Source organism: Streptomyces blattellae (assembly GCF_009709555.1).
GTDB classification, from domain to species: Bacteria; Actinomycetota; Actinomycetes; order Streptomycetales; family Streptomycetaceae; genus Streptomyces; species Streptomyces blattellae.
Genome location: NZ_WJBG01000113.1, coordinates 1 through 55,677, shown reverse-complemented (window position 1 = coordinate 55,677; position 55,677 = coordinate 1). Strand labels below are relative to the sequence as shown.

56 protein-coding genes, 1 pseudogene and 1 riboswitch (1 of these 58 only partly in view) are annotated in these 55,677 nt (G+C 70.5%); of the genes and pseudogenes, 34 read left to right on the top strand and 23 right to left on the bottom strand.

Features of this window, described 5'->3' with window-relative positions:
• The 3 genes in view from cobN to GFH49_RS07025 are tightly spaced (each overlapping or abutting the next) and all read right to left on the bottom strand, a layout consistent with a single transcriptional unit that may run on beyond the window.
• Positions 1–1,931: the 5' portion of a cobaltochelatase subunit CobN gene (gene cobN / locus GFH49_RS07035; RefSeq protein WP_155054899.1), read on the bottom strand. The gene continues 1,723 nt to the left of window position 1, outside the view; only the first 1,931 of its 3,654 coding nucleotides appear in the window; its start codon is at positions 1,929–1,931; the stop codon falls past the left edge of the window.
• Positions 1,928–3,463, bottom strand: coding sequence for a cobyric acid synthase (locus tag GFH49_RS07030; RefSeq protein ID WP_155054898.1), 1,536 nt, complete (start codon positions 3,461–3,463; stop codon positions 1,928–1,930). The genes cobN and GFH49_RS07030 overlap by 4 nt, the downstream gene beginning before the upstream one ends.
• Positions 3,460–4,401: a cobalamin biosynthesis protein gene (locus GFH49_RS07025; protein WP_155054897.1), complete on the bottom strand. Its 942-nt coding sequence runs from the start codon at positions 4,399–4,401 to the stop codon at positions 3,460–3,462. The genes GFH49_RS07030 and GFH49_RS07025 overlap by 4 nt, the downstream gene beginning before the upstream one ends.
• 102 nt (positions 4,402–4,503) lie before the next feature.
• A riboswitch (cobalamin riboswitch) is annotated at positions 4,504–4,643 on the bottom strand.
• A gap of 205 nt (positions 4,644–4,848) precedes the next feature.
• Between GFH49_RS07025 and GFH49_RS07020 the strand changes: the two genes are divergently transcribed.
• The gene (locus tag GFH49_RS07020; RefSeq protein ID WP_230396200.1) at positions 4,849–5,211 is read left to right on the top strand and encodes a CU044_2847 family protein; all 363 of its coding nucleotides are present in this window, start codon (positions 4,849–4,851) and stop codon (positions 5,209–5,211) included.
• Positions 5,195–9,496, top strand: a complete 4,302-nt coding sequence (locus tag GFH49_RS07015; protein ID WP_155054896.1) for an nSTAND1 domain-containing NTPase — start codon at positions 5,195–5,197, stop codon at positions 9,494–9,496. Before GFH49_RS07020 ends, GFH49_RS07015 begins: the two co-directional genes overlap by 17 nt.
• 40 nt (positions 9,497–9,536) lie before the next feature.
• Here GFH49_RS07015 and GFH49_RS07010 read toward each other — a convergent pair whose 3' ends face one another.
• Both GFH49_RS07010 and GFH49_RS07005 read right to left on the bottom strand, forming a co-directional pair.
• Entirely contained in the window at positions 9,537–9,758 is a 222-nt protein-coding gene (locus tag GFH49_RS07010; RefSeq protein WP_155054895.1) for a hypothetical protein, read from the bottom strand.
• A gap of 31 nt (positions 9,759–9,789) precedes the next feature.
• The gene (locus GFH49_RS07005; protein ID WP_155054894.1) at positions 9,790–11,055 is read right to left on the bottom strand and encodes an inorganic phosphate transporter; all 1,266 of its coding nucleotides are present in this window, start codon (positions 11,053–11,055) and stop codon (positions 9,790–9,792) included.
• Positions 11,056–11,418: 363 nt separating this feature from the next.
• Here GFH49_RS07005 and GFH49_RS07000 point away from each other — a divergent pair, with 363 nt between their 5' ends.
• From GFH49_RS07000 to GFH49_RS06990, 3 genes are all read left to right on the top strand, one after another.
• The gene (locus GFH49_RS07000) at positions 11,419–12,150 is read left to right on the top strand and encodes a class II aldolase/adducin family protein (protein WP_155054893.1); all 732 of its coding nucleotides are present in this window, start codon (positions 11,419–11,421) and stop codon (positions 12,148–12,150) included.
• A gap of 45 nt (positions 12,151–12,195) precedes the next feature.
• A complete protein-coding gene (locus tag GFH49_RS06995; RefSeq protein WP_155054892.1) occupies positions 12,196–13,332 on the top strand; it encodes an alpha/beta hydrolase in 1,137 nt (378 codons plus the stop codon).
• A 169-nt stretch (positions 13,333–13,501) separates the two neighbouring features.
• The gene (locus tag GFH49_RS06990) at positions 13,502–14,893 is read left to right on the top strand and encodes a hypothetical protein (protein WP_196217883.1); all 1,392 of its coding nucleotides are present in this window, start codon (positions 13,502–13,504) and stop codon (positions 14,891–14,893) included.
• A gap of 25 nt (positions 14,894–14,918) precedes the next feature.
• On the opposite strand, the gene GFH49_RS06985 is transcribed toward GFH49_RS06990, so the two are convergent.
• Positions 14,919–15,332 (bottom strand): VOC family protein, encoded by a 414-nt coding sequence (locus GFH49_RS06985; protein ID WP_155054891.1) that lies wholly within the window; start codon positions 15,330–15,332, stop codon positions 14,919–14,921.
• Positions 15,333–15,637: 305 nt separating this feature from the next.
• On the opposite strand from GFH49_RS06985, the gene GFH49_RS06980 reads away from it, so the two are divergent.
• The 3 genes from GFH49_RS06980 to GFH49_RS06970 all read left to right on the top strand — a co-directional run bounded on the left by GFH49_RS06980 (position 15,638) and on the right by GFH49_RS06970 (position 18,776).
• Positions 15,638–17,236 carry an ABC-F family ATP-binding cassette domain-containing protein gene (locus tag GFH49_RS06980; RefSeq protein ID WP_155054890.1) on the top strand — a complete coding sequence of 533 codons (1,599 nt, stop codon included), beginning with the start codon at positions 15,638–15,640 and terminating at the stop codon, positions 17,234–17,236.
• Positions 17,237–17,595: 359 nt separating this feature from the next.
• Positions 17,596–17,817, top strand: coding sequence for a helix-turn-helix domain-containing protein (locus tag GFH49_RS06975; protein WP_004002281.1), 222 nt, complete (start codon positions 17,596–17,598; stop codon positions 17,815–17,817).
• 137 nt (positions 17,818–17,954) lie between these two features.
• Complete coding sequence (locus GFH49_RS06970; protein ID WP_155054889.1) at positions 17,955–18,776, top strand: enoyl-CoA hydratase/isomerase family protein; 822 nt, start codon at positions 17,955–17,957, stop codon at positions 18,774–18,776.
• Between the two features lie 16 nt (positions 18,777–18,792).
• Here the strand turns inward: GFH49_RS06970 and GFH49_RS06965 are convergent, their stop codons facing one another.
• Positions 18,793–19,506, bottom strand: coding sequence for a nucleopolyhedrovirus P10 family protein (locus tag GFH49_RS06965; protein ID WP_155054888.1), 714 nt, complete (start codon positions 19,504–19,506; stop codon positions 18,793–18,795).
• An 87-nt stretch (positions 19,507–19,593) separates the two neighbouring features.
• On the opposite strand from GFH49_RS06965, the gene GFH49_RS06960 reads away from it, so the two are divergent.
• From GFH49_RS06960 to amaP, 5 genes are read left to right on the top strand one after another with little or no spacing between them, the layout of a single operon-like run.
• On the top strand, positions 19,594–20,079 hold the full coding sequence (locus tag GFH49_RS06960; protein ID WP_196217882.1) for an Asp23/Gls24 family envelope stress response protein: 486 nt from the start codon (positions 19,594–19,596) through the stop codon (positions 20,077–20,079).
• Positions 20,080–20,118: 39 nt separating this feature from the next.
• Positions 20,119–20,304 carry a hypothetical protein gene (locus GFH49_RS06955; protein ID WP_155054887.1) on the top strand — a complete coding sequence of 62 codons (186 nt, stop codon included), beginning with the start codon at positions 20,119–20,121 and terminating at the stop codon, positions 20,302–20,304.
• A gap of 5 nt (positions 20,305–20,309) precedes the next feature.
• The gene (locus GFH49_RS06950) at positions 20,310–20,708 is read left to right on the top strand and encodes an Asp23/Gls24 family envelope stress response protein (RefSeq protein WP_230396199.1); all 399 of its coding nucleotides are present in this window, start codon (positions 20,310–20,312) and stop codon (positions 20,706–20,708) included.
• A complete protein-coding gene (locus tag GFH49_RS06945) occupies positions 20,705–21,364 on the top strand; it encodes a DUF6286 domain-containing protein (RefSeq protein WP_155054886.1) in 660 nt (219 codons plus the stop codon). Before GFH49_RS06950 ends, GFH49_RS06945 begins: the two co-directional genes overlap by 4 nt.
• A 5-nt stretch (positions 21,365–21,369) precedes the next feature.
• The gene (gene amaP, locus GFH49_RS06940) at positions 21,370–21,948 is read left to right on the top strand and encodes an alkaline shock response membrane anchor protein AmaP (RefSeq protein WP_155054885.1); all 579 of its coding nucleotides are present in this window, start codon (positions 21,370–21,372) and stop codon (positions 21,946–21,948) included.
• Between the two features lie 40 nt (positions 21,949–21,988).
• Here amaP and GFH49_RS06935 read toward each other — a convergent pair whose 3' ends face one another.
• The 5 genes from GFH49_RS06935 to GFH49_RS06915 form a co-directional block, all read right to left on the bottom strand.
• A complete protein-coding gene (locus tag GFH49_RS06935) occupies positions 21,989–22,744 on the bottom strand; it encodes an SDR family oxidoreductase (protein ID WP_155054884.1) in 756 nt (251 codons plus the stop codon).
• Positions 22,745–22,748: 4 nt separating this feature from the next.
• Entirely contained in the window at positions 22,749–24,536 is a 1,788-nt protein-coding gene (locus GFH49_RS06930; protein ID WP_155054883.1) for a glycoside hydrolase family 15 protein, read from the bottom strand.
• 302 nt (positions 24,537–24,838) lie between these two features.
• Entirely contained in the window at positions 24,839–25,636 is a 798-nt protein-coding gene (locus GFH49_RS06925; protein ID WP_155054882.1) for an SURF1 family cytochrome oxidase biogenesis protein, read from the bottom strand.
• Positions 25,637–25,720: 84 nt separating this feature from the next.
• Entirely contained in the window at positions 25,721–25,954 is a 234-nt protein-coding gene (locus tag GFH49_RS06920; protein WP_155054881.1) for a metallothionein, read from the bottom strand.
• Between the two features lie 79 nt (positions 25,955–26,033).
• Positions 26,034–27,017 carry a DEDDh family exonuclease gene (locus GFH49_RS06915; protein ID WP_155054880.1) on the bottom strand — a complete coding sequence of 328 codons (984 nt, stop codon included), beginning with the start codon at positions 27,015–27,017 and terminating at the stop codon, positions 26,034–26,036.
• Between the two features lie 146 nt (positions 27,018–27,163).
• Here GFH49_RS06915 and GFH49_RS06910 point away from each other — a divergent pair, with 146 nt between their 5' ends.
• Positions 27,164–27,874, top strand: a complete 711-nt coding sequence (locus GFH49_RS06910) for a VIT1/CCC1 transporter family protein (RefSeq protein ID WP_155054879.1) — start codon at positions 27,164–27,166, stop codon at positions 27,872–27,874.
• A gap of 129 nt (positions 27,875–28,003) precedes the next feature.
• Positions 28,004–28,876, top strand: coding sequence for a sterol desaturase family protein (locus tag GFH49_RS06905; RefSeq protein WP_155054878.1), 873 nt, complete (start codon positions 28,004–28,006; stop codon positions 28,874–28,876).
• A gap of 462 nt (positions 28,877–29,338) precedes the next feature.
• Here GFH49_RS06905 and GFH49_RS06900 read toward each other — a convergent pair whose 3' ends face one another.
• The 3 genes from GFH49_RS06900 to GFH49_RS06890 all read right to left on the bottom strand — a co-directional run bounded on the left by GFH49_RS06900 (position 29,339) and on the right by GFH49_RS06890 (position 33,951).
• On the bottom strand, positions 29,339–30,727 hold the full coding sequence (locus GFH49_RS06900; protein WP_155054877.1) for a CoA transferase: 1,389 nt from the start codon (positions 30,725–30,727) through the stop codon (positions 29,339–29,341).
• An 83-nt stretch (positions 30,728–30,810) separates the two neighbouring features.
• Positions 30,811–32,334, bottom strand: a complete 1,524-nt coding sequence (locus GFH49_RS06895; protein WP_196217881.1) for a S8 family peptidase — start codon at positions 32,332–32,334, stop codon at positions 30,811–30,813.
• A gap of 87 nt (positions 32,335–32,421) precedes the next feature.
• Complete coding sequence (locus GFH49_RS06890; protein ID WP_155054876.1) at positions 32,422–33,951, bottom strand: S8 family serine peptidase; 1,530 nt, start codon at positions 33,949–33,951, stop codon at positions 32,422–32,424.
• Positions 33,952–34,259: 308 nt separating this feature from the next.
• Between GFH49_RS06890 and GFH49_RS06885 the strand changes: the two genes are divergently transcribed.
• The 3 genes from GFH49_RS06885 (at position 34,260) to moaA (ending at position 37,402) form a co-directional block, all read left to right on the top strand.
• The gene (locus GFH49_RS06885; RefSeq protein ID WP_155054875.1) at positions 34,260–34,616 is read left to right on the top strand and encodes a DUF485 domain-containing protein; all 357 of its coding nucleotides are present in this window, start codon (positions 34,260–34,262) and stop codon (positions 34,614–34,616) included.
• On the top strand, positions 34,613–36,235 hold the full coding sequence (locus GFH49_RS06880; RefSeq protein WP_155054874.1) for a monocarboxylic acid transporter: 1,623 nt from the start codon (positions 34,613–34,615) through the stop codon (positions 36,233–36,235). The genes GFH49_RS06885 and GFH49_RS06880 overlap by 4 nt, the downstream gene beginning before the upstream one ends.
• Positions 36,236–36,412: 177 nt before the next feature.
• Positions 36,413–37,402: a GTP 3',8-cyclase MoaA gene (gene moaA / locus GFH49_RS06875; protein ID WP_230396198.1), complete on the top strand. Its 990-nt coding sequence runs from the start codon at positions 36,413–36,415 to the stop codon at positions 37,400–37,402.
• 174 nt (positions 37,403–37,576) lie between these two features.
• On the opposite strand, the gene GFH49_RS06870 is transcribed toward moaA, so the two are convergent.
• On the bottom strand, positions 37,577–37,816 hold the full coding sequence (locus GFH49_RS06870) for a hypothetical protein (protein WP_155054872.1): 240 nt from the start codon (positions 37,814–37,816) through the stop codon (positions 37,577–37,579).
• Positions 37,817–38,023: 207 nt separating this feature from the next.
• Positions 38,024–38,422, bottom strand: coding sequence for a DUF3099 domain-containing protein (locus GFH49_RS06865; RefSeq protein WP_155054871.1), 399 nt, complete (start codon positions 38,420–38,422; stop codon positions 38,024–38,026).
• 244 nt (positions 38,423–38,666) lie between these two features.
• On the opposite strand from GFH49_RS06865, the gene GFH49_RS06860 reads away from it, so the two are divergent.
• On the top strand, positions 38,667–38,945 hold the full coding sequence (locus GFH49_RS06860) for a GlsB/YeaQ/YmgE family stress response membrane protein (RefSeq protein WP_155054870.1): 279 nt from the start codon (positions 38,667–38,669) through the stop codon (positions 38,943–38,945).
• A gap of 121 nt (positions 38,946–39,066) precedes the next feature.
• Here the strand turns inward: GFH49_RS06860 and tyrS are convergent, their stop codons facing one another.
• Genes tyrS through GFH49_RS06845 form a run of 3 tightly spaced genes read right to left on the bottom strand, consistent with a single transcriptional unit; the run spans position 39,067 to position 43,318 of the window.
• On the bottom strand, positions 39,067–40,335 hold the full coding sequence (gene tyrS, locus GFH49_RS06855) for a tyrosine--tRNA ligase (RefSeq protein WP_155054869.1): 1,269 nt from the start codon (positions 40,333–40,335) through the stop codon (positions 39,067–39,069).
• A 59-nt stretch (positions 40,336–40,394) separates the two neighbouring features.
• On the bottom strand, positions 40,395–41,798 hold the full coding sequence (locus tag GFH49_RS06850; protein ID WP_155054868.1) for a metallopeptidase TldD-related protein: 1,404 nt from the start codon (positions 41,796–41,798) through the stop codon (positions 40,395–40,397).
• Entirely contained in the window at positions 41,795–43,318 is a 1,524-nt protein-coding gene (locus tag GFH49_RS06845; RefSeq protein WP_155054867.1) for a TldD/PmbA family protein, read from the bottom strand. Before GFH49_RS06845 ends, GFH49_RS06850 begins: the two co-directional genes overlap by 4 nt.
• 240 nt (positions 43,319–43,558) lie before the next feature.
• On the opposite strand from GFH49_RS06845, the gene GFH49_RS06840 reads away from it, so the two are divergent.
• Together GFH49_RS06840 and GFH49_RS39290 are read left to right on the top strand one after the other, a co-directional pair.
• Positions 43,559–45,343: a DEAD/DEAH box helicase family protein gene (locus tag GFH49_RS06840; RefSeq protein ID WP_155054866.1), complete on the top strand. Its 1,785-nt coding sequence runs from the start codon at positions 43,559–43,561 to the stop codon at positions 45,341–45,343.
• A gap of 8 nt (positions 45,344–45,351) precedes the next feature.
• The gene (locus GFH49_RS39290; protein WP_196217880.1) at positions 45,352–45,495 is read left to right on the top strand and encodes a hypothetical protein; all 144 of its coding nucleotides are present in this window, start codon (positions 45,352–45,354) and stop codon (positions 45,493–45,495) included.
• Positions 45,496–45,561: 66 nt separating this feature from the next.
• On the opposite strand, the gene GFH49_RS06830 is transcribed toward GFH49_RS39290, so the two are convergent.
• A complete protein-coding gene (locus GFH49_RS06830) occupies positions 45,562–45,750 on the bottom strand; it encodes a DUF397 domain-containing protein (RefSeq protein ID WP_155054865.1) in 189 nt (62 codons plus the stop codon).
• On the bottom strand, positions 45,747–46,580 hold the full coding sequence (locus tag GFH49_RS06825) for a helix-turn-helix domain-containing protein (protein ID WP_155054864.1): 834 nt from the start codon (positions 46,578–46,580) through the stop codon (positions 45,747–45,749). Before GFH49_RS06825 ends, GFH49_RS06830 begins: the two co-directional genes overlap by 4 nt.
• Positions 46,581–46,747: 167 nt before the next feature.
• Here GFH49_RS06825 and GFH49_RS06820 point away from each other — a divergent pair, with 167 nt between their 5' ends.
• The 13 genes and pseudogenes from GFH49_RS06820 to GFH49_RS06765 all read left to right on the top strand — a co-directional run bounded on the left by GFH49_RS06820 (position 46,748) and on the right by GFH49_RS06765 (position 53,853).
• Positions 46,748–47,212: an ATP-binding protein gene (locus GFH49_RS06820; protein WP_196217879.1), complete on the top strand. Its 465-nt coding sequence runs from the start codon at positions 46,748–46,750 to the stop codon at positions 47,210–47,212.
• 189 nt (positions 47,213–47,401) lie between these two features.
• Positions 47,402–47,641 (top strand): AbrB/MazE/SpoVT family DNA-binding domain-containing protein, encoded by a 240-nt coding sequence (locus GFH49_RS06815; protein WP_155054964.1) that lies wholly within the window; start codon positions 47,402–47,404, stop codon positions 47,639–47,641.
• Positions 47,631–48,080, top strand: a complete 450-nt coding sequence (locus tag GFH49_RS06810; protein ID WP_230396197.1) for a type II toxin-antitoxin system VapC family toxin — start codon at positions 47,631–47,633, stop codon at positions 48,078–48,080. The genes GFH49_RS06815 and GFH49_RS06810 overlap by 11 nt, the downstream gene beginning before the upstream one ends.
• Before the next feature lie 151 nt (positions 48,081–48,231).
• Positions 48,232–49,362 (top strand): SEC-C domain-containing protein, encoded by a 1,131-nt coding sequence (locus GFH49_RS06805; RefSeq protein ID WP_155054863.1) that lies wholly within the window; start codon positions 48,232–48,234, stop codon positions 49,360–49,362.
• An 86-nt stretch (positions 49,363–49,448) separates the two neighbouring features.
• Positions 49,449–49,733, top strand: a complete 285-nt coding sequence (locus GFH49_RS06800) for a type II toxin-antitoxin system Phd/YefM family antitoxin (RefSeq protein ID WP_155054862.1) — start codon at positions 49,449–49,451, stop codon at positions 49,731–49,733.
• Between the two features lie 5 nt (positions 49,734–49,738).
• A complete protein-coding gene (locus GFH49_RS06795) occupies positions 49,739–50,125 on the top strand; it encodes a type II toxin-antitoxin system VapC family toxin (protein WP_155054962.1) in 387 nt (128 codons plus the stop codon).
• Positions 50,126–50,306: 181 nt separating this feature from the next.
• Positions 50,307–51,011: a 3-oxoacyl-[acyl-carrier-protein] reductase gene (gene fabG / locus GFH49_RS06790; protein WP_155054861.1), complete on the top strand. Its 705-nt coding sequence runs from the start codon at positions 50,307–50,309 to the stop codon at positions 51,009–51,011.
• A 5-nt stretch (positions 51,012–51,016) separates the two neighbouring features.
• Positions 51,017–51,784: an enoyl-ACP reductase FabI gene (gene fabI / locus GFH49_RS06785; protein ID WP_155054860.1), complete on the top strand. Its 768-nt coding sequence runs from the start codon at positions 51,017–51,019 to the stop codon at positions 51,782–51,784.
• Between the two features lie 175 nt (positions 51,785–51,959).
• Positions 51,960–52,313: a hypothetical protein gene (locus GFH49_RS06780; RefSeq protein WP_155054859.1), complete on the top strand. Its 354-nt coding sequence runs from the start codon at positions 51,960–51,962 to the stop codon at positions 52,311–52,313.
• Between the two features lie 28 nt (positions 52,314–52,341).
• A pseudogene (locus tag GFH49_RS39945) lies at positions 52,342–52,561 on the top strand (MFS transporter); the annotation flags it as partial.
• Positions 52,562–52,725: 164 nt separating this feature from the next.
• Positions 52,726–52,845, top strand: a complete 120-nt coding sequence (locus tag GFH49_RS40925) for an SGM_5486 family transporter-associated protein (RefSeq protein WP_268867470.1) — start codon at positions 52,726–52,728, stop codon at positions 52,843–52,845.
• Between the two features lie 217 nt (positions 52,846–53,062).
• On the top strand, positions 53,063–53,269 hold the full coding sequence (locus GFH49_RS06770; RefSeq protein WP_155054858.1) for a hypothetical protein: 207 nt from the start codon (positions 53,063–53,065) through the stop codon (positions 53,267–53,269).
• A 65-nt stretch (positions 53,270–53,334) separates the two neighbouring features.
• A complete protein-coding gene (locus GFH49_RS06765) occupies positions 53,335–53,853 on the top strand; it encodes a SixA phosphatase family protein (protein ID WP_155054857.1) in 519 nt (172 codons plus the stop codon).
• A 49-nt stretch (positions 53,854–53,902) separates the two neighbouring features.
• Here the strand turns inward: GFH49_RS06765 and GFH49_RS06760 are convergent, their stop codons facing one another.
• Positions 53,903–55,582, bottom strand: coding sequence for an IS1182 family transposase (locus GFH49_RS06760; RefSeq protein WP_155054089.1), 1,680 nt, complete (start codon positions 55,580–55,582; stop codon positions 53,903–53,905).
• Between the last annotated feature and the right edge of the window lie 95 nt (positions 55,583–55,677).

Genomic DNA, 55,677 nt, shown 5'->3' with positions numbered 1-55,677 from the left:
TTGATCTCGCACAGATATCCGTCGATGTGCATGACGAACTCGTCGAAGTCGGCGTCGCCCGGCTGCTCGTCGACATGCAGATCGTGGTGGAGTTCCGCGGCCCGGACGAGCGTCCAGATCTGACTGCGCACGGTCGGCGCCTTCGTCGGGTCCAGGTCGGAGACGAGCGCGTACTCGTCAAGCAGCTGCTCCAGCTTGGCCAGGTCGCCGTACGTGTCGGCGCGCGCCATCGGCGGCACCAGATGGTCGACGACCGTGGCATGCCCGCGCCGCTTGGCCTGGGTGCCCTCACCGGGGTCGTTGACGATGAAGGGGTAGATCAGGGGCAGCTCGCCGAGGACCGCGTCCGGGGCGCAACCGCCGCTCAGGCCGAGGCCCTTGCCCGGCAGCCACTCCATCGTGCCGTGCTTGCCCATGTGGACGACCGCGTCGGCGCCGAACGAGTTCTCCAGCCACCGGTAGGCCGCCATGTAGTGGTGGGACGGCGGCATGTCCGGGTCGTGGTAGATCGCGATCGGGTTCTCGCCGAAGCCGCGCGGCGGCTGGATCATGACGACGACGTTGCCGAACTGGAGGGAGGCCAGGACGATGTCCTCCCCGTCGACGTACAGGCTGCCCGGCGGTTCGCTCCACGCGTCCACCATGGCCTGGCGAAGCTCCGGGCCGAGTCTGTCGAACCATGCCTGATAGTCGGCGAGCGGCACCCGCGCGGGCGCGGCGGCCAGCTGGTCCTCGGTCAGCCACTCGACGTCGTGCCCGCCCGCCTCGATGAGCCGGTGGATCAACTCGTCGCCGCCGGAGGGGTATTCGGTGAGCGCGTACCCGGCGTCCCGCAGCGCGTCCAGCACCCGCACGGCCGAGGCGGGCGTGTCGAGACCGACCGCGTTGCCGACGCGCGAGTGCTTCGTCGGGTACGCGGTGAAGACGAGCGCGAGCTTTTTGTCGGCGTTCGCCTTGTGCTTGAGCCGTGCGTGCCGTACGGCGATCCCGGCGACCCGCGCGGCCCGCTCGGGGTCGGCGACGTACACGGGAACGTCGTCCGGGCCCTGCTCCTTGAAGGAGAAGGGGACGGTGATCAGCCGTCCGTCGAACTCCGGGATCGCGACCTGCATCGCCGCGTCCATGGGGGAGAGGGCGGCGTCCGACTCGTCCCAGGCGGCCCGCGAGGAGGTCAGGCAAAGCCCTTGCAGAACGGGCACATCGAGGTCCGCGAGCGCCCCGATGTCCCAGGCCTCCTCGTCACCGCCGGCCGAGGCCTGCGAGGCGTGCGTGCCGCCGGCGGCCAGGACGGTCGCGACGAGGGCGTCGGCCCGCGCGAGGATCTCGTACAGCCCGGCGTCGGCCCCGCGCAGCGAACCGCAGTACACGGGAAGGACGTTGGCGTCCCGGGCCTCGATCGCGTCGCACAGCGTGTCGACAAAGGAGGTGTTGCCGCTCAGCTCATGGGCCCGGTAGAAGAGCACGCCGACGGTGGGCCGGCCCGCGACGAGAGGGCGCTCGCCATGGACGCCGTACTCGGGCGTCTTCTGCGGCTCGACGAACCCCTCACCCGTGAGCAGCACGGTGTCGGAGAGGAACCGTGCCAGCTCGGTCAGGTTGGCGGGCCCGCCCTCGACGAGGTACCGCAGCGCCTCCGCGACGACACCGGCGGGTACGGACGACTCGGCCATCAACTCGGCGTCCGGGACGGCCTCCCCGCCCAGCAGCACGGTCGGAACACCGGACGCCTTGAGCCTGCCGAGCCCGTCCTCCCAGGCCCGCCTGCCACCCAGCAGCCGTACGACGGCGATGTCCGCGCCGTCGAGCAGCGCGGGCAGTTCGGTCTCGACATCCACCCGGGTCGGGTTGCCGATCCGGTAGTCGGCACCGGCAGCGGCCCTGGCCGCCAGCAGGTCCGTGTCGGCCGTCGACAACAACAACACTGTGCTCATGCGGGCGCTCCCGGTGGAATGAAAGGCAGTCCTTGCGTCGCGCCCGACTCGATGAGCCGCCAGAGCGCGTCCGTGTCCGCGTGCTGTTCGATCAGATCGCCGAGCCGGTCGAGCTGCTCCTCGCGCAGCGCGCCGAACGACGTGTCGGGGGCCGGCACGAAGCGGCGGCCCGCGGCGCCGGCCACCTCGCGCAGGAACGCCCGCCGGAAACCGTCCGACTCCAGCGAGCCGTGCCAGTGCGTGCCCCAGGTCTGCCCGACCCGGCAGCCGTCCAGGCTGTGTCCTCTGTCATCAGAGATGAACGCTTCGCCGCCTGCGATCTCGGCGAGCCCGTGATGGATCTCGTACCCCTCGACGCGCTCGCCCAGAGCCTCACCGACGGGCCGGGTGAGGGTCTTCTCCCGCGCGAACCGCACGCGGACGGGCAGCACGCCCAGGCCCTCGACATGCCCGCGCCGGCTCTCCACCTCGTCCTCGATGTACTCGCCGAGGACCTGGAAGCCACCGCAGATGCCGAGGATGGGCCGCTGCTCGGACGCCCTGCGCACCAGGGCCTCCGCGAGGCCCCGCTCCCGCAGCCACTCCAGCGCGCGCACGGTTCCCCGCGTGCCCGGGATGACGACCAGATCCGCGTCCGCCAGCTCCTCCGGCCGGTCCACGAACCGCACGACGACACCGGGTTCGGCGGCCAGGGCGTCGACGTCGGTGAAGTTGGACATGAGGGGGATCGCGCAGACGGCGACCCGCAGCACGTCCTCGCCGACGGGAGCGGAGACCGTGGACTCCCTCACCGCCCCCCGCAGGGAGACGCGCAGTCCGTCCTCCTCGTCGATGCCGAGCCCGTGCCGGAAGGGCAGCACGCCGTACGTCCGCCGCCCGGTGAGGCCGTGCAGCATGTCGAGCCCGGGTTCGAGCAGCGAGACGTCGCCGCGGAACTTGTTGACGAGGAACCCGGCGACGAGTTCCTGGTCCTGGGGGGAGAGGAGGGCGACGGTCCCGAAGAAGGACGCGAAGACGCCACCGCGGTCGATGTCACCCACCACCAGCACGGGCAGCCGCGCATTGCGTGCGATGCCCATGTTGACGATGTCGGTCCGCCTGAGGTTGATCTCAGCCGGGCTCCCAGCCCCCTCGCAGATCACCGTGTCATACGTGCCCCGCAACTCGGCCAGACAGTCCAGTACCGTACCCAGCAGCCTCTGCTGCCGTCCGCCGTGGTAGCCGCGCGCGCTCAGCTCGCCCACCGGCTTCCCGAGCAGCACGACCTGACTGCTCTGTTCGCCACCGGGCTTGAGCAGCACGGGATTCATGAGCGCGGTCGGCTCGACGCGGCAGGCCTGCGCCTGCATGGCCTGCGCCCGCCCGATCTCGGCGCCTTCTCTTGTGACGAACGAGTTCAGCGACATGTTCTGCGCCTTGAACGGCGCGACCTTGACCCCCTGCCGCACCAGCCACCGGCAGATCCCGGCGGTGACGACGCTCTTGCCGGCGTCGGAGGTGGTGCCGGCGACGAGGAGACCACCGCCTGTCATGACATACGCCCCTTCACGATGTGGCGCGCGGCGACACAGACGCCGAGCGCGAGCCAGCCCACGCGCCTGGACAGCCGTACGGCCTCTTCGATGTCCTGGGTGCCGACGGTCCGCCCGGCCCCGTTCAGCACGGGCCGGTGCTCGATCCGTCCGCCGTACGACAAAGTCCCGCCCAGCCGCACCCCCAGCGCCCCCGCGAACGAGGCCTCCACGGGCCCGGCGTTGGGGCTCGGGTGCTTGGCGGCATCGGCACGCCAGGCTCGTACGGCCCCGCGGGGGTCACCGCCGGCGACGGCGGCCAGTACGGCGGTCAGCCGCGATCCCGGCCACCCCGCCACGTCGTCGAGCCGTGCCGAAGCCCACCCGTAGCGCTGGTACCTGGGCGATGTGTGCCCCACCATGGCGTCGAGCGTGTTCACGGCCCGGAACCCGACGAGCCCGGGAACGCCGGCCACGGCGCCCCACACCAGCGCTCCCACCACCGCGTCGGAGGTGTTCTCGGCGACGGACTCCACGACCGCCCGCGCGATCCCGTCCGCGTCGAGCGCCTGCGGATCCCGCCCACACAGATGCGGCAGCCGCGCCCGCGCCCCCTCCACGTCCCCCGCTTCCAGGGCACGCCCGATGACCCGGGCCTCCCGGGCGAGCGAAGTCCCCCCGACGACCGCCCAGGTGGCGACGCCGGTCAGGGCGGCGGAGGCGGCGGGGGACGTACGTGCGACACGAGCGGCGACGGCACCAAGCGCGACGGCGCCACCGGCGCACACGGCGGTGTGCAGCGCGCCCCACCCCCGATGGTCGCGCCACAACGCCTGTTCCACGGCCCCGGCGGCCCGCCCGAACGCGGCGACCGGATGCCCCCGGCGCGGATCGCCGAGCAGCACGTCGCCGAGGAGTCCGGCGGCGGCGCCGTACGCGAAGACGCGATCGGCACGCATGAAGCTCAGCCGACCGCGGGGTCAGACGGGGACCTGGTACTGCACCTCGAACGGCAGCCGGGCATCGCGATATGTCCTCACTCAGGGTGTCCACGCCCTGGTTCGACGAGACCGGCGGTGAGAGTTCCTGGCTCCCGGGGTCTGCTACCCCGGTGACAGTGGCGGGACCGCGCCGGATTCACACCGGCTTCCTCTCCTGCCGCCGTACATGGCTCCGGCAGTCCACCACGGGGTTGGAAGGGCCGTCAACTTGCCGTTGACCTGCGAAGGGGGAGTGTGCCGAGTTCCACACCGCTAGCACGGCAGGCTGTCCGCGTAGGGCCGCTCGCCGTGAATTCCCCTCTGCCGGGCGACAATTCCTGATCCCGCTTGTGATCACGCACGGTGACCCCTGCAATAACTCCTATGCCTCATACGGGGTACAACGGGCGCGGGAGGGGACGCAGGGTGGCGTACGTGGGCGAGATGCTGCTGGACGACGGGCAGATCGTGCTTCTGGAGGTGGCCGGCGACGGCCCGGCCGGAGTCCAGCGCGTCTCGCGCGGGGGCGTGGTGGCCGGTGCCGCCGAAACCCTCCAGCAGGCACTCGGCCGGGTGCGCCCCGCGCTCGGCGCGGTCGTGGACGATGCCAGAAGCCTGGCGAGGCCGCCCGCGGAGGTGACCGTCGAGTTCGGCATCACGCTCAGCGCCGAGGCGGGCGTCGTGGTGGCGAAGGGATCCACGGAGGCCCACTTCACGGTGACCATGCGCTGGTCGGCACAGGACAACGCGGCCATTCCGGTACAGCGTGACGATGACGACCGCTCCTGACGACGAACTCCCGGGCGCCATCGCGCGCTTCTGGACCGCCGACGGCCAGGTCGCCGGCAGCGGCTTCCTCATCGCCGAGGGGACCCTCTGCACCTGCGCGCACGTGGTGGCGGCCGCGCTGGGCGTACCCGACACCGACCGAACACCTCCCGCCTCCCCGCTGACCGTCGACTTCCCCCTCCTGACCCCGCCCTCGCCCCGCCTGACGGCGACGGTCACGCACTGGCGCCCGGTCGCGCCCGACGGCGGCGGCGACATGGCGCTGCTGGCACTGGAGGCGACGGTGCCCGGCACCACGGCGGTGCGCTTCGCGGGCGGTACGGCGGTCTGGGACCACGCGTTCCGAATCCTGGGCTTCCCGCTCCGGACCGACGAGCACGGCGTGTGGGTGGACGGCCGGCTCCGTGCGCCCGTGGGCAAGGGCTGGACCTCCATGGAACCGCGCCCGTCCCCGCGCGGGCCGGTGATCGGGCGGGGCTTCAGCGGCGCCCCGGTCTGGGACACGGAGCAGGGCGGGGTCGTCGGCATGACGGTGGCCGCGGACACCGGAACGGGCGCGACGACGGCGTACCTCATCCCCACCGCCCTGCTCCTGGGCCTGGACCCGGCCCGCTGCCCGTCCCCCTTCCGCGGCCTGGAATCCTTCCGAGAACAGGACGCGTCCGTCTTCTTCGCCCGCCGCGCGGACAGCGAACGCATCGCCGGGGCACTCCTGGAGCACCCTTTCGTGCCGGTCGCGGGAGCGTCGGGGGTGGGCAAGTCCTCACTGGTACGAGCGGGCGTACTCCCGTTGCTCCGCGCGTCCGGCCACACCGTGACGGACTTCGCGGGCCAGCCGGACACGGACCCGGTACGGACGCTGGCGGAGGCGCTGGGCGCACAGTTCCCACCGGCACGGGAACTCGCCCGGCAACTGGGCGCCGACCGGGAAGCGGCTGTGCTGCTCGGCGCGCGCATCCTCGAAGAGGCCGGTACGGCGGGCCATGTCATCCTGCTCGACCAGTTCGAGGAGACGGTCGGGGCTCGCCCGGCCGACGCCCGCGCCCTGCTCGACGTACTGCTGCCGATGGCGCGGGCGGCCCATCCGGCAGGCCGCCGCCTCCGGGTCCTGGCCACCCTGCGCTCGGCGTCGCTGGAGGAACTGGTGACGGGCGGCCGGGCCGAGGCGCTCAGCGGCACGGTCCAGATGGTCGCGCCGATGACCCCCGCCCAACTGGACCAGGTGGTGCGCTGCCCCGTCGACGCGGTCCCGGGCGTGGAGTTCGAGCCCGGCCTGCCGGAACTGCTCGTGGCCGACGCCGGCGCCGAACCCGGAGCGCTGCCCCTGCTGGAGTTCACCCTCGCCGAACTCTGGGACCGCCGGGAGCACGGCCGGCTCACCCACGCCGCGTACCGGGAGATCGGCGGCGTCGAAGGCGCCCTGTCCCGCTACGCCGACCACCAACTGGCCCAGGTCTGCAAGCCCCCGGACGGGCCGGACGAGCCAACGGCCCGCCGCCTCTTCGAACGACTCGCCCGCCCGGTGAGGGACAAGGAGTACGCGCGGGTGGCCCGCGCCTTCGACCAGCTCCCCCCGGAACTCCGCACGGCGGCCCAGGCGCTGGCAGCCACCCGCCTGCTGGTCATCTCGCGGGACAGTTCGGGGAAGGAGACGGTCGCGCTGGCGCACGAGGCGTTGGTCCGCCAATGGCCGGCCCTGCGACGCTGGCTGGACGAGTCGCGGACGTTCCTGGCGTGGCACGAGAAGCTGCGAGGCCGGCTGCGGGAGTGGGAGGACGGCGGACGTCACGACGATCTGCTGCTGCGGGGGCAGGAGTTGACGACCGCGAAGAGCTCGGCGGTGCTGCGGCCCGACGAACTCTCCGCGGCCGAGACGGCGTTCATCCGTCTGAGCAGATACCGCCAGAGACGGTCGGTGCGCAGAAGCCGCACGGGTGTGGCGCTGGTGGCCTGCCTGGCGGTGCTGGCCGGGCTGTTGGGCTACGGCCTGTGGGGTCTGATGCGCGACCAAGGGCAGGGGGAGAAGGACAGAGCCGCCCAGCAACTCGCCGAGTACGCCGCGGACCGTGCGGTCGAGGACCCCGTGGGCGCGGCACTGCTGGCCGCCGCGGCCCACCGCACGAGTGAACTCCCGGAGAGCGAGGCGGCCTTGATGCGACACGCCTGGCCCCTGACCTCACTCGCCTCCGCACACCGCGTTCTTCCGGCGGGCAAGGTGACCGACGTCGCCGCTTCGGCGGACGGGCGGGTGATGATTGTTCTGAAGGGAACAGAGGCGTACGCGATCACCGGGCTGGCGCGCGGGAACCCGAAGCGCTGGCCGCTGCCCGGGGCCCCGCCCTCGATGAACTCGGTGGCCGTCAGCGACGACGGGAAGCGGGCCGCGGCTGCGGCGGCGCACGGTGAGGTGCGGGTGTGGGAACTCGACGGAGGAGTGCCCGAGGCGAAGCCCCGGTCGCTGCGATGGCATCCGGACGGCAAGGCCGACACCACGGTGACGTTGGACTTCTCCAGTGACGCTCGCCGACTCGTGCATGCGGTGAGTTCGAGCGACGAGTACTGCGTCGGTGAAACCCTGCGTCCTTGGGTGTATGTCATGAAGGTCGACCGGCAGCCGGCGAGGGACGGGGGGACAGTGGTGCCCGAAAGGCTGGTTCAACCCGGTGAGTGCTTGAGCGAACTCGCCCTGCGGTCCGGTCAGCCCGGTCACTTGACCGTGCTGACCTATACGGAGGGTTCGGAGGCAAGGTACACAGCCCGTTCGATGAAGCTGTCGACGGGGGAGATCGAGCACGGACCGCGGGACCGGAAAGCCGTGCAGTTCGCCGCCGGGGGCAGGGCGTTCGCCTGGAAGCAGGGGAACGAGCGGTTCTGGCGGTGGCAACTGCCGGCCGGGAAGCAGCAAGAGAACAAGGGGCGGTGGTCGGAGCCCTTCGACACGGATGCCACCGGCCGGTTTCTGTATGCGGGCGGCATCTCCGAGGGCGGGTCCGCAGGCCCGGACGGCGTCTGGGGGGTTCTGCAGGACTTGGCGTCCGGGCGTCGATACGCCGTGGTCATGCCCGGGGACGTCGCCCGTCGCGGAGGAGACATGGTCATGACCCGGACGGACAAGGGACTCGTCGCCTACGCGGCCCTGGGGCGGGACGTCCTGTCGCTGCGGATGACTGCCGAGTCCTCGTACCCGATCGGTGTGGGAGGGGCTGTCGACGTAGCGGACATGGACCGGGTGGCGGGGCACGACATGCTCGTCGCCTTGACCAAGATCTATGTGGACCAGGGCGAGAGCACTTTCCAGGAGGTGGTCGACTCCGAGGTCGTGCTGGATGGACGGGGACGTGGCCCCAGGCGACATGAAGTCGACAGGGACACCTCTTTCACCGAGATCGAGGTCAGTGAGGACGGGCGGAGCTTCGTTGCCTGGGGCACCGTGGCCTGGGAGCTGCGTACGACGGACGGTTTTCGGCGCTTGAACGACGAGTCGCCGTCCGCCGCGAAGGATGGCTCAAGTGCCTCCGACACGGATCAGGAAATGGAATCCGTACGACGGTTCGGGCACGGGGACTTCTTGCTGCTCGACGGCAGAGGGCTGGCGCACCTCGACGGAGCGACGGGAGAACTCGACCGGCTGGACGAGGTGGGGTGCGCGCGGGACGAGGCGCCGGGAGACCGCGCGTGCGTCACGGCTGTGGGCCGTCCGCACGCGCCCGGGGAGTTCCTGGTCCTGAGAGCGGACGGGGACGCGGAGCTCTGGCGGCTGAAGGGCGACAGCTCGGCGGCCAAGGTCGACGGATGCGCGTTTCCACACCTCGGCGACGCGAGGTCGGCGGTGTTCAGGCCCGACGGCCGGTCTGTCGCGGTGGCCACCGGGAGCGGGGTCTTCGTATGGCGGCCCGGAGAGCGGAAGCCCACCCTCCTCGCCCCCGGGGCCGGCGAGGTGCGGGCCTACGGCGGTGACGGCCATCTCGTGCTGACGACGCCGGAGGACGAGGACGAGCTCTGGAACGACAACGGCAACGGCAACGGCAACGGCGAGCCGGTCAAACTCCACGCCTACGCCTTCGACCACGTGAAGGTGTGGCTGTTCGACGGTCACTTTCTCCACGCCGAGACAGGCCTGGGCTCCGTCACCTACGACCTGGACTTCCTCACCGGACGTGCCACCGCCGACGACCTCTGCGAGCCACTTCCCGCCCGCCTCCCCGGCGTATGGGACAACCTCCTGAACACCCTCGACATCCCCCCGGCCGCAGAGAAGGACCCGCCCTGCCCGGACCGCGGGTGAAGCTGCGGTCCGGGCAGGGCGGGCAGACGTACGCGATGCGTCAGGCCATGATCAGATAGATCCCGTAGCCCACCGCGGCCGCGCAGGCCGTGAAGCAGGCGTACGCGCCGGTGACCGCGAGCGCGGCGGAGTCGCCCTGGGCCAGGGCGCGTTCGCGGCGGGAGAGGCCCGCGACGCCGAGGGTGAACAGAGCCACGAGGGCCACGGTGACCACGAGGCTGACGCCGAAGACGGAACCGAGAGCCGCCCAGTCGATCTTCATGTTGCTGCTTTCTGGAGAAACCGGGTGGGGGTCAGAGCGTGGCCTGTGAAGGCGCCGGTTCGGAGGCCGGGGCGGGGGCGGGGAGCGTGGCCGACAGTTCGTCGGTCACGGTGCCCGCGGGCGGCGGGGTCACCGCGGCGATCGCCGTCGTCACCACACCGGGCGGCTCCTGCGTCGTGTCGCTGACGCTCGTGTCGTTGACGTTCGTGTGGTCGACGACCTCGTGGCGGGAGCGCCGCCAGATCGCGGCGCTGGAGGCGACCAGGAAGACGGCGACCAGGGCGGTGCCCCAGTTGCCGAAACCGGTCACCCATTCCGCGACGGCGCCGACCAGGGCCGCCGCCGGCAGCGTCAGGCCCCAGGCGACGAACATCCGGGTGGCGGTGGACCAGCGGACGACACCGCCCTTGCGGCCGAGCCCCGCGCCCATCACCGCGCCGGAGACGGAGTGCGTGGTGGAGAGGGAGAAGCCGATGTGGGAGGAGGCCAGGATGACCGTGGCCGCGCTGGTCTGGGCGGCGAAGCCCTGCTGCGGCTGGAGGTCGGTCAGGCCCTTGCCCATGGTGCGGATGATGCGCCAGCCGCCGAGGTAGGTGCCGAGTGCGATGGCCACGCCCGCGGAGAGGATCACCCAGGTGGGAGGGTTCGAGCCGGGGGCGATGGCGTCGCCGGCCACCAGCGCGAGGGTGATGATGCCCATCGTCTTCTGCGCGTCGTTGGTGCCGTGGGCCAGCGAGACCAGACCGGCGGAGGCGATCTGACCGGCGCGGTAGCCCTTCGCCGCCGCCTTGCCGTCGGCCTTCTTGCCGAGGGAGCCCAGGGAGTACGACAGCCGCGTGGCGAGCAGCGCGGCGATGCCCGCGACGACTGGAGCGGCGATCGCCGGGATCAGGATGTTGGTGACGAACACGTCGCCGTGGACCGCGTCGACGCCGGCCGAGGCGACGGTGGCGCCGATCAGGCCGCCCATGAGGGCGTGCGAGGAGCTGGAGGGGAGGCCGATCAGCCAGGTCAGCAGGTTCCAGAGAATCGCGCCGACCAGGGCGGCGAAGATGACCTCGGGACGTATGCCGGTCTCGTCGACCAGCCCCTTGGAGATGGTGTTGGCGACCTCCACCGAGAGGAAGGCGCCGACGAGGTTGAGGACGGCGGACATGGCCACCGCGATCTTGGGTTTGAGCGCACCGGTCGAGATGGTGGTGGCCATCGCGTTGGCGGTGTCGTGGAAACCGTTCGTGAAATCGAACGCGAGAGCGGTTACCACCACAATCGCGAGGATCAGCGAGAAGCTTTCCATTTCCCCAGGCAATCGTTCGAGGTCATCGGCCGGTTGAACGTAGGTAACCTGAGTGAACGGAAGATGAACTGGGAGGGGCCGCGTGGTGTCCCGTCGTGGCGGTTGTCGCACCGCCGGACCCGCGCGGGCCGGACGCCCCAAGGGCCAGGAACCTCGGACAAGCTTCTTTAGCCGGGGCAGGGGTCCATTGAAGAGATTCTGGTCACCTGAAGGATTCTGGTCACCCGGCAGGCTGCCGCTGTCGTCGTACTGCCAGAACGGGCAGCAGCCGGGCCCACCTCCGTCAGCGGGCGGTCGTGTGGCCCTCCGCCCGAAGTGCCCCGCCTGTCGGCGGGTTGACGCCGCGCCTGGCAGGATCGCGGCATGGCTGAGCAGCGGCGGGATCAGCGGAGCGCGGGGGACGCCCGGGAGGAGGCACCGGTTGTGACAGAGCCGCGGGGGAGGGGTGCGCTCAAGGAGGAGGCGCACGCCTGGGAAGAGCTCGTCGCCACGGCCCGCCGGACCGTGTCCGACGGACTCGTCGTCGGCACGTCCGGCAATGTCTCCGTACGCGTCGGGGACACGATCCTGGTCACACCGTCGGGCATCCCCTACGACCGCCTCACGCCGGACGACGTCACCGGCGTCGACCTCGACGGCCGGCAGGTGCTCGGCACCCTCGTCCCGACCAGCGAACTGCCCATGCACCTCGCCGTCCACCGCACGACCGACGCCCGCGCCGTCGTCCACACCCACGCGGTCCACGCCACGGCCGTCTCCACCCTCGTCACCGAGCTCCCGGCGATCCACTACATGACCGGGGCGCTCGGCGGACCCGTCCGGGTCGCCCCGTATGCGACGTACGGCACCGACGAGTTGGCCGAGAACATGCTCCACGCCCTGACCGGCCGCTCCGCCTGCCTCCTCCAGAACCACGGCACGATGGCCTACGGTGCCACCCTCGACCAGGCCTACGACCGCACAGCCCAACTTGAGTGGATGTGCCGCCTCTGGCTCACGGCCTCCTCGGTGCCGGGCCTGTCCCCGAGCCTGCTGTCGGAGAAGCAGCTGCGCGCGGCGGGGGAGAGGCTGCGGGGGTACGGGCAGCGGAAGTGAGTCCCCCGGCTGGCCGACAGGCGGGTCCGCCAGGACACTGGATCCGTGCGCACTGTCAAAACGGCGGCCGCGGCCGTCACCGTAGCCCTGGCGGCCGGCGCAGCCGGCGTGGCCGCCGGACGGTTCGCCAGTGATGCCGCGCTGAAGGCGCCACCGGGACGGCCCCTGCCCGGTGAACCCCGGCTCACCGTGCATGCGACGGCGGCGGGCCAGATCGCGCTCACCCGGGCCCTCGCCTCCCTGCGCCCCGGCACCTACGGCCTCGCCGGCGACGCCTCGCACGCCGTCGTCGGCCCCGTCCTCGGCGCGGCGAACCACTCCGCCGACACCGTCGTACGCCGCCTGGAACGCGTCACCCACGGCACCCTCGATCCCGGCGACAAGGTGTGGCTCACCCCGAACGTGTACGTCGGCGACCCCGGCGTCGCCCTCGGCCTGGAACACGCCGACATCGACATACCCGGCGAACTCGGCTCCCTGCCCGCCTGGTTCGTGCCCGGCGTGCGCGACATCTGGGTCATCGCGGTGCACGGCCTCGGCACCACCCGCGAGCACGCCATGAACCTCATGGAGTTCCTGGGCCGCCGCGGCTTCCCGGTGCTCGCCCTCGCCTACCGCGGCGACCTCGGCGCCCCCCGCTCCCCGGACGGCCTGAACCACCTCGGCGAGACCGAGTGGCGTGACCTGGACGCGGCGATCCGCTACGCCGTGGGCTACGGCGCCAAGCAGGTCGTCCTGCACGGCTGGTCCACCGGCGCCGCCATGGCGCTGCGCGCCGCCGCCGACTCGGGGCTGCGCGACCGAGTCTCGGGGCTCGTCCTGGACTCCCCGGTACTCAGCTGGGAGACGACGCTGCGCGCCCTGGCCTCCGCCCGGCGCACCCCGGGTGTCCTGCTGCCGCTGGCGGTCCGCGCCGCACAGGGCCGCACCGGGCTGCCCGGCGACCGCATCGCCGACGCCGCCGACATCGCCGACCCCGGCCGGCTCTCGGTGCCGACGCTGATCTTCCATGGCCCCGACGACACGGTGGCGCCCTGGACCCTCTCCCGCCGCCTGGCCGACAGCCGCCCCGACCTGGTCTCCCTCCACACGGTCCAGCACGCCCCGCACGCAGCCATGTGGAACGCCGACCCGCAGACCTACGAAGAGACGCTGCGCCGGTTCCTGACCCCGCTGATGTGACGGCCCGTCCACCCCGATCCCACCCGGTCCCGTGGATTCCGTTTAACGCCGTATCCCTGGCCTGTTGTATGCCCTCCGCCGCCCGTAGGACCCCGTGCGTTGGCCATTCCCGTCGCCCGCCGTGACATTCCGTTTGGGTTTTCGGACCGTCAACCGGAAGACTGCACCCGTGACGTCCCGTATCCCGCGCGACTCCAGGCTTCGACTCGTCCGCCCGCGACCCCTGGCCGCCGCCCCCCGAGCGATGAACCAGCGGCGCCCGCCCCGCCCCGCCCCGCGCCCCCCGGAGGGCACTCCCGCCCGGGCGGAGCTGGCCAGAATGGCTCGCTCCGGTCTGGCCGCCGCGGCCCGCGTCGCCCGCTGGGCCGACGCCGCGCTGCGCCCCGGCCGTGACGGTGCGAGCCCCGACGGCGCGGGCACCCTGTCCGACGCGACCGCCGAACTGGCGGCCAGGGACCTGGGCCTGACCGTGGCTCAGGTCCGCGCCGACTGGGACACCGCCCGCCTCGCCGGCCTCGTCGAGGTGCACGGCGGCACCGCACGCCCCGGCTGGCGGCTGCGCGCCTGGAACCGCGACGACAGCGCCGTACTGCGCGGCTGGGTCGCCCTCTTCGACGCCTGGTCGCTCGCCCATCCGGAACCCGCGGACCACGAGCCCGCCGCCGTCGCCGAGGTCGTCTCGGCCATGCCCCAGGTGCTCTCCTTCCTCCAGCTCTCCGCCGGCCCCGTCCCGGTCGAGCAGCTCCTCGACCTCCTGGAGCAGCGGGTCAGCGAACTGCGCACCGAGCGCTGCGAGATCCCCTACGGTCCGCAGCCCGAGCCGCCTGCGGAGCCCGCCGACACCCCGCTCGCCCCGCTCCTCGACTGGTCCCTGCACGCCCTCGCCTCCGTCGGCGCCCTCACCTGCGGCGACGGGCAGGCCACGCTGACCCCGCTCGGCAGCTGGGCGGTCTGGGTCAAGCTGGAGCAGATCTGCGTCGCCGCCCAGAGCCCCGCCGGGAACATCGAGGTCGCCGCCGAGGAGATGCTGCGCGGCTGCGCCCAGCTCCGGCCGAAGGCGGCCCGCGACGAGTACCGCGCCTGGCTCGCCGCCCGCCCCGTCGGCAGCGCCGTCACCGAGCTGCTCGACGCCGCCCGCGGCGAGGACGCCCTGCTGCGCGGCCTCGCCTTCGAGGCGCTGCGCGTCGTCGGAGCCCCCGCCGAGCCCGACGTACGCGCCGTGGGCGACGATCCGACGCTCAGGCCCTACGCGCTGCTGTGGCTCGCCGAGCACGACGGCGCCGACCCCGAGGACGCCCATGAGGTCCTCACCCGGGAAGAGGCCACTTGGCTGTGGGTCGACACGGCCGCCGCCGTCGCCGATCACGGCGAGGCCCCGATGCTGGTACGGCACCTGGAATCCGCGGTGCAGCCGACCGTCCCCATGCTGCTCGACGAGGTGCGTGCCGTCGGGCACCCCCGCACCGTGCAGGTCCTGGTGGCCCTCGCCGCGGCGCACCCCGACCCCGCCCTGGCCAAGGCCGTACGCCGCGCGGCCTTCCAGGTGCACACCGGGGGCTGAGCGCTCCGCCGGCCGTGCCGCCCGGTCAGCCGCCTATCGCGGGGGCGTAGGTGCCGAAGCTCCAGATATTGCCTTCCAGGTCGCGGGCCATGTAGTCCCGCGAGCCGTAGTCCTGGTCCGTCGGGGGCATCAGGATCTCCGCGCCGTGGTCCACGGCACGCTGGTGGTGGGCGTCGACGTCGTCCACGACGACATACACCCCGGCGGGGCCGGCGTCCTTCATCAGCTCGTCGAAGCGACCGCCGCGGCCCTTCGAGCCGAGCATCACCCCGCCGTTGCCCTGCACCAGCTCCGCGTGTGCCACGATGCCGCTCTCGCCCTCGTACACCGACAGCTCGGTGAAGCCGAAGGCCTCCGTCAGCTGCCGGATCGCCGCCTGCGCGTCCGCGTACAGCACCGTCGGATAGATGCTCGGACTCACACCACCCGTGCCCGCCATGACGATCACTCCCTTGTGTGTCGAGTGGAAAACCGCCGGTGTTGAGCGAAAACCGCTGGAACCCCCCGGAATCCCGCTGCCTGCCGCCAGTCTTGCACCCACCACTGACAACGCCGGGAACAGCGCGATCAGCCCCGCGATGCCACCGCCGAAGGCTGCGGCGGGCGGTTCGAACACGGGAACGCCGGAAAAGTGGTTGCACCGCCCCGTTAGAATTGCCGCCATGGCCATTCTCCTCGCGCATTAGACGGCGGGAACGTCCTCAGCCGCCCACCCGTCAACCCCCTCCGCCCTGGAGTCTGACCGTGATCTCCGCCTCCGGTATCGAGCTGCGCGCCGGTGCCCGTGTCCTCATCGAGTCCGCCACCTTCCGAGTCGCCAAGGGCGACCGCATCGGCCTGGTCGGCCGCAACGGCGCCGGCAAGACGACCCTGACCAAGGTCCTGGCCGGCGACGGCATCCCCGCCGGCGGCACCGTCACCCGCTCCGGCGAGGTCGGCTACCTCCCGCAGGACCCCCGCACCGGCGACCTCGACATCCTCGCCCGCGACCGCATCCTCTCCGCGCGCGGCCTCGACGTACTGCTCCGCAAGATGCGCGACAACGAGCAGCGCATCGCGAACGGCCAGGGCGCCACCCGGGAGAAGGCGCTCAAGCAGTACGAGCGCCAGGAGACCGAGTTCCTCACCAAGGGCGGGTACGCCGCCGAGGCCGAGGCCGCCACCATCGCCGCCGCGCTCAACCTGCCCGACCGGGTGCTGGGCCAGCCCCTGCACACGCTCTCCGGCGGTCAGCGCCGCCGTATCGAGCTGGCCCGCATCCTGTTCTCCGACGCGGACACGCTGCTGCTCGACGAGCCGACCAACCACCTCGACGCCGACTCGATCGTCTGGCTGCGGGACTACCTGAAGACGTACCGCGGCGGCTTCATCGTGATCTCCCACGACGTCGACCTGGTCGAGACGGTCGTCAACAAGGTCTTCTATCTGGACGCCAACCGCGCCCAGATCGACGTCTACAACATGGGCTGGAAGCTCTACCAGCAGCAGCGCGAGGCCGACGAGAAGCGCCGCAAGCGCGAGCGGCAGAACGCCGAGAAGAAGGCCGCGGCACTGCACTCGCAGGCCGACAAAATGCGCGCCAAGGCCACCAAGACGGTCGCCGCGCAGAACATGGCCAAGCGTGCCGACCGGCTGCTCGCCGGACTCGAAGCGGTACGCGCCTCCGACAAGGTCGCCAGGCTTCGCTTCCCCGAGCCCGCGCCCTGCGGCAAGACCCCGCTGATGGCCGAGGGCCTGTCGAAGTCGTACGGCTCGCTGGAGATCTTCACCGACGTCGACCTGGCCATCGACAAGGGCTCCCGAGTCGTCATCCTCGGCCTCAACGGCGCCGGCAAGACGACCCTGCTGCGTCTCCTCGGCGGCGTCGAGAAGCCCGACACCGGCGAGGTCGTCGAGGGCCACGGCCTCAAGCTCGGCTACTACGCACAGGAGCACGAGACTCTCGACCCCGAGCGCACGGTCCTTCAGAACATGCGCTCCGCCAACCCCGACCTGGACCTGGTCGAGGTCCGCAAGACGCTCGGCTCGTTCCTGTTCTCCGGTGACGACGTCGACAAGCCGGCCGGTGTCCTCTCCGGTGGTGAGAAGACCCGCCTCGCCCTGGCCACCCTCGTGGTGTCGTCGGCCAACGTCCTGCTGCTCGACGAGCCGACCAACAACCTCGACCCGGCCAGCCGCGAGGAGATCCTCGGCGCACTGCGCACCTACAAGGGCGCGGTCGTCCTCGTCACCCACGACGAGGGCGCGGTGGAGGCGCTCCAGCCGGAGCGGATCATTCTGCTTCCGGACGGAGTCGAGGACCTGTGGGGCGCCGACTACGCGGATCTCGTCGCCTTGGCTTGATCGAAAGCGTGATCCATAGCGTGATCCACAGGGTGATCCACAGTGTATGGATCATTCGGCTCATCCTTGATCCATCATCTGTGTGAGATCTTTTCGTACCGAGGTGTGTCCTACATCGATTTACCGGCCGGGCCCCTTATTGACGTGGGCTCGGCCGTCCTGCATCTCTGACCAGGCACTTCGTGGAACAACCCGTTCGGCCGTACGGACGACTCTCTAAGGAATTACAGATTCCGCATGTGGGGATGCGCTCCTGTCGTCAAAACCCTGTCTTACGGACCTTGCCGAATGGGTGGCCATCAGGGCCCGGAGGGGTGATCATGAGGGGACCAGAGCGCACTTCCCATGAGGAGGCACGGGTGGCCGAGACTCTGAAGAAGGGCAGCCGGGTGACCGGCGCCGCGCGCGACAAGCTCGCGGCAGACCTGAAGAAGAAGTACGACTCCGGTGCGAGCATCCGAGCGCTGGCCGAGGAGACCGGCCGCTCGTATGGCTTCGTACACCGGATGCTCAGCGAGTCGGGCGTCACGCTGCGCGGGCGCGGCGGGGCGACGCGGGGCAAGAAGGCCGCATCGTCCTGAGCCCGGGCGGCCCATCGCTTTCGACGGTGGCCACCCGGTCGGTTCTCTGATCGGCCGGGTGGTTACTGTGCAGTCACTTAAGGGTGCCTGCCGTCTGGTACGGCATCCAGGACGACCGCACACATCGGAGGCGCCCCATGGCTTCGCCCGACCAGGACGTTGTGTCCCGAGGTCCCCACGGTCCCGTACTCGACAAGGACGGCGTACGGCTCACCGTCGACGACGCGATCGCCACGGTGACGCTGGCCAACCCGGCCAAGCGCAATGCGCAGAGCCCCGCGATGTGGCGTGCGCTGGGCGAGGCCGGGCGGTTGCTGCCCGGCAGTGTGCGTGTCGTCGTGCTGCGCGGGGAGGGCAAGTCCTTCTCCGCCGGTCTCGACCGGCAGATGTTCACGCCCGAAGGCATTGAGGGCGAGCCGTCGTTCATCGACCTCGCACGCGGCAGCGACGCCGAACTGGACGCGGCCATCGCCGGGTTCCAGGAGGGCTTCACCTGGTGGCGGCAGAGCGACATCGTGTCCATCGCCGCCGTCCAGGGGCATGCCATCGGGGCCGGGTTCCAGCTTGCCCTCGCGTGTGATCTGCGCGTCGTCGCCGACGACGTGCAGTTCGCCATGCGCGAGACCGGCCTGGGACTGGTGCCGGACCTGACCGGCACGCATCCGCTGGTCGGGCTCGTCGGGTATGCGCGAGCGCTGGAGATCTGTGTGACCGGGCGCTTTGTCCTGGCCGAGGAAGCGGTGAGTACGGGGCTGGCCAATCTCGCCGTGCCGGGTGAGCAGCTGGACGCGGCCGTGGCGGACCTGGCGTCCGCGATCCTGGCCGCGCCCCGGGACGCCGTGATCGAGACGAAGGCGTTGCTGCGCGGTGCCGGGGAGCGGACGTACGAGCAGCAGCGTGCGGCGGAGCGCGCCGCGCAGGCCCGGCGGCTCAGGGACCTGGCGGGGCTGGGCGAATGAGCAGTCAGACGATCGCTCAGACGACTGCGGTGACCAGCACCGCCACGGTCGGGCCGTCCTGAAGCGCGCTCGATACCGCGACGCGGACCTCCCGGGCCACACGCACGGCCTGGTGGTCCGCGTCCGCCGCCAGTTCCAGGCGTACATGACGGTGCGGCAGGGCGGTGTCGTCGACCCGGCGTTCCTCGATGTGGACCGCCCGCCCCAGCGTGCCCGTCAGGGCGGTCACGCCCCGGACGCCGAGGGCGGCCTCGGCCGCGCGGGCTTCGGCTCCGTCCCTGGTCTCCGAAGCCTCCTTCGGCTCGGGCGGTCGTACGGGCTCGGGCTCCGCGTCCTCGTCCAGCAGGGCCGTCACCCGTAGGTCGACCTCCGTGACCGTCAGGCCGAGCCGGTCCCGCGCCGCCGCGGTGAGGGCCGTACGCAAGCGGGAGGCGGTCGTCGGCAGCGGAGCCGACGGTGTCGCCGCGAAGTCCCCCGTCAGTCGGAGCGGGCCGGGTGGCAGTGCGCTCGGTGGAGGCGGTACGGCGGGCTCGTGGACGTCGTCCGGGTCGGTGAGCGCGATCCGCAGTGCGCCGAGGCGTACCCCGCGCACCGAATCCGTCGCGCGCCGCAGTAGCGACTCGGCCGCCTCCTCCGTGATCCACGCGCCGTCGTGCGGGCCGCCCAGCGGGAGGAGTCTGCCCAGCCCCAGCTGCTGTCGTACAGTCTGCGCCAACCGATCGGACGTCATTGCTCCAGCCTGCCGCATCCCCGGCGCGCGCGGGCGCAACCGCGCTTACCGTGGTCAGAGGACGACGACCGAAAAGGACGTACGGCGATGAGTGATATGACGGAGCGAAACCGGACGCAGACCCCTGAGGGCGAGAACGAGTCGCCGGTGCAGACCCGCAAGGCAACCAAACGCGGGGGCGGGGAACCGGCGACCCGGGGGCGGACCACCATCGCCGACGGGGTAGTGGAAAAGATCGCCGGGCTGGCCGCCCGGGATGTCCTGGGCGTGCACGCCATGGGGAGCGGGCTGTCGCGGACCTTCGGAGCCGTGCGGGACCGGGTGCCCGGCGGGTCCAAGTCCGTGACACGGGGTGTGAAGGCCGAGGTCGGAGAGGTGCAGACCGCGCTCGATCTGGAGATCGTCGTCGACTACGGCGTGTCGATCTCCGATGTGGCGCGGGATGTGCGCGAGAACGTGATCGCGGCCGTCGAGCGGATGACGGGGCTGGAGGTCGTGGAGGTCAACATCGCGGTGAGTGATGTGAAGCTGCCGGAGGAAGAAGAAGAGGAGCAGGAACCGCGGATCCAGTGACCCGTCGGCGACCGAACCGCCAAGGAGCGTGAGCGCACCATGAGCATGGCTGTGATCGGCATGATCGCCGGAATGGCCCTGGGCTTCGCCGGATACTTCGGCGGGTTCGGCGCCTTCCTGCTGGTGGCGGCGCTGGGCGCCATCGGGTTCGTGGTCGGCCGGTTCCTGGAGGGAGACCTGGACATCGGCGACTTCTTCCGCTCGCGTGACGACCGACGGCGGTGACGTCCGTGAGCGAAGGGGCCGCCGAGCCCGTGAGCGAAGGGGCCACCGAGCTCCGCAGACCCCAGACCGCCGTACCGCCGGGCGAGCGCGGTGCCACGCGGATCGCCGACCGGGTGGTGGCGAAGATCGCCTCGCAGGTGGCGCGTGAGGCGCTGGGCGCACTGCCGCCGGACGCCTCACCGCCGCACGCGTCGGTCGTCGTGCACAACGACACCGTCCGCGTCCGCGTCAGCCTCGACCTCGGCTACCCCTCCGACATCGGCCGTCAGTGCGCCTCCGTGCGTCGGCACGTCACCCAGCGGGTAGGCGCTCTCGTGGGGATGGAGGTGCACGAAGTGGCCGTACACGTGGAGCGGCTGCATCCGGTCGCGGTACCCGGCGTGGCACAGGGGAGGACGCAATGAGCGAGTCCCAGGGGGCCGAGAGCACTCAGCGGCTGCCCGTCCTGGAGAAGGCCGACGATGGCGGCCACAGCCAGTCCGCCTCCGCGGCCGACTATGAACCCGTCGGCGGCGAGAACGGCGGCCGTTTCTGGTCGGCACGCCGTGTCCCGGCCGCGATCGTCGCGCTGCTCCTGCTGCTGGTCGCCGGCGCCTTCCTCTACGACGTCGCCGCCGTGCGCGCCGACCGGCCCGCCATGGCCTGGCGCCGCGAACTCGCCACCCAGCTCGCCGAACGCCCCCTCGACGACGCCTGGGTGCTCGTCGGCGCGGGCATCGCCGTGGCCCTCGGTCTCTGGCTGATCCTGCTCGCGGCCACGCCGGGCCTGCGCGCCGTACTGACCATGCGGCGCACCCATCCCGACGTACGCGCCGGCCTCCACCGGGACGCGGCGGCCCTGGTGCTGCGCGACCGGGCCGTGGAAGTGTCCGGCGTGCAGTCGGTACGGGTCCGGATGGGCCGCGCCCGGGCCGACGTCCGTGCGATCTCCCACTTCCGCGAACTGGACGACGTACGCGCCGACTTGGACACCACACTCGCCGACGCGATCAAAGGCCTGGGGCTCGCCCGTCCGCCCGCCCTGTCGGTGCGCGTCCGGCGTCCCGGACGGAAGGGGTGAGCGCGGTGCTCAGGATCGTCAATCGAGTGCTGCTCGGGGTCGTCGGCCTGGTGCTGGTCCTGGTCGGGGGTGCCGTGCTCGCCGTCGGGCTCGGTCTGAACCCGCCCTCCTGGTGGATCCACGACGGGCAGCACGACGTGCTGCTGAACGACGCCGAGCGGACTCGCTGGCGGGACGACGCCTGGTGGTGGCCGACCGTCATCGCCGTGCTCGCCGTCCTCGTCCTGCTCGCCCTGTGGTGGCTGACAGCCGAACTGCGCCGGCGCCGCCTGGCCGAGGTCCTGGTCGACACCGGCGACGGCGAAGGCGCCCTGCTCCGCGGCCGGGCCCTGGAAGGCGTACTCGCCAGGGACGCGGGCCAACTGAACGGCGTAGCCCGAGCCCACGCGGAACTCACCGGCCGCCGCAGTACCCCCGAGGCCCGCGTCCGCCTCCTCCTGGAACCCCACGTGGACCCGGGCGAGGCCCTCGACCACCTGACGACCCAGTCCTTGGCCCACGCGAGGGATTCCACGGGCCTCACGTCACTTCCGGCGGAGGTACGACTGAGGGCGGTCAAGCACCGTGCAGAAAGGGTCACGTGACACGCCCAAAAGGGCAGCGGGGCTGTAAACAGACGGCGCTTCAGAACCCGTGCCGAGCCCCGCCATCCACAGGCACCATGATCCCCGTCAGATAAGACGCAGCCGGAGACAGCAGAAACGCCGCCACCCGCCCGAATTCCTCCGGCGTCCCATACCGCCGCAACGGAATCCGCGACTCATGCGCCGCCCGAGTAGCCTCAGGGTCCGCCGACATCCCGTCCAGCTCGCGCACGCGATCCGTATCGATCCGGGACGGCAGCAACCCCACCACCCGAATTCCCCTCGGCCCCAACTCGTCCGACAGCGACTTCGCGAACCCGGCAAGCCCCGGTCGCAGCCCATTGGAAATCGTCAGCCCGGGAATCGGCTCGTGCACGGACGCGGACAGTACGAAACCGATGACGCCGCCCGTTTCCAACTCCCCGGCAGCCGCGCGAGCGAATCGCACCGCCCCGAGGAACACCGACTCGAACGCCGCCTGCCACTGCTCGTCCGTGTTGTCGGCGGCGAACCCGGGCGCGGGCCCACCCACGCTCACCAGCACCCCGTCGAACCCTCCGAAGTGCTCGCGCGCTGCCGCGATGAGCCGCGCCGGTGCCTCCGGGTCCGCGTTGTCCGCGGCCACGCCGGCCGCGTTCGCCCCCAACTCGGCCGCGGCCTCGGCGGCAGCCTCGCCGTCCCGCCCCGTGATGATCACCTTCGCCCCGTCGGCGACGAGCTCACGCGCGGCCGCGTTGCCCAGCCCACGGGTGGCCCCGGTGACGACGTACACCCGGTCCTTCAGTCCAAGATCCATGGTCCTATCCTGCCGTGCCGCCCCCGAACAGGGCGAGGGCGGTGTTCACCAGACCGATGTGGCTGAACGCCTGCGGGAAGTTGCCGAGCTGGCGACCGGCGACGGGATCGTACTCCTCGGACAGCAGCCCCACGTCGTTGGCGAGGCCGACCAGCCGTTCGAACAGCTCGCGCGCCTCTTCGGTGCGGCCGGCCATGTGCAGCGCGTCCGCGAGCCAGAAGGAGCACACCAGGAAGGTGCCTTCACCGCCCGGCAGCCCGTCGACGACCGTCTCCTCGGCGCTGTAGCGACGCATGAAACCGCCGTGGCTCAGCTCCGCGCGGACCGCGTCGACGGTGCCGAGCACGCGCGGGTCGTCGGCCGGCAGGAAGCCGACACGCGGGATGAGCAGCAGGGAGGCGTCGAGTTCGCGTGAGCCGTAGTACTGCGTGAAGGTGTTCCGCTCGGCGTCATAGCCCTTCTCGCACACCTCGTCGTGCACCTCGTCGCGCAGCGTGCGCCAGCCGTTGAGGTCGCCGGGCAGCTCCGGGTTCTCCTCCAGCGCGCGCACGGCCCGGTCCGCGGCCACCCACACCATCACCTTCGAGTGCACGAACTGACGGCGGCCCCCGCGCACCTCCCACAGCCCCTCGTCGGGCTGCCGCCATGCCGAGCGCAGCCACTCGACGAGCGCGGCCTGGATCGCCCACATGTGCGGCCTGGCGGGCAGTCCCGCGTCCCGGGCCAGCGCGAGGGTGTCCATGACCTCGCCGTACACGTCCAACTGGAGCTGGTTCACGGCCTGGTTGCCGATGCGCACGGGGGAGGAGCCGGCGAAGCCGGGCAGCCAGGGCACCTCCCACTCGGGCAGCCGGCGCTCGCCCGCCAGGCCGTACATGATCTGCAGATCGGCCGGGTCACCGGCGACCGCGCGCACCAGCCAGTCGCGCCAGGCCTCGGCCTCCTTGCGATAGCCCGCCGACAGGCCGACGTTGAGGGTGAGCGTGGAGTCGCGCAGCCAGCAGTAGCGGTAGTCCCAGTTGCGGACGCCGCCCAGCTCCTCGGGCAGCGAGGTGGTGGGGGCGGCGACGATGCCGCCGGTCGGCTTGTAGGTGAGGGCCTTGAGGGTGATCAGGGAGCGGACGACGGCGTCGCGGTACGGGCCGTCGTAGCGACAGCGTTTCGCCCAGGCCTGCCAGTCGCCGACGCTCGCGTCCAGTGCCTCGTACGGGTCGACGAGCGGTGGACGCGGCGCGTGCGAGGGGTGCCAGGTGAGGACGAAGGCGACCCTCTCGCCCTCCTCGACCGTGAACTCCGCGTGCGTGCCGCGGTCCTCACCCCAGGTGCGCACCGCGGGCTCGCTGCGCAGCCACACCGAGTCCGGGCCCGCGACGGCCACGTAGTGGCCGTCGGAGCGGCGCATCCACGGCACGATCGAGCCGTAGTCGAAGCGGAGCCGGAGCGTGCTCTGGAGGGTGACCCGGCCGCCGGTGCCTTCCACGACGCGTACGAGATCGGGGGCGCGGTCGCGCTGCGGCATCAGGTCGGTGACGCGGACCGAGCCCTCGTCGGTGTCCCACTCGGTGTCCAGGACGAGGGTGTTCGGGCGGTAGGCACGACGGGTACACCGGCCGTTCGCACCCTTGGGGGCGATCCGCCAGTGGCCGTTCTCCTCGTCGCCCAGCAGCTTGGCGAAACACGCGCCCGAGTCGAACCGGGGCAGGCACAGCCAGTCAACCGACCCGTCCCGCCCGACCAAAGCCGCCGTCTGCTCGTCGCCGATAAGGGCGTAATCCTCGATACGGGGATGCACGGGGTTCCGGGTTCCCTGCCGGGGTTGGGGGCAATCCAGCCGGGGGCCGGGAGAGTGACGGTCCGGGGGCGCGACCGGGAGAGCCGTGGTCCAGGGGCGCGACCCGGGGAGCCGTGGTCTGGGAGTGACGGTCTGGGGGGCGCGGTTCGGGGGCCGGGTCCGGGAGGTGGCGATCGGAGGGTTGCGGGCTGAGAGTTGTGGGCTGGGGGCCGGGGCCCGGGAGATGGCGGCCGAAGGGGCGCGGGCCGAGAGTTGTGGGGGGCGCGGGTCCGGGAGGTGGTGGACGGGGAGTCGTGGGGCGTTTACACCGGCGTGGGTTCGGCCGGTGCCGTGTCGTCGGCGCTCTCCTGCTGTTTGTTCCGCTCACGTGTCTCGCGGCGGACCAGGATCACCCAGCCGACGGGGACGCCCGCCGAGAACAGCCACCACTGGATGGCGTACGCGTAGTTCAGCGCCGCGTCCTCGTTGCCGGGATTCCCGAGCAGTTCCGGGGCGTCGCCCTTCGGCTCGGGCGCCGTCTGGGCGATGTAGCCGCCGAGCACCCGGGCATCGAGGCGCTGCGCCTCCTGCTCGCTGTTGATCAGCATGATCTGCCGGTCCGGCAGGCCCTGGAGGTTCTTGATGCCGCTCGCCTCGGTCGTCTCGTCGGGCATCAGCCGTCCGGTGACGGTGACCTCACCGCGGGGCGGGGCGGGGATCTTGGGGAACGTGGTCTGGCTGGGGCTGTCCGCCGGGATCCAGCCGCGGTTGACGAGCAGGACCTTGCCGTCGTCGAGGACGAACGGGGTCAGGACGTGGTAACCGACCTCGTCGTCGGAGTTGGTGCGGCGGCGGACGACGACCTCGTCACCGGTGTCGAAGCGGCCCTTCGCCGTCACCCTGTGATAGCGCTCGTCGTCGGTGACGGTGTGTCCGGGGGAGGTCAGCCTCTGCACGGGTACCGGCTTCGCGGCCAGCGCGTCGGCGACGAGCTGGTTCCGGGCGGTGCGCGTCTCGTAGCGGTGCATCTGCCAGATGCCCAGCCTGATCATCGTGGGGATGAGGAGGAGGGCGACCAGCGTGAGGATCACCCACTGCCGGGACAACAGGAAGCGGTACACCCCACGACCGTACAACTCGGTCGTGGGGTGTGTTCAGGCGGGTACGGGTCGGGGCGGGGGACAGGGGGCGGGGCCGGGTCGGGCTCACACGTTGTCGACGATCCCCACCCTCCCCTCCGCGCGGGCGCAGTGGGCCCCGCAGTACCAGTGGCCCTCGACCTCGACGCCCTGCCCGATGATCTGGACGCGGCAGTGCTCGCAGATGGGTGCCATGCGGTGGATCGCACAGGAGAAGCAGTCGAAGACGTGTACCGCGCCCTGTGCATGGACCTCGAAGGTCATTCCGTAATGATTGCCGCAAACTTCACATGTCGCCATGCGCCACAGGGTGGGCCGTCGCCGTGGCCGGGGCGAGACGGCTCCGGGCGAGTCGCACGGCAATCACCCGTCCGTACGGTCATCCCTCCGACGCCGGTTCCACATCCCCGAGGAGCTGTCCGAACGCCGCCTCGTCGACCACGGGCGTGCCGTACTGCCGGGCCTTGACGACCTTGGACGTGCCCGAATCCGGGTCGTTCGTGACGAGCAGGCTGGTCAGCCGGGAGATGCTGGTGGCGACATGCAGCCCGGCCTCGATCGCCCGGTCCTCCAGCAGGTCGCGCTCGACCGAGGTGTCTCCCGAGAACGCGACCCGCATGCCCTGCTTGAGCGGTTTGCCTTCTTCATAGCGGCCTGGGTTGGGATAGGGGCAGCTGGGTCTTTTGCGGGCCGGGCGCCAGCTGGTGGGCCGGTAGGCGCCGTAGCCCGGCTGCTGCCGGGGCACGGCCCGGTCCGTCCACTCGGTCAGCGGTCGGCACTCGTGCAGCGGCAGCCGTACGCCGCCCTGCGCGGCGGCGTGCAGACTCGGCCGGAACGCCTCTGCCAGCACACGCGCGTCGTCCAGCGCGTGGTGCGCCCGCTGCTGTATGACGCCGAAGTGCGCGGCGAGCGACTCCAGCTTGTGGTTGGGCAGCGGCAGGCCCAGCTCCTTCGAGAGCGCGATGGTGCACAGCCGCTGCCGCACCGGCGCCTCGCTCCGCGCGCGTGCGTACTCCCGGGCGATCATCTGCCAGTCGAAGACGGCATTGTGCGCGACGAGCACCCGGCCCTCCAGCCGGGCCCCGAACTCCTCGGCGATGTCCTGGAAGAGGGGCGCACCTTCGAGTACGTCGCTCGTCAGACCGTGGATCCACACCGGGCCCGGGTCCCGCTCCGGGTTGACCAGCGAGTACCAGTGGTCCTCGACCTCGCCGCGTGCGTCCAGCCGGTACACGGCCGCGGAGATGATCCGGTCGTCCCGGCCCAGGCCTGTGGTCTCCACGTCAACGACCGCGTATCCCTGGGGATACGCGGCCGGCCACACTGTGGCGGAGGACGCTGCGGTCGTACGGTCTTCGAGCATGGTCACCGAGGATACGGGCCGCGTCTGACAGTCCGGTCCGTCAGGTGCCGTCTCGCGGCGGGGTGTTCGAGCGGGACGAATGCCCGTGTGGGCGCCAGGAGCGTCGGTACGGCCCCTGCGGCGGCCCTGGTGCGATCCTCCCCGGTGTGACGGAACCAACGCATGACCAGGCCCACGGCGGCGCCCTCGGCACACGGCTCAACTGGCTGCGGGCGGCGGTCCTCGGGGCCAACGACGGCATCGTCTCCACCGCCGGCCTGGTCGTCGGCGTCGCCGGCGCCACCGACGACCGCTCGGCACTGCTGACGGCGGGGCTCGCGGGCCTGCTCGCCGGTTCCATGTCGATGGCCGCGGGGGAGTACGTGTCCGTGTCCACCCAGCGGGACTCGGAGAAGGCCGCGCTGGACATCGAGAAACGGGAGCTGCGGGAGCAACCGGAGGAGGAACTCAAGGAGCTGACGGGGCTTCTCGAAGACCGCGGGCTGACGCGGGAGGTGGCCCGGGAGGCCGCCGTCCAGCTGACGGAGCGTGATGCGCTGAAGGCGCACGCGCGCGTGGAGCTCGGCATCGATCCCGAAGCGCTGACGAACCCCTGGCACGCGGCCGGCGCGAGCTTCGTGGCGTTCACGGTGGGCGCCTTGCTGCCGCTGCTTGCGATCGTGCTGCCCGGGACGGACTGGCGGCTTCCGGTCACCGTGGTGTCGGTGGTGGTCGCGCTCGTCCTCACGGGGTGGAGCAGTGCGCTGCTCGGCAGGGCGGAGCCAGGGCGCGCGGTGCTGCGGAACGCGGGGGGCGGGGTGCTGGCGATGGGGGTCACATACGCGGCCGGGTCACTGCTGGACGCGGCAGGGGTGTGAGTCGGGCGCCGCCGGGTGCGACGGGCTGCCGACTTGGCGGAGATCGCCAACAAGCAAGCGCGTACCCCCGGAAATACTTGTGGGTAACAACGTCTGTTCCCGGGCGACCAGCGGTTCTACGGTGCCCTCATGCCGAACCTGCCCGATGTCGTGCTGTGGTCGATACCCGCCTTCGTGCTGCTCACCGTGATCGAGATGATCAGCGTCCGTATCCATCCGGACGACGAAGCGGCCGGGTACGAGGCGAAGGACGCCGCGACGAGCGTCACCATGGGCCTCGGCAGTCTCGTCTTCGACCTGCTCTGGAAGATCCCCATCGTCGCCGTCTACACGGCGATCCACGAACTCACCCCGCTCCGCGTCCCCGTCCTGTGGTGGACCGTCCCGCTGATGCTGCTCGCGCAGGACTTCTTCTACTACTGGTCGCACCGCGGCCACCACGTCATCCGCATCCTGTGGGCCTGCCACGTCGTCCACCACTCCAGCCGGAGGTTCAACCTCACCACCGCGCTGCGCCAGCCCTGGACCTCCCTGACGGTCTGGCCGTTCTACGTCCCCCTCATCGCGTGCGGTGTGCACCCGGCCGCCCTCGCGTTCTGCTCCTCGGCGAACCTGGTGTACCAGTTCTGGATCCACACCGAGCGCATCGACAAGATGCCCCGCTGGTTCGAGTCCGTCCTCAACACGCCGTCGCACCACCGCGTGCACCACGCCTCGCAGGGCGGCTATCTGGACCGCAACTTCGGCGGCATCCTCATCGTCTGGGACCGCCTCTTGGGCTCCTTCGCCGCCGAGACCGAGCGGCCCGTGTACGGGCTGACCAAGAACATCCACACGTACAACCCGCTCAAGGTCGCCACGCACGAATACGTGGCCATCGCCAAGGACCTGAAGGCGGCGGGCAGTTGGCGCGAGCGTGCCGGGCGGGTGTTCCGGGGGCCGGGCTGGCAGCCGGCGGCTCCGCCCGCCGCGGCGCCCGTCGAGGAGACGACGGCCGCGTGAGACCGTCCCGCTGTCTGCTGGGCGCCTTCGCCTTCGCCTTCGCCGCCGTCGCCGACCTCTCCTTCCTGGCCGTCGGCTCCGACACCGGGCACACCGTGGCCAAGCCCCTCCTGATGCCGCCCTGGACCAGCACACCATTTCTGCGGCGGCCCCTGGGTTACGCCCCGGACAGCCATGCCGTCAGCCCTCCGGCTCCGCCCGGCGACTCAGACCATCCCCCTGGGCCCCGCCCCGGCATTCACCTCGCGGTGCCCTGGGCCCCGCCCCGGCGTTCAGCCGCGGTGTCCTGGGCCCCGCCCCGGCGTTCAGCCGCGGTGTCCCGGGCTCCGCCCCGGCGTTCAGCTCCGGGTGCCCCAAGCCCTGCCCCACCACGCAGCCCGCAGCGCCCCAAGCCCTGCCCCACCACGCAGCCCGCAGCGCCCCAAGCCCCGCCCCGTCACTCACCCGTCGACACCTCCACGCTTACCCCACCCCACCCCACCCCGCCGGATCAGCCCCCCAGACCCCCGGCGCCCGCGCCCAGTCCACCGGACCGCCCTCGAAACGCACCGGTGGCAACGCGTACCGGAGTCGGCCGAGCGCACTGTCGGTCTCGGTCAGCCACTCTTCCGGGCCCTCGTGCACGGCGTCACCCGCGTCCGCGTCACCGGCCCCGTGCATCAGCCACGCCGCCGTCCGCGCCAGCGCCAGCCGCACGAACCTGCTGCCACCGTCGTACGACTGCTCGGTCAGCGCGCGCAGCACACCGGCCGCCAGCAGATAGCCCGTGCCGTGGTCCAGCGCCTGCGCGGGCAGCGCGCCGGGCCGCTCCGGCGTGCCCTCGACGGCGGCGACGCCGGTCGCGACCTGCACCAGGCTGTCGAATCCACGCCGCTCCCGCCACGGCCCGTACGCACCCCACGCCGAAAGCTGCGCCACGACCACCCCGGGCCGCCGCTCGGCCAGCGCCTCCGGCGACAGCCCGAACCGGTCCAGGGCGCCCGGCCGGTACCCCGTGACGACCACGTCCGCCGCCGCGAGCAACTCCTCGAAGGCACGCCGGTCAGCCCGCAGGTCCAGCCGCGTCGACCGTTTTCCGAAGCCCGTGTCGGCGTGCTGGTCGGCCAGTTCGGGCAGCTGAGGAGCGTCCACGCGCAGCACGTCGGCGCCCAGCAGGGCGAGGATGCGGGTGGCGACGGGCCCGGCGATCACCCGGGTCAGGTCCAGCACCCGCAGCCCCGCGGCGGGCAGCAGGGGACCGCCGCCGACCGGCGCGAGCACGCGCGCGTGCGTGGCGTCCAGCCGCCCGCGCTCGACCAGCGGTCGCCCGGCCACGGCGACGCCCTGCGGATGCCCGGCCCACTCCGCGGGCGTGCGCAGCGCCACCGCCAGGCCGCCGGCGGCGTACACCGACTCCTCGACCTCCAGGGCGGAGCGCTCGGCGAGCACCGACTCGACGACGGACACGCGGTCATCGGACAGCCCCAGCGCGGCGAGCAACCGCGCCCGGTGGTGCGGGTAGTTCGCATGCGTCCGCACCCACCCGTCCGCCGTCCGCCAGAACCGCGACAGCGGAGCGAAGGTGACCGGCGCCCGCCCGTCGACGAGCAGCTGCCGCTCACTGACGAACGCCGTCGCCACGGCCCCGTCGTCCACCCGCACCCCGGGCACCCCGCCGGATCCGGGCCCGGGTCCGCTCCGCCGCGCCCCCAGCTCGGCGGCGGCCAGCGCACACGCGCCCACGCACGCCCGCGCCAACTCCCGTACCGGAAGCCGTGCTTCGAGCGCACCCGTGCGCGCGGTCACCGAGATCCGCGGGAGCAGAGCGGGATCGCCGCCCAGCGCGGACCAGACGTGTTCGATGTCGGTCATGCGCAGCACTATGCCGCGTCGACCCGATCAACGCGGACAGCGGGGGCCGGACGGAAGAACCGCCCGCCCCCCTGCCGGCCGCACTACTTCGTCACCGCGTCCAGCGCGTCCGCGGTGCCCCAGCCGTAGAAGCCGTTGCGGTTCGTCGTGCCCTCGCACACCGCGTCGACCTCGCCGTCACCGTCGATGTCGTACGGATCCGTGCACGCCGCGGCGTCGGCCTCGGCGTACAGGAGGGACTTCACCATGGCGGGAGAGGCGTACGGGTGCGTCGACTTGATGAGGGCGGCGACACCCGCGACATGGGGCGAGGCCATCGACGTACCGGCCATGTAACCCCACGTGCCGCCGGGGAGCGTGCCCAGGATGAGGCCGCTGGTGGCGGGCGGGGCCGGGGTCTGGTAGCGGGTCGAGTCGCCGCCGGGGGCGGAGATGTCGATGACGCCCAGGCCGTGGTTGGAGAAGGACGACTTGATGCCCTTCGCGCCGGTCGCCGCGACCGTCACCACACCCGGGAGCTGGGTCGGGATGTCGTAGCACTCGGACGGGTCGACGACCCGCTCGGTCGGCGTGGCGTCGTTCGGGGAGACCGGGTCGGTGATCTCGTCGGCGGCGAGGTCGTAGTTCTCGTTGCCGGCCGCGGCGACGTTGACCGCGCCCTTGCGCTCCGCGTACCGCGAGGCCCGGGAGACGGCGTCCACGAGCGCCTTCTGGTCGGGGTCGTCCTTGCAGTTGAAGTACCAGGGGTCGGTGTAATAGCTGTTGTTGGTCACGTCGACGCCGTGGGTGGCCGCCCACATGAAGCCGCAGACCACGGCCTCCGTGTAGAAGTAGCCGGCGGTGGTGGACACCTTGATGCCGGACACCTTCACGCCGGGTGCCACGCCCGTCATGCCGACGCCGTTCTTGGCGGCCGCGATCTCTCCGGCGACATGGGTGCCGTGCGGGCTCTCGGTCGGGCCCGGCCGCCACGCCCCGTCGGTCGTGTCGGGCTTGCCCGTCACACAGTTGACGGACGCCTCGCGGTCGAAGTTCGGGGCGATGTCGGGGTGGGTGTCGTCGACGCCCGTGTCGATGACGGCGACGGTGACGTCCGAGCTGCCGAGCGACTTCTCGTGCGCCTTGTCCGCCTTGATGGCGGGCAGGTCCCACTGCAGCGGCTCCAACGGGTCCTGCCCGTCGGCCGCCTCGGCGGCGTCGGCCTCCGCCGCGCTCAGCACCTTCGGCGTGCCGACATCGGTCGTCGACTGCGCGGGCAGCGGCGCGTTACGGGTGTTGCCGGCCGAGTCCACCCCGCGCACCGTGCGCAGGATCTTCGCGAAGTCGGGGTTCGACGAGTGGACGACGATCACCCCGATCTTGTCGTACGACGTCACGATCGTGCCGCCGGCCTCGGCTATCGCCTTCTTCACGTGACCGGGAACCCCGTGCCCCGGGCGGACGTTGACGACATAGCTGAGCGAAGTGGCGTCTGCCTCGGCCCCGGCCGGGGCGGGTGCGTCGGCTGCGGACGCGGCGACGTTCGGCAGGAAGGCGAGTGCCGTCGCCATGGCCATCCCGACCGGGATCGCCATCGCTCTGCGGTAGCGCGGGTGAGGCGCTGTCATGGTCTCTCCAGTTCGTTCGTGGTGGGGGCGGACCGTGCGGGAAGTCCGGGCGGCGCGGCCCGCCGTGGACCGCGCCGTGTGCTGCGACTACTTGACCGCGTCCAGGGCGTCGACGATGCCGGAACCGTAGAAGCCGTTGACCCGCTTCGGGCCCTCGCACACCGCGTCCTGGGTGCCGTCCCCGTCCTGGTCGTAGGAGTCGGGGCAACCGGGGTTGTCGGCCTGTGCCTTGAGCATCGCCTGCAGCTGCGCCGGAGTCGCCTTCGGGTGCGTCGACTTCAGCAGCGCAGCGACACCCGCGGCATGCGGCGAGGCCATCGAGGTGCCCTGCAGGAAGCCGTACGAATTGTTCGGCATCGTGGACAGGATGCGGCCGTTCTTCGAGGGGGTGTCCGGTATCTGGTACAGCCGGTCGCCGCCCGGCGCCGCCACGTCGACGACGCCCTTGCCGTAGGTGGAGTAGTACGACTTGACGTCGTTCACACCGGTCGCGCTGACCGTGACGACGCCCGGCAGCATCGTCGGCACGTCGTAGCACTCGTGCGGGTCGACGGTGCGCTCGACCGGCGTGGAGTCGTCGGGGCTGGAGTCGTCGACGAGGGAGTCCGCGTCCAGGTCGTGGTTGGAGTTGCCCGCTGCGGCGACGTTCAGGGTGCCCTTGCGCTGCGCGTACAGCTGGGCCCGGTTGACCGCGTCGACGATCGCCCGCTGGTCGGGGTCGTCCATGCAGTTGTAGAGCCACGGGTCCACGTAGTAGCTGTTGTTCGTGATCTCCACGCCGTGGTCGGCGGCGAACACGAACGCGCACACGACGCTCTCCGGGTAGAAGAGGCCGTTGACGGGGTCGGTCACCTGGATGCCGGCCACCTTGACGCCCGGCGCGACACCGGCGACACCGATACCGTTGCGGGCCGCGGCTATCTCACCGGCCACATGCGTGCCGTGGTAGTCCTCCGCGGTGTACGGCCGCCAGGAGCCCTCGCTGGTGTCCGCCTTGCCGCCGACACAGCTCGCCGACTGCGAGCGGGAGAAGTTCGGGGCGATGTCGGGGTGGGTGTCGTCGACGCCGGTGTCGATCACGGCGACGGTGACGTTCCTGCTGCCCGGGTTGATCTGCGCGGCCTTGTCGGCGCCGATCGCCCGCAGGTCCCACTGGTCGGCTTCCAGGGGCTCGCTCGCGCCCGCGGCCTCCGATGCCTCGGCGACCTTCGCGGCCTGCTCCTTCGTCAGGATCTGCGCGGCGCCCTCGTCCGTGGTGCCGGCGGCGGTCAGCGGCGCGGTACGGGTGGCACCCGCCGACTGTACCCCGCGCGCGGCGCGGATCTGCGCGCCGAAGTCCGGGTTCGACGAGTGCACGACGATCACACCGATCTTCGCGTACGTCTCGACGACGGTGCCGCCTGCCGCGGCGATCGCCTTCTGCACCGCCGCGATGGTGTGACGGTCGGTCTTCGTGTTGACGACGTACGCCAATACGGGTGCGTCCGCGGACTGCGTGGCCGGCTCCGCCTGCGGGGCGGCCGAGGCAGCCGCGGGCAGGAAGCCGAGCGAGGCGGTCAGCGACAGTACGACGGGCACGGCGAGAGCGAGCCGACGTCTGGAACGCAGATGAGGCATGGGATCTCCACATCATCTTGAAACGAAACAGGCCCGAGACACAGATGCTGCTCGGGCAGGTACATGACGGGTGGCGCAGGGCGAAACTATCCCCCGATTGCGCTGGCCAGCAACGACTTCCCCGAGGTTGGTCCGGAAAGAAGTGCCGGGAGTTGAACCGCTCCTCGCGTGGCGCCGTGACCTTGGGCAGGAGGCCCGAGCACGATCGAGCCCCCTGCCGGATCACGCTCAGTGGCCTAACATCGCCACTCGGCTCAAGTGATCCACGTCACATCCGTACAACGACACCCGCAACGCGAGGAGACTCCGTGGCTACCGACGCACCGCCCCCCTCGAAAGAACAACGCCAACTCCCTTCCACAGAGGAGTTCGTCGAGGTGCAGGAGAGCGCGGAGTTCGGTGAACTGCGCCGCTCCTACCGCTCCTTCGCCTTCCCGCTGACGATCGCCTTCGTCGCCTGGTACCTGCTGTACGTCCTGCTGTCCAACTACGCGGGCGACTTCATGGGCACCGAAGTGGTCGGCAACATCAACGTGGCCCTGGTCCTGGGCCTCGCACAGTTCCTCACCACGTTCCTCATCGCCTGGTGGTACGCGCGCATCGCCGCCGCCAAGTTCGACCCCAAGGCCGACGCGATCAAGTCCAAGATGGAGGGCGGCGCATGAACTTCGCTGTTTCCCTGGCCGCGGAGGATCCGATCAGCGAGCACCAGGGGCTGATCATCAGCCTGTTCTCGGTGTTCGTCGTCGCGACCCTCGTCATCACAGTCTGGGCCGGCCGTCAGACCAAGGACGCCGCCGACTTCTACGCGGGCGGCCGTCAGTTCACCGGTTTCCAGAACGGTCTCGCCGTCTCCGGCGACTACATGTCCGCCGCGTCCTTCCTGGGCATCGCGGGCGCGATCGCGCTCTTCGGCTACGACGGGTTCCTGTACTCCATCGGCTTCCTGGTCGCCTGGCTGGTCGCCCTTCTCCTGGTCGCCGAACCGCTGCGCAACTCCGGCCGCTACACGATGGGCGACGTCCTCGCCTACCGGATGCGCCAGCGCCCGGTCCGCACGGCGGCCGGCACGTCCACCATCGTGGTCTCGATCTTCTACCTGCTGGCCCAGATGGCGGGCGCGGGCGTCCTGGTCTCGCTGCTGCTCGGCATCACCAGCGACGCCGGCAAGATCGGCATCGTCGCCCTGGTCGGCGTGCTGATGATCGTGTACGTCACCATCGGCGGCATGAAGGGCACCACCTGGGTCCAGATGGTCAAGGCCGTGCTGCTCATGAGCGGTGCCCTGCTGCTGACCTTCCTGGTGCTGCTGGAGTTCGACTTCAACGTCTCCGACCTGCTGGGCACGGCCGCAGACCAGAGCGGCAAGGGCACCGCCTTCCTGGAGCCCGGCCTCAGGTACGGCGCCACCGAGACCAGCAAGCTGGACTTCCTCTCCCTGGGCATCGCCCTGATCCTCGGCACCGCGGGCCTGCCGCACATCCTGATCCGCTTCTACACGGTGCCCACCGCCAAGGCCGCCCGTAAGTCCGTGATCTGGGCGATCGGCCTGATCGGCTCCTTCTACCTGATGACCCTGGCGCTCGGCTTCGGTGCCGCGGCCATCATCAGTCAGGAGGAGATCACCGAGTCCAACGCGGCGGGCAACACCGCGGCCCCTCTGCTCGCCCTGCATCTGGGCGGCGTCGACTCCAACTGGGGCGCCATCCTGCTCGCCACCATCTCGGCGGTCGCCTTCGCCACGATCCTCGCGGTCGTCGCCGGTCTGACCCTGGCCTCGTCCTCGTCGTTCGCCCACGACATCTACGCGAACGTCATCAAGAAGGGCCAGGCCTCCGAGAAGCAGGAGGTCAGCGCGGCCCGCTGGGCGACCGTCGCGATCGGCGCGGTCTCCATCGGCCTCGGCGCACTCGCCCGCGACCTGAACGTCGCCGGCCTGGTGGCGCTCGCCTTCGCGGTCGCCGCCTCCGCCAACCTGCCGACGATCCTCTACAGCCTCTTCTGGAAGCGTTTCACCACCCAGGGAGCCCTGTGGTCGATCTACGGCGGTCTGGTCACCTCGGTCGGCCTCGTGCTGTTCTCGCCGGTCGTCTCCGGCAAGGCGACGTCGATGTTCCCCGACGTCGACTTCCACTGGTTCCCGCTGGAGAACCCGGGCCTCATCTCGATCCCGGTCGGCTTCCTGATGGGCATCATCGGCACCTACCTGTCCAAGGAGGAGCCGGACGCCGGCAAGTACGCCGAGCTGGAGGTCCGCTCCCTCACGGGCACCGGGGCGCACTGAGACCACCCCGCCCGCGGCCGCGTCGTAGATCCCTGCGACGCGGCCGCGTCGTACCCGGTGGGATAGGCCCCTGCTGGTTGTCAGTGGCGTCGCGTAGGCTCGCGGGTGTTGGAAAACGAAGGATCCACAAGGATCCACTTGGAAAACGAACGATCCACTACGAGGGAGGGGGCCCACGTGCTCATCGACACCTACGGCCGAGTGGCCACCGACCTGAGGGTCTCGCTCACCGACCGCTGCAATCTCCGGTGTACCTACTGCATGCCGGAGGAAGGCCTGCAGTGGCTCGCCAAGCCCGACCTGCTCACGGACGACGAGATCGTCCGCCTGATCGACATAGCCGTCACCTCCCTGGGAATCGAGGAGGTCCGCTTCACCGGCGGCGAGCCGCTGCTGCGCCCCGGCCTGGTCGGCATCGTCGAGCGCGTCGCGGCCCTGGACCCCCGCCCCCAGATGTCCCTGACCACGAACGGCATCGGCCTCAAGCGCACCGCGAGCGCCCTGAAGGCGGCGGGGCTGGACAGGGTCAACGTCTCGCTGGACACCCTCCGCCCGGACGTCTTCAAGGCCCTCACCCGCCGGGACCGCCACAAGGACGTCATCGAGGGCCTGCACGCCGCCCGCGAGGCGGGCCTGACCCCCGTCAAGGTCAACTCGGTCCTGATGCCGGGACTGAACGACGACGAGGCCCCGGACCTCCTGGCCTGGGCCGTCGAGCACGACTACGAGCTGCGCTTCATCGAGCAGATGCCCCTGGACGCCCAGCACGGCTGGAAGCGCGACGGCATGATCACCGCAGGGGACATCCTGGCCTCGCTGCGCACCCGCTTCGAGCTGACCGAGGAAGGCTCCGAGCAGCGCGGCTCGGCCCCCGCGGAACGCTGGATCGTCAACGGCGGCCCGCACCGCGTGGGGGTCATCGCCTCGGTCACCCGCCCGTTCTGCGCGGCCTGCGACCGCACCCGCCTGACCGCCGACGGCCAGGTGCGCACATGCCTGTTCGCCTCAGAGGAAACGGACCTGCGCGCGGCCCTGCGTTCCGACGCCCCCGACGAGGAGATAGCCCGCATCTGGCGCCTGGCGATGTGGGGCAAGAAGGCGGGCGCGGGCCTGGACGATCCGGCCTTCGTCCAGCCGGAGAGGCCGATGTCGGCGATCGGAGGCTAAGCCGGCCCGGCGGCGAAGTCAGCTGCGGTTCGCCAGCGCCCCAGAGGGGCGCGGGGCTCTATCAACATGCGGCTCCGCCGCGTGGGCCCGACCAGCCACGATGGTGCCGCGGTCGAACGACGGCACCTCACCGCCCCGCGGCGGAGCCGCATATCGACTCAGCCGGCGAAGCGCTCAGGCCTCTTCAGGGGAGTCCCACTCCTCCAGCGGGACAACGTCCTTCAGGAACCCCCGCACCCCGAGGAACTGAGAGAGATGCTCCCGGTGCTCCTCGCACGCGAGCCAGGTCTTGCGCCGCTCCGGCGTGTGCAGCTTCGGATTGTTCCAGGCCAGTACCCACACGGCGGCGGCACGGCAGCCCTTGGCGGAGCAGATGGGAGAGGCTGGATCGTTGCCGGGGAGGTTCAGATTCACGCCCCGACCCTAACCCCGTCAAAGGCGACGCCGAGCAGCCACGGGGGGAGCTGCCCGGCGTCGGTCTGTCGCTCCGACGGGGGATGCGGAGCGCTTAGAAAGTATGTCACGGGTCAGTACCCGCTCGGCACCGGAACAACATGATTGATCTGAGCTTTTCCTGAGCTTGGTACGGAGCCGACTCCGGCCGGAGAGCGTCCGCAGACCTCACGTCCGCTCGCTCCGCTCGCTTCTCGCGCCGGGCTCCGGATCTGCTGTGCCGTCCTCCGCCGCCCGTTCCGCGGAGCCGTGGTCGTCCCGCGGCGGAGCGATCATCGGCCGCATCGGCGCGGTCACAAACGTCGACGGGAGCGACGGCGCGTTCTCCCGCCCGGCGTTGGCGATCACCACCGCGACATAGGGGAGGACCGCCCCGAGCACCAACGCCACGATCGCGACGTGCCGTTCGACGCTCCAGAGCGAGAGCGCGAGGATGACGGACACCGTACGGATGGACATCGAGATGACGTACCGCCGCTGCCGCCCGCGCACATCATCGTGCAGGCCCGCCCGGGCCCCGGTGATCCGGAATACCTGGGCGTTGCCGCCGTCATGCTGCTTCCGCATCACATTCCACCATCCGCCCGCATCGGACTCTCCCGGGCTCCCACCCGCTCCGCCCGGGCGGACGAGCCGAGCCCGGACAGCCTCCACGCTACGCCGCGCCTGCGTCGCCTACGAGACCGGGGCACCTCCGGCCAGGGCGAGTGGCCTGCGCCCGAGCGGGTAGAGCCGTACCCGACGTGCGGCGTAGCGCGAACGGGCCGACACTGGGCGTAATGCTCACGTCGAGCCGTACGAGGAGGCAGCCATGGGCTGGTTGTGGGCGATCATCGTGGGGTTCGTGCTGGGGCTGCTCGCCAAGGCGATCCTCCCCGGCAAGCAGCACAGCCCTCTCTGGCTGACCACCATCTTCGGCATGCTCGGCGCCGTCGTCGGCAACTCCATCGCCCGAGGAGTAGGCGTCGACGAAACCTCCGGCATCGACTGGAGCCGCCACGCGTTCCAACTGGTCGCAGCGATCATCATCGTAGGCGTGGGCGACATGCTGTACATGGCGACGCTGGGCAAGAAGAAACACCAGGTCTGACTGGAGCGCCCCGAGCGCCCCTTTTTTGGGGCGCGGGGCTGTATCGATATGCGGCTCCGCCGCGTGGGCGCGAACAACCACAACGAACCCGCAGCCGGGCAGATCCCCGCACCCCACGGCACTACCCGCCGACAACCTCCACCGCCGCCAGATTCTTCTTCCCGCGCCGCAGCACCAGCCACCGCCCGTGCAACAGATCCTCCTTCGCCGGGACGGAGTCCTCCGCGGCGACCTTCACGTTGTTCACGTACGCCCCGCCCTCCTTCACCGTGCGCCGCGCAGCGGACTTGCTCGCCACCAGGCCGACCTCGGCGAAGAGATCGACGACAGGGCCCAGCTCGGCGACCCGCACATGCGGCACCTCGGAGAGCGCCGCCGCCAGCGTCCTGTCATCGAGCTCCGTCAGCTCGCCCTGCCCGAAGAGCGCCCTGGACGCGGCGATCACCGCGGCCGTCTGGTCCGCACCGTGCACCAGCGTCGTCAGCTCCTCGGCGAGCGCACGCTGCGCGGCCCGGGCCTGTGGCCGCTCCTCCGTCTGCTGCTCCAACTCCTCCAGTTCCGCACGGGACTTGAAGGACAGGATGCGCAGGTACGTCGAGACGTCCCGGTCGTCCACGTTCAGCCAGAACTGGTAGAACGCGTACGGCGTCGTCATCTCCGGGTCGAGCCAGATCGCACCGCCCTCGGTCTTGCCGAACTTGGTGCCGTCCGCCTTGGTCATCAGCGGAGTCGCGATGGCATGCACATTCGCGTGCGGTTCCAGCTTGTGGATCAGGTCGAGCCCGGCCGTGAGGTTGCCCCACTGGTCGCTGCCGCCCTGCTGCAGCGAGCAGCCGTACCGCCGGTACAGCTCCAGGAAGTCCATGCCCTGGAGCAGCTGGTAGCTGAACTCCGTGTAGCTGATGCCTTCCTCGGACTGCAGCCGCCGGGCGACCGAGTCCTTGGTCAGCATCTTGTTGACGCGGAAATGCTTGCCGATGTCGCGGAGGAACTCGATGGCGGACAGGCCGGCCGTCCAGTCCAGGTTGTTCACCATCACCGCGGCGTTCTCACCCTCGAAGGTGAGGAACGGCTCGATCTGCGAGCGCAGCCGGGTGACCCAGGCGGCGACCGTCTCCGGGTCGTTCAGCGTGCGCTCCGCGGTCGGGCGCGGGTCGCCGATCTGACCGGTCGCGCCGCCCACGAGCGCGAGCGGGCGCAGCCCCGCCTGCTGGAGCCGGCGCATGGTGAGGACCTGGACCAGGTGGCCGACGTGGAGACTGGCCGCCGTCGGGTCGAAACCGCAATAGAACGTGACGGGACCGTCCGCGAGCGCCTTGCGCAAAGCGTCCTCGTCAGTGGACAGGGCGAACAGCCCCCGCCACTTCAGCTCGTCGACGATGTCCGTCACGGTTCTCGTATCTCCCTGAAGCGATCTTGCCGGCGGTCGGGTGACAGCCGACTACGAGGTTATACGCCCTGACTGACAGAGCTCATATTGAAGTCCGGCACCCTCAGCGCGGGCATCGCAGCCCTAGTGAACCAGTCGCTCCACTCCCGCGGCAGCGTCTTTTCCGTGCGCCCCGCCTCGGCCGCCCGCCCCAGCAGATCCACCGGCGACTCGTTGAACCGGAAGTTGTTGACCTCGCCGGTCACCTCGCCGTTCTCGACGAGGTAGACGCCGTCCCGGGTCAGGCCGGTCAGCAGCAGGGTGGCCGGGTCGACCTCGCGGATGTACCAGAGGCAGGTCAGCAGCAGGCAGGGCCCACGATGGTCCGTGCTCTCGACCATGTCCTGAAGGGACCGGTCCGTGCCGCCGTCCAGGACGAGGTTGTCGATCGCGGGCGCCACCGGCAGCCCGGTCAGCCCCGCGCTGTGCCGGCTGGTCATGAGGTGCCCCAGCTCGCCTTCGCGCACCCACTCGGTCGGCGTCAGCGGCAGCCCGTTGTCGAAGACCGACTGGTCGCCTCCGGAGGAGTGCGCGATCACGAAGGGGGCGGACTCCAGGCCCGGCTCGTTCGGGTCGCTGCGCAGGGTCAGCGGCAGCTCGGTGAGCCGGTCGCCGACGCGGGTGCCGCCGCCGGGCTTGGAGAACACCGTACGGCCCTCGGTCGCGTCCCGGCCCGATGCCGACCACATCTGGTAGATCAGCAGGTCGGCGACGGCGGTCGGTGGCAGCAGCGTCTCGTAACGGCCCGCGGGCAGCTCGATCCGGCGCTCCGCCCAGCCCAGCCTTACGGCCAGCTCGGCGTCCAGAGCAGCCGGGTCGACGTCCTTGAAGTCCCGGGTCGACCGCCCCGCCCACGCCGAGCGCGTACGGTCGGGCGACTTGGCGTTCAGCTCCAGCGTCCCGTTGGGCTGGTCATGCCGGAGCCGCAGACCCGTCGACGTACCTACGTACGTCGACACCAGCTCGTGGTTGGCGAAGCCGTACAGCTCGCGGCCACCCGCACGCGCGCGTGCGAACGCCTCACCGAGCGCCGGGGCGAAGTCGGCGAACACGGTGGACGACGTCTCGGCCGGGGCGTCCGTGAAGTCCTCGGACGTCGGCACGTCCGTGACCAGCGGCTGGGCGTCCTCGGCGGGCCCGGCGCCGCGCGCGGCTGCCTCGGCGGCGCGCACCAGCGGCTCCAGTTCGTCGGCGGTCACCGCGGAGCGTGAGACGACGCCGGAAGCGGTGCCCTCCTTGCCGTCGACGGTCGCGATGACCGTGAGTGTGCGCCCGCGCGTGACCCCGTTCGTGGTGAGGGCGTTGCCCGCCCAGCGCAGATTGGCGGTCGACTGCTCATCGGCGATCACCACGCAGCCGTCGGCCCGCGACAGCTCCAGCGCCCGCTCGACAACCTCGTGCGGCTTGCTCGTACGCGCGCTCATCGACCGGCCTCCTGCGTGGTGTTCAGAATGTTGACGCTCTTGAAGAGGGCGGACGGGCAGCCGTGCGACACGGCCGCGACCTGGCCCGGCTGGGCCTTGCCGCAGTTGAACGCGCCGCCCAGGACGTAGGTCTGCGGACCGCCGACGGCCGTCATGGAGCCCCAGAAGTCGGTGGTCGTCGCCTGGTAGGCCACGTCCCGCAGCTGACCGGCCAGCCGCCCGTTCTCGATCTTGAAGAACCGCTGTCCCGTAAATTGAAAGTTGTAGCGCTGCATGTCGATCGACCAGGACCGGTCGCCGACGACATAGATGCCGCGGTCGACGCCCCCGATCAGATCCTCCGTGGACATTCCGGCGGGGTCCGGCTGCAGGGACACGTTGGCCATGCGCTGCACGGGCACATGGCCGGGGGAGTCGGCGAACGCGCACCCGTTGGACCGCTCGGACCCGGTCAGTTTCGCGATCCGCCGGTCCAGCTGGTAGCCGACGAGCGTGCCGTCCCTGACCAGGTCCCAGGACTGTCCCTCGACGCCTTCGTCGTCGTACCCGATGGTCGCGAGTCCGTGCTCGGCGGTGCGGTCGCCGGTGACGTTCATCAGCTCGGAGCCGTACTTCAACTTGCCGAGCTGGTCGAAGGTGGCGAAGGAGGTGCCTGCGTAGGCCGCCTCGTAGCCGAGGGCGCGGTCCAGCTCGGTGGCGTGGCCGATGGACTCGTGGATGGTCAGCCACAGGTTGGAGGGGTCGACGACGAGGTCGTACGGACCCGGCTCGACACTGGGGGCCCGCATCTTCTCCGCGAGCAGCTCGGGGATCCTGGCGAGTTCGTCGTCCCAGTCCCAGCCGGTGCCCGTGAGGTACTCCCAGCCGCGCCCGACCGGCGGCGCGATGGTGCGCATCGAGTCGAACTCGCCGCTCGACGCGTCCACCGACACCGCCGTCAGCTGCGGATGCAGCCGTACCCGCTGCTGCGTGGTCACGGTCCCCGCGGTGTCGGCGTAGAACTTGTTCTCGTGGACGGTGAGCAGCGACGCGTCGACGTGATCGACCCCGTCCGCCGCCAGCAGTCGGCCGCTCCAGTCCGCCAGCAGCCCGGCCTTCTCCTCGTCGGGCACGGTGAACGGATCGATCTCGTACGACGAGATCCAGGTCCTCTCGGCATGGACGGGCTCGTCGGCGAGCTCCACCCGCTCGTCCGACCCGGCCGCCCGGATCACCTGCGCGGACAGCTTGGCCATCGCCACCGCCTGCGAGGCGACCTTGGCGGCGGCATCGAGCGTCAGATCCACGCCGGACGCGAATCCCCACGTCCCGCCGTGCACGACCCGCACCGCGTACCCGAGGTCGGTGGTGTCCGACGACCCGGCGGGCTTGCCGTCCCGCAGGCGCCAGGACGCGCTGCGCACCCGCTCGAACCGGAAGTCCGCGTGCTCCGCCCCCAACGCACGCGCGCGTGCGAGCGCGGCGTCGGCGAGGGCGCGTAGGGGGAGCGCCAGGAATGACTGATCGACTTCATGAGGCACGGGTTGGGATTCCCTTCGTGACAGCTGTTGAGCCCGTCCTGACTGAGCTGGTGACGCGCAAAAAGGAAGTGAAGCACGTTGTACTGCGCCGCACACGCACGCATCTCTTGGGGGTGGGAACAGTCCGAAATGCCGGACGCCCCGCTCGCTGTCAGTACCCACCGCTAGGCTCAGAGTTCGATCAAATCATTCGAGTGGCTTGCCGGACCTTGCTGGTCCAGAAGGAGGGGGGACGACGGCATGAGCACAAGCAGCGCGTCGAACGCACCGGACCCCAGGCTGGTGCGTCTTGCCCAGCAGTCCAGGAACTTCGGCTTCCTGCTCCCGCACGTGCCGCTCCTCGTGGCATACGGATCCGCCGCTGAGAGCCATGTTTTCACTGACCCCAACACGTCACTGATCAAGTCCCGGCAGTTCGGCGAGACACTCGCGGCGGACCTGGTCGGCCGCGGGCGTGTCCGCGTTGAGGGCAGCACCCAGTTCGACCGTCTGAAGTCCTTGGACCGTGAGGGCTACCTTCACGGCGATGTGGGCAAGGCGTTCCACGAGATCCGCACGCTCGGCAACGACGCGAACCACAAGGACTACGACGACGCGGACGACGCCTTCCGTGCCCTGCGAACCTGTTTCCGGCTGGGAGTCTGGTACCACCGCCTGCTCACCGGCTCGCGTGAACAGATCACCTTTGTGCCACCGGCCCCGGACAAGACTCCGGCTGCCGAAAACCGGCGTTTGCTGGCGACGGTCGCCGAAGCCCGCAAGGCACTCGAAGAGGCACGGATCAGTTACCAGGGCCAGCGGTCGCAGGCGCAGGCCGAGCAGGCGGCGCGGGCCGCCGCTGAGCGCGAGCTGGTGCGGGCGACGGCGGAGCGTGACGACCTCACCCGCGCCGTGGCCGCGATGCAGGACCAGCTCAAGGCGTTCGAGACGGCTTTTGAGGCGGCTCAGGCCAGGCAACGGCGTGCCGACGCCACGAACCGTGCCGCGGCGTCGGCGGCTGTGGCCGAGCGCGCCCGCCTCCTGGACAACGCCGAACAGGCGGCTCGCGAGCCCCTCACGGAAGCACAGGTCCGTGCTCGACTCGACGAGATGCTGACCGAGGCCGGGTGGAGCGTGCAGGACGCGGGGGCTACCCAGAACCTCTGGGTCCAGGGTGACCGTCGTGGCAACGGCGTCGCCGTGCGTGAGACGACGACGGCCCGAGGCCGCGCCGATTACGCGCTGTATGTGGACCGCAAGCTCGTCGGTGTCATCGAGGCCAAGCGCGAGGGAGCGGACCTCTCCGCGGCCGAGGAGCAGGCCGACCGCTATGCCGACCACCTCACCAATACCCAGCAGCGCCTGGCAGCCTGGCGCACACCATTGCCGTTCCGTTACGTCAGTGACGGTGGGGAGACCCGCTTCCGCAATGCCCTCGACCCGGACTCCCGCACCCGCCGCATCTTCTCGTTCCACCAGCCGCGCACGCTGTCCCGCTGGATGCGCCAGGCCGACGAGGACCCGCAGGCACCCACCTACCGGGCCCGCCTGCGCCTGCGCATGCCCGAACTGGACGAACGGCCGCTGCGTCCTGCTCAGATCACTGCGGTCCGTGGCGTAGAGAACTCGGTCGCCCTGGGCAAGGGCCAGCAGGGCATGGGCCAGTCCCGCTCCCTGGTCCAGATGGCCACTGGCGCGGGCAAGACGTACACGGCGGTCACGTTCTCGTACCGCATGCTCAAGCACGCCCGTGCCGAGCGTGTGCTGTTCTTGGTGGACCGCAACAACCTCGGTGCCCAGGCCCTCGCGGAGTTCGAGAACTTCACCACCCCCGACACCCACCGCAAGTTCGCGGACCTCTTCAACGTCCAGCGGCTGGCAGCAGAAGGCATGAACGCATCCTCCAAGGTCGTCATCTCCACGGTCCAGCGGCTCTACCGTGGTTGGACGCGAACCCGAAACGCGCCCGGGCCACCTGGGTCAACCACCGCACAAAGCCCATCCTCTGGGCGGCGGACGGCAATCAGTACTCCCCGTCTGGGCTGATCGCGCGTATGTGGGAACTTGCCGAGTGGGAGGACCGGCCGGTGTCCAACCAGGGCCCGGCCCGCTGGCTCACCCCTGACGGGGCGACCCTCGCGGATCTCGCCTGGCAGCTACTCGCCGATCTGGAGGGGGACGGGGATCAGGAGGAGTAGGCCGCGCGGGTTCAGGCGAACGGGCGGGTACGGGGAGCAACTCCCGTACCCGCCCGTCCCGTTCGTCTACGACGTCGCCGCGTGCGCGGTGAACGCCGCCCAGGTGGCGGGCGTGACGACGAGAGGACGGATCCCTTTGTCCTTGGAGTCGCGGATGTGGACCGCCTCGGGGCGCACAGCGACCTCGATGCAGTTGTCACCTTCGCTGCCGCTGTAACTGCTCTTGAACCAGCTCAGCTCATCGGTCGTGCTCATAGCGCTCCTCGCATCTGTTCCAGCAGCTTCACCGTAGCCCGGCAGTCCAGGGCCTGTGAACGCAGCTTGCCATAGCGTTGGAGCAGGACGCTGACGTCCTTGGGATTGGAGATCAGGCTGCTGGATCGCTGCCCTTCGGTGTAGCCGAGCCATTGGTTGTCCTGGCTCTCGGCCAGGTACATCTGACCGTCGATTCCGCAGTGGTCCTCTTGACACAGAGGCATGATCTGGATCTCAACATTGCGCCGAGTGCCCACCTCAAGCACGTGATCGATGACCTGCCTGGTCACTTCGGAGCCTCCCATACGGCGCTCCAGGATGCTCTGCTCGATGATGAAACTGAACGCGGTGTTCGGTCGGTTGGCGATGAGCTGCTGGCGGTCCAGCCGAGCCTCCACCTCACGTTCGATCTGCTCCTCCGTCACCGGAGGCAGACGTAGGTCGAACACCGCCCGGATGTACCCCTCCGGCTGCAACAAGCCAGGAACAGCCCGGCACTCATACGCGTACAACGACACCGCCTCCTCCTCGGTCCCTGCCCACTGTAGGAACCAGGAGGCCAGCCCCGCCTTCCTCCGCAGACTTCTCGCTGCCGCCGTCAGAACCTTCGCCGCGACCGGTCCCAGCACCTCACCCGCCCGCGCGGGCAGGTTCTTCGGAGGGAACCGCTTCCCCTGTTCGAACTTGGCGACGTACGAAGCCGAGTACCGCACCCCCAAGCTGAACTCCTCCTGAGTCAGCCCCGCCTCCTCCCGCAGCGCCTTCAGAACTGCGCCGAAGGTCTTGAGACCGTCGGAGAGTTCAGATGCACTGCCCTGGTCCGTCGTCATCGCCGCGCGCCTCCCGCACTCCGTTGTCACCGACCCCGCTGGCACTGCCCAACCCAGCCAGGGTCACGGTCAGTTACTCACCCCGTCCAGAGTGTGCACTGGCACAGCCACGTCTGTGTGGGCGTCGTACCTGTTGATGGGGCGGGAGGGACCGGAACGCTGGGCCCATGCCAACCCCCCACGCCCAAGAGGCGGTTACCGTAAGTGTGTTCGCCCAACGCTTCTCCCCCACCCGACGCGGCGCCCGCCTCGCTCGTCGGCTCGCGACCCACCAGCTGGACCTCTGGGACGTACCCCACGGCAGCCAGGCCTCCGAGGCCGTCGAACTCGTGGTGGCCGAACTCGCCGCCAACTCCGTCCTCCACGGCCAGGTCCCCGGGCGCGACTTCGAGCTGTGCCTGAGCTACGACTACGCCGCCGGCGTCGTACGCGTGGAGGTGTCCGACACCCACCCGCGGTGCCCCGAGCCCGGACCGGCGTCCCAGCCGTCCGGAGAGGCCGACGGCGGCAGGGGACTGATCCTCGTCGAGGCCGTTGCCATGCGGTGGGGAGTCGGTGAGCGGCTGGGGCCGGGCAAGACGGTATGGGCGGAGTGCGCGGTGCCGCGGTCCCCGTGTCATCCGTGCCGCTGATCCCCCGAAGTTTAGGCGGGGCGCGGACTGGCCCTTCTGGATCTGCTCGCCCCCGGCCGGCAGGTCGCGCGGTCGGCGAGCAGATCCGGTGCCATCTGGAGCGCTGAAGCGGCCGGACGCGGCGCGGGGCAGCGGCGTAGTATTACGTGACACGTCTAACACGTATCCCCTCGACGGGCGGAGGCCGTGATGCTCCTCAACAGCAAGGGACAGGTCACCATCCCTGCTGCCCTGCGCGCCAAGTACAACCTGCACGAGGGCGACGAGATCGACGTGATAGAGGTCGGCGGAGCTCTCCAGATCGTCCGCGTTGAACATGCCGAAACACCTGGTCAGCGGCTGGTCCGGCGGATGCGCGGCAGCCGCGTCAGCAAGGACGTCGAGGGACTGTCGACCGACGAGATCATGGAGCTGCTGCGTGGCGAATGAGCCTTCCCGGCCCCGCCTGGTCGGCGACCCCGCGCTTCCGGCCGTACTGGTCGACTCGTGCGTCATCCTGGACGTGGTCACCGGCGACCCCGCCTGGTGCGAGTGGTCCGCCCAGCGGATCGCCGAGGCCAGGGACGAGGGCATCCTCGTCATCAACCCCGTGGTCTACGCGGAGATCTCCGTCGGCTTCGACGCCATCGAGGGACTCGACGAGATGCTGGGCAACGATTACGACCGCCACCCCCTGCCCTGGGCCGCGGCGTTCCTCGCGGGCAAGGCGTTCAAGCGGTACCGGGCGAACGGCGGGCGGAAGCGAGCGCCGCTGCCCGGCTTCTACATCGGCGCGCACGCGGCGGTCGCCGGACACCGGCTGCTCACCCGTGACGCGACGCGCTACCGGACGTACTTCCCCCGCCTGGATGTCATCGCGCCCGCTTGAGGGGGGCGAAGGCGCGCTTGACCGAAGCCCAGGGGAAGGGAAACGGTGTCGATTCCCTCGTAGCGCAAGGTGACCACCTGGGGCCACCCGGGCTGCTGATCTTTTCGGAGGACTTGGCTGTTTCAACCCGGGCCCCACTAACGTGAGTTCCATGGCCGGCAAGAGCAAGACCAAGAAATCCCGCAAGACCGCTAGGGTCCCCGCACCCCGCCAGACGGCGCCCCCCACTCCCACTCCCGCCCAGCAGGCCGAGGAGTACGAGCGGCTGGTGGCGCGCTACCCCGAGGACCGCCAGGAACTGCTCCTGGAAGCAGCCCACGCCTGGTGTGCCGCCGACGAGTACGACCGTGCTCTCGCCCTCTACCGGCGGCTGCTCAGCCCCGAGGACGGTGGCTGCGAGGAACCGGACCTGGTGGACGCCTTCCGTATCGGCGCGCTGTGGGACGCCGGACGTGAGGAGGAGGCGCGTGCGGCAGCCGCCGCGTTCCGTGGTCGCCACCCCCGGGACGCGGGCGCGTGGAACTTCGTCGGCGAGGTGTTCGAGTCGCACGGCGACGCGGCGGCGGCCGAGTGGTACACGGCCGGGGTCACGCACGTCCTGGGCGCCGGAACCAAGGTCACGGCGGATGTTGTCGAGGCGTCCTCGGACAGCTTCGATCTGGAGACGCTGTTCATTGCCCGCCACCGGACCCGGCGCCTGGCCTGTGCCGTGCACGACGACTGGGACGATGTGGCCGACGAGCTCCATGCCCGGCGCCAGTCGGGTCTGTTCGGCGATGTGCGTCCGCTCGACGAGGCGCACGACCCGATCCGTCTCAGGCGGATGCGCAACGGCGAGGGCGAGCTTCTGGAAGCCGAGATCGAGGAACTCGTCGCCGCCATGAAGGACGACCGGGCCGCGCGGACCGGAACCCTGAAGACCTGTGTCCTGTTCTGGCCGCCGGAGGAGTTCACGCGGCTGCTCCAGCGCTCGCCGGAGGCCGCCACGGCGTACGGCACCGACCACGCCGACCACCTGCGGCAGGTCGAGAGCGTCCTGCGGGAGCTGTCGGAGGAGGGTGCCGTACGGCTCGCCGTCGGCCGTGCCACGCTCGCCGGGCTGGAGGCTCATGCGGAGCGGGAGGGCGGCTCCTGCGGCGAGCAGGGCACCCGCTCCTCCTACGCCGCCGAACTCGCCCGGAGCGGGGTGGCGGTCGACTGGCCGCCACCGCGTAACGGGCCCTGCTGGTGCGTTTCAGGGCGCAAGTACAAGAAGTGCTGCGGGAATCCCGCGACCGGGTGAGTGCGGAATCAAGTGGAGGCGGCCGGATGTAGGTACAATCGCTTGCATGTGGGTACAGGACCCGTCTCGAACCGAAGGAGTCCGTCATGAGTGCCATCTCCGTCCGCGAGTTCTCCCACAACCCGAGCGCTGTCTTCGCCCGCGTCGAGAAGGGGGAGTCGATCCAGGTCACCAAACACGGCAATGTGATCGCGATACTGTCCCCGGCCGGTAGCCCCATGGAGCGGTACGCCCACCTGGTTGCCCAGGGGAAGATCAGACTGAAGCCGTTCACCGCCGTCGACCGTCACAGCATGCCGCGTTACGAGGTACCCGAAGGTGTCGATCCCCTGGCGCTGCTTCTGGCTGAGCGCGAGGAAGACGACCGTTGATCTACATGGACACCTCGGCGCTGGTCACATGGATGACACGCCGCAACCACTGGACCGAGCTGGACGCCTTCCTTGAGCGGCGAGCCGTAGTGCCGCTCGCCACGAGCTCACTCGGCTTCGTGGAGACGGTACGGACCCTGGATCTCATGGGGCACTTTCCGAAGGCGATGGAGGATCTGGACGCCCAGGTGACGGAGATCCACCTCACCAGAGAGGTGCGTGACAGCGCGGCCGTACTGGTCGGGCGGCTGAGAACGCTGGACGCGGTTCATGTGGCCAGCGCGCTGTCCCTGGGGAACGATGTGACGGCGCTGGTGACCTACGACCGCAAGATGCTCGACGCGGCACGAGCCGAGGGCCTGTCCGCCCATGCCCCAGGAATGACGGACTGAGCCCGCAAGGCACACGTACCCGAAAGGGTGCCGTCTGTGGAAAACCTACAGACAGCACCGCTTCGCCCTGTCACCGTCGTCTTCGGCACCCACTGCCGCGGACCGATAGGTTTCGAGGGAAGCCGCCTGTCATCCAGGTGTTCAGGCGGGTGTGTCAGACCGCTACCGAAAGGGTGATCCGTTGAGCCGCTCGGTTCTCGTCACCGGAGGCAACCGGGGCATCGGCCTCGCCATCGCCCGGGCATTCGTCGACGCCGGCGACAAGGTCGCCATCACCTACCGTTCCGGTGAGCCGCCCGCCGGCGTCCTCGCCGTCAAGTGCGACATCACCGACCCCGAGCAGGTGGAGCAGGCCTACAAGGAGATCGAGGACGCGCACGGGCCCGTCGAGGTCCTGATCGCCAACGCCGGAATCACCAAGGACCAGCTCCTGATGCGGATGACCGAGGAGGACTTCACCTCGGTCATCGACACCAACCTCACCGGCACCTTCCGCGTCGTCAAGCGCGCCAACCGCGGCATGCTGCGTGCCAAGAAGGGCCGTGTCGTCCTCATCTCCTCGGTTGTCGGGCTGCTCGGCGGTCCCGGTCAGGCGAACTACGCCGCCTCCAAGGCCGCCCTGGTCGGCTTCGCGCGCTCCCTCGCCCGGGAGCTGGGCTCGCGCAACATCACCTTCAATGTCGTCGCGCCCGGATTCGTCGACACCGACATGACGAAGGTGCTCACCGACGAGCAGCGCGCCGCCATCGTGTCGCAGGTGCCGCTCGGCCGGTACGCGCAGCCGGACGAGGTCGCCGCCGCGGTGCGATTCCTCGCCTCGGACGACGCCTCGTACATCACTGGAGCCGTCATTCCCGTTGACGGCGGACTGGGAATGGGTCACTGATCACCATGAGCGGAATTCTCGACGGCAAGCGCGTCCTGATCACCGGTGTGCTGATGGAGTCCTCCATCGCCTTCCACGCCGCCAAGCTGGCCCAGGAGCAGGGCGCCGAGATCATCCTGACCGCGTTCCCGCGGCCCACCCTGACCGAGCGCATCGCACGGAAGCTCCCGAAGCCCACCAAGGTCATCGAGCTCGACGTCACCAACGACGAGCACCTCGGCCGCCTGGCCGACATCGTCGGCGAGGAGCTGGGCGGCCTCGACGGCGTCGTGCACTCCATCGGCTTCGCGCCGCAGGACGCGCTCGGCGGCAACTTCCTCAACACGCCGTTCGAGTCGGTCGCCACCGCCATGCACGTCTCGGCGTACTCCCTGAAGTCGCTGACCATGGCCTGTCTGCCGCTGATGCAGAACGGCGGCTCGGTCGTCGGCCTCACCTTCGACGCGCAGTACGCCTGGCCGCAGTACGACTGGATGGGCCCGGCCAAGGCCGCCCTGGAGGCCACCAGCCGCTACATGGCGCGTGACCTGGGCAAGCAGAACATCCGCTGCAACCTCATCTCCGCCGGCCCGATCGGCTCGATGGCCGCCAAGTCCATCCCGGGCTTCGCGGACCTGGCGTCCGTCTGGGACACCCGCTCCCCGCTGGAATGGGACCTGAAGGACCCGGACCCGGCCGGTCGCGGCGTCGTCGCCCTGCTGAGCGACTGGTTCCCGAAGACCACGGGCGAGATCATCCACGTCGACGGTGGTCTGCACGCCATCGGCGCGTGACGCACGACCGATCCGACCGATCTGCCAGGGGCCCGCGTTCCTTCCGGGGACGCGGGCCCTCGGTGCGTCACCCGTTCGGCCCACCCGCCGGGCGGGGGAGGGCCGCCACCGCACACCCTGGATTACGCGTTCACCACACGCTTCCCTCCCCAGCACGGCCGAGGAGGTCCCCGTTGTGCGCCTTTCCCGCAGCCTGGCCTCAGTGACCGTCGCCGTCGCTCTCGTGTTCTCCCTGTCGTACGAGGCGATGCCCCACGCGCGCGTGAAGGTACGGAAGGCCACCGCGCCGGAGCCGTTCGGCGCCGCGTGCCGCAGCAGGGTCATCGGCTCCTACGTGACCGCGTTCTGCCACAACCCGTATCCGCGAACGGACAGCGTCCGTCTGCACATCGAGTGCGACCGCTGGTGGGACGTCGACAGCGACGGTGCCGCGGTCGAGGCCGGGCCCGCGCAGACCGTACGGCTGACCGGCCGATGCTGGAAAGAGGTCCGTTCGGTGTGGGTCAGTCACCGGAAGCGGGCGCTGTGAACCGCCCGGGACGGCACCGGAGCGGAATGGCGTGCCGCTCGCCTTCGTCATCCCGCGCGTGGCCACCCGGCTGCCCCATGAAGGCCGATCGTGATCGCACTCGGCGTCTGCGGTCTCGCCGGATGCGCCGGCCTGTACGCCGCACCGGCCGGCGGCGCCTGAGCCCGGGCACCGCTGCTCGGCGTCTCCATCTGCGCGTTCCCGCCGGCCTCACCACGGTCGGGATGCGGGCTGAGCGCTCCGCGGGAAGCGTCACGATCGGCCGTCGCTCATCCGTGGGCCGCTCGTGGCTGGTCGCCCGCGCGGCGGTAGCCGCACATCCACACGGCCCCGCGCCCCTGGCGGGGACGAGGCGGCCCGCTGAGCCCGACCCCCACAGACCGGGATCTTCGCCGCGTGCGAGACTTGGCGCATGTCGCCAGTGCTTGAGCCCAACCCGCCGAACGGCCAGAGGAAGCTGCTGCTCGTCTTCGGCTCGTTCTTCGCCATCTTCGTGGTCATCGCGATCATTGCGACGATCGCCTCGCCCTGACGATTGCCTCGCCCCGACGTCCGCCTCGCCCTGACGATCACCTCGCCGTGAACCGCCCACCGGCCCGATGGTGGGGTTAGCACCACCATCCCCTAGGGGGCGAGTGTCAGGGTCAACTGGGTGGATCACCGGATGGGTTGAGGGCCCGGGAGTCCGTAACTTCGAGGTGTGACCGCGAGCGGCGGGCACCGATCACTCGAAGACTCACGGAGGCGTCATGTCGGCCCCTACGCAGACCCGGCTCCACCCGGCGCGCTCGGGCCGCCCGGACATCAGGTTGCCCTGGTGGGCCCTGGCGCTCCCCGCGCTCGCGTTCGTCACCCTGTTCCTGCTGATACTCAACCCGTCCGACGCGCAGGCGGCGACCACAGACCCGGCGATCACCCGGCTCTTCGAGCACATTCTGCAGCTGATCACGCGCTGAGCACCTGCTGAGCCGCCCGTCAACTCCCTGCGCCCGTTGGCGTGTTTCATGCGAAGCTGGGACGCATGAGCGTCGCAGAACCCCGCAGGATCGTCCTCTTCCGGCATGCGAAAGCCGACTGGCCACAGGTGACCGACCACGAGCGGCCGCTCGCTGAGCGGGGCCGCATGGACGCCGCAGTCGCCGGACGCAAGCTCGCCGACACCCACATCCCCTTCGATCTGGCCCTGTGCTCCACCTCGGTCCGGACCCGGGAAACCTGGAAGCTCGCCGTCCAGGAATTCCCCCACCGGCCGAAAACCGTCTATGAGGAGCGGGTCTACGAGGCCTCGCCCGGCGAGCTGATCGCCGTGCTCAACGAAACCCCCGACGACGCGCAGAACGTCCTGCTGATCGGCCACAACCCGGGCGTCCAGGGCCTCGCCGAGATCCTCGCGGGCTCAGCGGAGGGCGACGCCCCTGAGCGGCTGGGCCGCCGCGGCTTCCCCGCCGCCGCCTTCGCGGTCCTGACCTTCGAGGGCTCCTGGAAGTCCCTGGAACCGGGCACCGCCACCCTGCGTGACTACTGGGCACCCTCCGAATAACCCCACGCGACCGGCGCGAGGGGCCCGGCACCACACCGGACGCTGTTGGTTAATTCGGGCCCTGTTGCTTCGCCCCGTCGACTTGGTCGGCGGGGCGAAGTGCTGCGAAGTGGCTGGTGCGGGTGCGGGCTCGTGGTGTGCCGGTGAGGTGGGCGTCGATGCGGGTGAGGTTGATGGCGGCGCCTGTGAGCTGGTGCTGGAGACTGGTCTTTGCCAGGCCCCGGTAGCGGGATCTGCGCAGGCCGCAGCGCTGGAGGCCTTGAGAAATGGTGCCCTCGACCCCGGCACGGATCTTGTAGCGTTCCTTCCACACGTCGGTCTGCTGCTCGGTCCGGGCGGCCTGGACGGCTTCATGTTCGGCGCGGTGGCGCAGGGTGATCTCCCGGCGTTCGGCCTTCGGTGAGCTGACGCAGTCACGCAGGTGGGTGCAGGTGCGGCAGTCGGCCGGGTTGAAACGAACCCGGATGACGGGTTGGCCGTGCTGCGAGTGCCGGTGGTGCCACTGCGTGCTGGTAATACCGTCCGGGCAGGTCACCTGCTGTTTGTCCCAGTCGATGGTGAAGGCGTCCTGTCCGTAGGGGCCGTCCTTCTGGGCCGTGGTGTTGGCCGCCATCGGGCCGTGCAGAGCGATGCCGTGTTCGCTGCGGGCGGCCACGACCTGGGCGGCGTTGGGGTAGCCGGCATCGACCCAGTGTTCGCCGGGCAGGCAGTCCCGTTCGGCGAGGGAGGCGTGGATCGGGCCGGCCATCACGCTGTCCGGGACGGTGGCGTCGGTGGTGGCCACGTTTGTGATCAGGTTCGGGGTGTCCGGCTCGCAGGTCTCGGTGAGATGGGCCTTGTATCCGTCCCACAGGATGTCGCGTTTCTTGCTGCCCCTCGCCTCGGGGTCATAGGGCGTGACCAGGCGCGTCGCGCCCGGCGGGCGGTCTTTTGGGTCCCGCCGCCGCACCTCGCCCCCGGTCAGGTGGAAGTGCTGAACCCACATCTGCCGCAGAATCTGGACCGGCTCCAGCTCCCGCAGCCCGGCCGGCGCCCGGGGCGAGAAGACGGCCTCAAGCAGTCGCATCCCGTCAGCCCCGATCCGCCTGCCGACCTCCTCCCGTCCGACCTGGCCCTTGGGGAACCGGGAGTCCTCGGCCCGGGTGGCGTAATGCCTGAACCACTCTGGTTCGGCAACCTCCACCAGCCAGTCGGGGGCAGCCTGCGCGAGCGTGTTCAACGCCGAACGGAGCGTCTCCGCCACCATCTCCAGCCAGCACAGCTCCCGTGCCGCGGACTGAACATGCGTGGAGTCGGTCCTGGCCCGGCCTGCCGTCTTCAGCAGTCCTTTCTCCCGGGCCGCGGCCAGGATGCCGTCCAGCACCCGCCTGCCCGCCTCCGCCTCGATGAGGCGGTCGCGGAACTCCGACAACACCGAGAAGTCGAAGCCCGGATCAGTCAGTTCCAGCGCGAGGGCGTACTTGAAGTCGATCCTCGCCCGCACCGCCTCGGCGGCCTGCCGGTCGGTGAGACCCTCGACGAACTGCAACACCAGCACCAACGCCAGCCGCCCCGGTGACCAGGCAGGCTTCCCCCGCGCAGGGAAGAGATCCGCGAACTCCTCGTCGGTGAACAACGGTCCCAGCTCGTCCCGGACGCGGATCGCCAGGCTCCCCTTCGGGAACGCGGCCCGCGCCACCCGCACCGTCTCCACCGGAATCTCGCCCGGCCCGCTCGGCTGCATAGACATCGACACCCACCCCATACGACAACGTCGGCTCCCAAGACCACAACCGGGTCTTGGGAGCCGACGTCACGCACGGGCCCGAATTAACCAACAGCGTC

Excerpts from the sequence above, each read along its gene's own strand:
- GFH49_RS06955 (WP_155054887.1), top strand. The coding sequence starts at position 20,119 with ATGAGCATGGCTGTGATCGGCATGATCGCCGGAATGGCCCTGGGCTTC.
- GFH49_RS07000 (WP_155054893.1), top strand. The coding sequence starts at position 11,419 with ATGGCTGAGCAGCGGCGGGATCAGCGGAGCGCGGGGGACGCCCGGGAG.
- GFH49_RS39290 (WP_196217880.1), top strand. The coding sequence starts at position 45,352 with ATGTGGGAACTTGCCGAGTGGGAGGACCGGCCGGTGTCCAACCAGGGC.
- GFH49_RS06860 (WP_155054870.1), top strand. The coding sequence starts at position 38,667 with ATGGGCTGGTTGTGGGCGATCATCGTGGGGTTCGTGCTGGGGCTGCTC.
- GFH49_RS06800 (WP_155054862.1), top strand. The coding sequence starts at position 49,449 with ATGAGTGCCATCTCCGTCCGCGAGTTCTCCCACAACCCGAGCGCTGTC.
- GFH49_RS40925 (WP_268867470.1), top strand. The coding sequence starts at position 52,726 with ATGTCGCCAGTGCTTGAGCCCAACCCGCCGAACGGCCAGAGGAAGCTG.
- GFH49_RS06865 (WP_155054871.1), bottom strand. The coding sequence starts at position 38,422 with ATGCGGAAGCAGCATGACGGCGGCAACGCCCAGGTATTCCGGATCACC.
- GFH49_RS06795 (WP_155054962.1), top strand. The coding sequence starts at position 49,739 with ATGGACACCTCGGCGCTGGTCACATGGATGACACGCCGCAACCACTGG.
- GFH49_RS06830 (WP_155054865.1), bottom strand. The coding sequence starts at position 45,750 with ATGAGCACGACCGATGAGCTGAGCTGGTTCAAGAGCAGTTACAGCGGC.
- GFH49_RS06915 (WP_155054880.1), bottom strand. The coding sequence starts at position 27,017 with ATGCTCGAAGACCGTACGACCGCAGCGTCCTCCGCCACAGTGTGGCCG.
- GFH49_RS06765 (WP_155054857.1), top strand. The coding sequence starts at position 53,335 with ATGAGCGTCGCAGAACCCCGCAGGATCGTCCTCTTCCGGCATGCGAAA.
- GFH49_RS07010 (WP_155054895.1), bottom strand. The coding sequence starts at position 9,758 with ATGAAGATCGACTGGGCGGCTCTCGGTTCCGTCTTCGGCGTCAGCCTC.
- GFH49_RS06945 (WP_155054886.1), top strand. The coding sequence starts at position 20,705 with ATGAGCGAGTCCCAGGGGGCCGAGAGCACTCAGCGGCTGCCCGTCCTG.
- fabI (WP_155054860.1), top strand. The coding sequence starts at position 51,017 with ATGAGCGGAATTCTCGACGGCAAGCGCGTCCTGATCACCGGTGTGCTG.
- GFH49_RS06985 (WP_155054891.1), bottom strand. The coding sequence starts at position 15,332 with ATGGCGGGCACGGGTGGTGTGAGTCCGAGCATCTATCCGACGGTGCTG.
- GFH49_RS06760 (WP_155054089.1), bottom strand. The coding sequence starts at position 55,582 with ATGTCTATGCAGCCGAGCGGGCCGGGCGAGATTCCGGTGGAGACGGTG.
- GFH49_RS06820 (WP_196217879.1), top strand. The coding sequence starts at position 46,748 with ATGCCAACCCCCCACGCCCAAGAGGCGGTTACCGTAAGTGTGTTCGCC.
- GFH49_RS06825 (WP_155054864.1), bottom strand. The coding sequence starts at position 46,580 with ATGACGACGGACCAGGGCAGTGCATCTGAACTCTCCGACGGTCTCAAG.
- GFH49_RS06970 (WP_155054889.1), top strand. The coding sequence starts at position 17,955 with ATGGCTTCGCCCGACCAGGACGTTGTGTCCCGAGGTCCCCACGGTCCC.
- GFH49_RS06965 (WP_155054888.1), bottom strand. The coding sequence starts at position 19,506 with ATGACGTCCGATCGGTTGGCGCAGACTGTACGACAGCAGCTGGGGCTG.
- GFH49_RS06900 (WP_155054877.1), bottom strand. The coding sequence starts at position 30,727 with ATGACCGACATCGAACACGTCTGGTCCGCGCTGGGCGGCGATCCCGCT.
- GFH49_RS07015 (WP_155054896.1), top strand. The coding sequence starts at position 5,195 with ATGACGACCGCTCCTGACGACGAACTCCCGGGCGCCATCGCGCGCTTC.
- GFH49_RS06805 (WP_155054863.1), top strand. The coding sequence starts at position 48,232 with ATGGCCGGCAAGAGCAAGACCAAGAAATCCCGCAAGACCGCTAGGGTC.
- GFH49_RS06895 (WP_196217881.1), bottom strand. The coding sequence starts at position 32,334 with ATGACAGCGCCTCACCCGCGCTACCGCAGAGCGATGGCGATCCCGGTC.
- GFH49_RS06905 (WP_155054878.1), top strand. The coding sequence starts at position 28,004 with ATGCCGAACCTGCCCGATGTCGTGCTGTGGTCGATACCCGCCTTCGTG.
- GFH49_RS06890 (WP_155054876.1), bottom strand. The coding sequence starts at position 33,951 with ATGCCTCATCTGCGTTCCAGACGTCGGCTCGCTCTCGCCGTGCCCGTC.
- GFH49_RS06920 (WP_155054881.1), bottom strand. The coding sequence starts at position 25,954 with ATGGCGACATGTGAAGTTTGCGGCAATCATTACGGAATGACCTTCGAG.
- GFH49_RS06935 (WP_155054884.1), bottom strand. The coding sequence starts at position 22,744 with ATGGATCTTGGACTGAAGGACCGGGTGTACGTCGTCACCGGGGCCACC.
- GFH49_RS06880 (WP_155054874.1), top strand. The coding sequence starts at position 34,613 with ATGAACTTCGCTGTTTCCCTGGCCGCGGAGGATCCGATCAGCGAGCAC.
- GFH49_RS07005 (WP_155054894.1), bottom strand. The coding sequence starts at position 11,055 with ATGGAAAGCTTCTCGCTGATCCTCGCGATTGTGGTGGTAACCGCTCTC.
- GFH49_RS06960 (WP_196217882.1), top strand. The coding sequence starts at position 19,594 with ATGAGTGATATGACGGAGCGAAACCGGACGCAGACCCCTGAGGGCGAG.
- GFH49_RS07030 (WP_155054898.1), bottom strand. The coding sequence starts at position 3,463 with ATGACAGGCGGTGGTCTCCTCGTCGCCGGCACCACCTCCGACGCCGGC.
- GFH49_RS06840 (WP_155054866.1), top strand. The coding sequence starts at position 43,559 with ATGAGCACAAGCAGCGCGTCGAACGCACCGGACCCCAGGCTGGTGCGT.
- GFH49_RS06850 (WP_155054868.1), bottom strand. The coding sequence starts at position 41,798 with ATGAGCGCGCGTACGAGCAAGCCGCACGAGGTTGTCGAGCGGGCGCTG.
- GFH49_RS06770 (WP_155054858.1), top strand. The coding sequence starts at position 53,063 with ATGTCGGCCCCTACGCAGACCCGGCTCCACCCGGCGCGCTCGGGCCGC.
- GFH49_RS07025 (WP_155054897.1), bottom strand. The coding sequence starts at position 4,401 with ATGCGTGCCGATCGCGTCTTCGCGTACGGCGCCGCCGCCGGACTCCTC.
- GFH49_RS06815 (WP_155054964.1), top strand. The coding sequence starts at position 47,402 with ATGCTCCTCAACAGCAAGGGACAGGTCACCATCCCTGCTGCCCTGCGC.